Below are 54,579 nucleotides of genomic sequence, written 5' to 3'. Positions count from 1 at the left end.
CACCGTGCCGCCGTGTGCGGTGAGACGGCGTACGAGGGCGTCGGTGAGGGCTCCGGCGCCGCCTTCGGGCACGGGGAAACCGTACTGCTGGCCGAGCATGCACATCAGCCAGCCGAAGCCGCCGCCGAGGGATGATTCGGGGGCCAGGTCGGCGTGCAGGGCGTTGCCGGCGATGAGGAGGCGTCCGCCTTCGCCGGCGAACTCCTCCTCACCGAAGCGCCTGGCCGGCAGGAGCATGGTGCGGGCCACCCGCAGCGCCTGGCCGTAGCCGAGGCGCGCCGCGAGGCGCAGACCGGCGCGGGCGGGCGGGAAGGGGGTGAACAGGCAGTCGAGCAGGTCGGCGCCGATCTTCTCCCACAGCGCGTACAGGCGCTCCCAGGCGGCCCCGTCGCCGGTGGCGAACCCGTCGAGGGAGGCGGCCGTGGTCTGGGGGTCGGCGGCCAGGACGGCGCACCGTCCGTCCTGCCGGGGGTGGGCCACGACGGCGGGCGCCCGGCTCCAGCGCAGGCCGTACTCCTCGAGGCGCAGGCCGCGGATCACCGGCGAGGCGGCGGCGAGGGGGTAGAAGGCGCTGAAGAGGTCGTGGACGTAGTCGGGGTCGAGGCCGCGGTCGCTGCGCACCGCGCCGCCGGGCAGGGGCTGGGCCTCGAGGACCAGGACCCGCCAGCCGGCGTCGGCCAGCAGGTTGGCGGCGACCAGGCCGTTGGGGCCGGAGCCGATGACCACCGCGTCAGGATCCGCCACGGCTGCCGTCTCCTTCTTCGCAGACGCGGGCGAGGCGGGCCAGCATGAGGCGGTGGCGCACCTGGAGGACGGCGTCGACGGCGGCGTGGTGGACGGTCCAGCCACGGCCGCGCAGCGGGTGTTCGTCGACGATGACGAGCGTGTCCCCGCCCCAGGGCCGTATGTCGAAGGCGATGCGCGCGCTCACCTCTCCGGCGATGGCTTCGAGTTCGAGCCGCTCGGGCGGCTGGTGGACGCGGACGACGGTGTGTCCGTCGTAGGTGAACGGGCCGAGTTTGAGCCGGTAGCGCAGGGCCGCGCCCTCCCGGGGCCAGCCTCCGTCCTCCTCGCGGGCGTCATGGGTGCCGACCACCCAGCGGTCGTATCCGCTGCCGTCGCCGAGGACCTGCCACACCCGCTCGGGCCGGCACCGCACGAGTCGGTGCTGTACTGCCATGACCTCGCCTCCGTCCAGCTCTCAAGGGTCCGGAGAGCCGCGTCTACCCGGGCTGACGGAGCTCAAGCCCGCCAGCGTCTCCGCGGCTCCGCCCGGCGCAGTGCCGCGCGGGTCGCGAGCAGCACGCCGGCGACGGCTCCGGCCCGCCGGCCGGCGGTGCGCAGGCCCCCGTGGCGGCCCCCGTGCACGGCGGCGCTCGACCCGCACGGGGTGTGGAGGATTCCGGGGCCTGGGGCCGCGGTGCCGGCGGGGCCGAGGTAGGCGTGTTCGGTGCGCAGGGCGATGGCCCGGCGCAGGACGGCGGGGGCCAGCGCCTGTCCGGCGGCCATGGTCCGGGCGTACGGGCCCACGAGGACGCGGGGGCGGGGACGGCGGACCGTGCGCACGACGGCCCGCGCGACGCGTTCCGGTGTGGCGACCGGGGGCATGGACCGCAGCTCCCTGCCGGTGCGGTTCGCCGCGTGCCGGAAGAAGGGCGTGTCCACCCCGGTGGGCAGGATCGTGCAGACGGAGATCCCGTCGTCCCCCCGCAGGGCGAGTTCCTCGCGGAGCACCGCGTCGAAGGTCACCAGCGCCGCCTTCGACATGGCGTAGCCGCCCATGTAGGGCGCCTGGACGCGTCCGCCCAGCAGGGAGGCGATGTCGATGACGATGCCCCGGCCCTGGTCCCGCATGACGGGGACGACGGCGCGGGCGGCGTGTACGACACCGAGGACGTTGACCTCCAGCAGCCGCCGCAGCTCGGCCGGCGGCACCTGGTCGAACCGTCCCAGGATGCCCACGGCGGCGGCGTTGATCCAGACGTCGATGCGGCCGAACGCGCCGACGGCGGCAGCGGCCAGCGCCTCCACCGCCCGCTCGTCGGTGACGTCCGCGGGCACCACCAGCGCGCCCGGACCGCAGGTGCGGGCCACCTGTCGCAGTGCGGGCACGCTGCGGCCGGCCAGGACGACCCGTGCGCCGTGCTTCGCGCACTCCAGGGCGGTGGCCCGGCCGATCCCGCTGGACGCCCCGGTGACCACCACGACCGTGTCCTTCATGTCCACCCCCCACCCCTGTCCGGTCGGGGCCGCTTCATGCCACCGGGGGCGGCGGACCGACGGGCCGGGGCCCCGCGTCGTGGGTGGCGGTACGCCGGTTCGGCGGCGTACGGGTGGTTTCCGGGTCCGGGGCGTCGGTGGGACGGGAGCGGCGGGAAGGGGGCTTGCGGACCGTCCCGAGTGAGGTGGAGAGACATATGGACGCGATCGTGCTGCTGCGTGACGACCACAAGACGGTGGAGAAGCTCTTCAAGCAGTTCGAGAAGACCGGCGACGACGACACCGCGGACCGCCGCCGGATCGCCGACCAGGTGATCGAGGAGCTGACCGTGCACGCCTGGATCGAGGAACGGATCTTCTATCCGGCCGCCCGCGAAGCCGCCCCGGACACCACCGACCACATCCTGGAGAGCATCGAGGAGCACCACGCGGTGGTGTGGATGCTGTCCGAGCTCAAGGGCATGGACCCGGCCGACGAGCGCTTCAAGGCCAAGATGAGCGTGCTGATGGAACAGGTCCGCCACCACGTCGAGGAAGAGGAACAGGAGTGGTTCCCCGACGTGCGCAAGGCCATGGGCCGCAACCGACTCACCGAACTCGGTGCCCGGCTCGAAGAGGAGAAGGGGAAGGCCCCGCGGGATCCGCTGGCCGTGCCGAGCGCGACCGGCGCGTGAGGGGCTGAGGGGCCGGAGCGGCGTCCGGGCCGGGTTCCGTCACCGGCCCGTCCGCCCCGGCCGCGGCGCGGGCGCGTCAGGCGGGGTGTGCCAGGAGGAGGTGGCGCTCGTCCGGGGTGAGTCCGCCGCGGACACCGTGCGGGATGCGTTCGGCCAGGGCGTGGCGGCGGCAGGGCAGGCGGACCGGGCAGCCGCGGCACACCGCTTTCGCGGCCTCCTCGCGCGCCCGGGCGGCCACGGGGTGCTCGTACGCGGCCCGGGCGAAGACCTCCCGCTCCGCGGAGCGGCACGGTCCGTCCAGGGATCCTTCGTGGCGGGGCTCGAGGAGTACGTCCGTACGGGTGCTGTCGGTCACTGCTGCGGCTCCTTCCGACCGGGGCGGTCCGCCGTGACCGCCCTCCACCGGCCGTATGACCGGCATTCGCTCATTCATGTCCCGTCCGGGGGTTCAAGGTGGCTCCGCGGGGTCCTGTTGCCGGTCCCCCGCGGCCGGGCCGGCCCGGAACAGCGGTGGGGCCGTCCGCGTGCCGGCGGCCGGCCCCGCACAGCTGCTCGCGCGGTGTCACATGGCGGAGCTGCCCGTGCCCGTCTGGCCCTCTTCGCCGGTGTCACCCGTGCGCTTGCCCTGCTGTGACGTCGACGGTGCCTTCCGCTGGCCCGCGTCCTTCTTCGGGACCGACTTCTCCGACTGCTCCTGCTGACGGGTCTTCTGCCGGTCCTGGCCCTTCTTGGGCATGTTCACTCCGATCGTCCGGTGACGGCGGCACCGATGTGCCGCCCCCGCCATGCCCTCATGCCGGGCGCCCGTCCGCATCCCGGCGCGGCCATCCGGCCCAGTGGCGCCCCGCGCGGGCGCGAAGTCGGCGTCGGGTGCGGAGTGGTCTTACCCCGGGTGCGACAGCGGTGACCGCGGACTCCGCCGGAGGGGGACGCCGGCCCGTGCGGCCGGCGTCAGTCCATCCGGCGGCGGTCCTCCTCGCTCCACGCGCGCGTGTCGCGCGGCTGGACGTAGGGCTCCTCGTCCTCGGGGAGCCCGCCGGCGATGGCGCGCTGCCGGGCCATCTCCGCGTCGAACTCCAGGCCGAGGAGGATGGCGAGGTTGGTGATCCACAGCCAGACCAGGAAGACGATCACGCCCGCGACGGTCCCGTACGTCTTGTTGTACGAGGCGAAGTTCGCGACGTAGAAGGCGAAGCCGGCCGAGGCGGCCATCCAGATCGCCAGGGCGAGGAGACTGCCGGGGGTGATCCACTTGAACCCACGGCCCTTGGCGTTCGGGGCGGCCCAGTAGAGCAGCGCGATCATGATCGTGACGAGGAGCACGAGGACCGGCCACTTGGCGAACGACCACACCGTCAGCGCGGTGTCGCCGATGCCCAGCGCGTTGCCGGCCTGCTTCGCCAGTCCCCCGGTGAAGACCACGATCAGCGACCCGGCGCAGGCGAGGACCATCAAGGTCACGGTGAGCGCCAGCCGGAGCGGCAGCACTTTCCACACGGGGCGGCCCTCGGCCACGTCGTAGACGGCGTTGGAGGCGCGGATGAACGCGCCGATGTAGCCGGAGGCGGACCAGAGGGCCACGAGGAGACCGACGGCCGCCAGGATCGACCCGACGCCGCTGCGACCCTGCAACTGCCGCACCGCGTCACTGAGTACGTCCCGGGCCGAGCCCGGGGCGAGGTTCCGCAGGTGGTCCAGTACCTGCTGGGTCGTGGACTCGCCGGCCATGCCCAGCAGGGACACGAGCACCAGCAGGGCGGGGAAGACCGCCAGCACCCCGTAGTAGGTCAGGGCGGCGGCGCGGTCGGCCAGCTCGTCGTTCGCGAACTCCCTGACGGTGCCCCGCAGCACTGCCCTCCAGGAGCGCTTCGGCAGTTCGGTGGGCCCGTCGGGGGCGCGTTCCTCGATCCCGGGGCCGGGGCCCGCCCCGGCGCCCGCGCCGGTGGCCCCGCGCTCGGGTTCTCCGTCGTCCCGGTCCCGCTTCGCGATATCCGTCATGCCTTGCGGGTTTCCACGTCCCGGCAGCTCATGTCCCCCGGGGAGGAGGAAATTCCGGCCGGCTCATCCCTCCTCGCGGAGCACGCGGACGCTCTTGACCTCCGTGTCGACCGCGTCGGGCACGACCATCCCCGCCTCGATCCCGGACCGGAGGTAGCGCAGCACGGCGCCGCCCAGCCGCTCGCCGGGCAGTACGGCCGGGATCCCCGGCGGGTACGGAGTGAGCATCTCGGCGGCGACCCTTCCCTCCGCCCGTTCCCACGGCACCTGTTCCGTGGGCCCGAAGAAGGCGTCCCGGGGCAGCACCGCCTGCTCCAGCCGCAGCCCGGCCGGCGAGGGGACCCGTACGGGCTGTCCGGTGCGGAGCCCGGGCGCGTGGGCCGCGAGGTCGGTGAGCGCCGACACCAGGGTGTCGGCGGTCCCGGCGTCGTCGGCGTGCGTGACCTGGGCGCTGATGCGGCGGTGGTCGGCGACGTGGAGGTTGATCCGGTGATGGCGGCGCAGCCAGTCGGCGGCTCGGTAGCCGGTGACCTCCCAGGCGCTGATGTCGATGATGATCTGGAGGGGGTCCATGTCGGCCGCCAGGCCGGGGCCGCAGAAGTCCTCCCTGCCGTGGACGCGCATGCCGTCGATGCGGGAGAGCCGGTCGCGGATCCCGTCGCAGAGCGCGAGGGCCTCCCCGTAGAGGGCCTTCCCCTGCTCGGCCATCTGGCGGCGCCAGCCGTCGAGGGCCGCGTACACGAGGACGGAGGGGCTCGTCGTGCCGAGCAGGTCCTCGCGGCTCCTGAGCACCTCGGGCCGTACGAGGTCGCCCTGGAGGTGGAAGACCGAGCTCTGCTCCAGGCCCGAGCCCATCTTGTGCACGGAGGTGACGCAGACGTCGGCTCCGGCGTCCATGGCCCAGGTCGGCAGGTCGGGGTGGAAGGGCAGGTGGGCGCCCCAGGCCTCGTCGACGATGAGGGGCTTGCCGCGACGGTGGCAGACGTCCGCGATGGCCGCGAGGTTCGAGCAGGTGCCGTAGGGGGTCGGGGTGGTCACCAGCGCGCCGCGGGCGTCGGGGTGTTCGGTGAACGCCGCCTCGAAGGCCTCCGCGGACGGCGGGTGGGCCAGGTGGCGCTCCGCGTCCCACTGGGGGTCCACCCAGACGGGCCGGATGCCCGAGAGGACGAGGCCGGACACCACGGACTTGTGGGCGTCCCGGCCGATCAGCAGCTTCTCGTGCGGCCCGGCGACGGACAGCATGGCCGACTTCACGGAGAGCGAGCTGCCGCAGGTGGAGAAGAAGGCGTGGTCGGCGCCGACGGCGTCCGCCATGAGCGCCTCGGCCTCCTCGATCACGCCCTGGGAGGCGATGCGGTCGTCCAGGCCGCTGGTGGCCAGTACGTCGGAGGCGAACACCGCGTCGCCGAGGACGGCCCGCACCCGGGGGTCGGCGCCGCGGCCCTGTTTGTGGCCGGGGGGTGTGAACGGGGTCTGGCCCTCGGCGTGATAGGCCGCCAGGGCGTCGAGCACGGGGGTCTTCGACTGGTCCATGCCGACCGTGTGCCCTTCGCCGCCGGGCGAAAACGGACGGCCGGGGACGCGGCCCCCGTGCCGTGACGCGTACCCGTGAGCACCCCCGGTACCCGCCCGGGACGCGCACGAGTGATGTGGACCCGTGATGTGCAAGCGTCGCGATTGCGGGTAGGCGCAGGCCCATGATCGCCTCAGACGCCCTAGCGGCCTCCGGTTCCCCGTCCCTCCTGCTGATCCTGGCGGGCGTGGTCGTCGCCACGCTCCTGGTCGGCGCCTTCTGGTACGGCAGCAGGCGCGCGGCCGCCCGCCGGGACCCCGGCGCGCGGCCGGCGGACCAGAATCCCGCGGCCCGCGCCCGACAGGACTCCTGGCGGGAGCCCGACGGCCCCGGGGCCGGCCACGACACCCCGCAGCGCCCATGACCCCTCGCCCGCTCCCGGCCGCGGCTCCGTCCTCGCCGACGGGGTCCGGCCCCCAGGAGGTACCCGTGCCGAGCACCGCATTGACGTACACCGACCCCTTGCCCCGCCTGATCGCGCTGCCCGGCGTGTACCGACCCCAGGCCGACACCCTGCTGCTGGCCGGCGCCCTCGCCCGGGAGCCGCTGCGCCCGGGCGCGGAGGTCGTCGAGATCGGCACGGGCACCGGCGCCCTCGCCCTGCGCGCGGCGGCCAGGGGCGCCGAGGTCACCGCCGTCGACGTGGCCTGGCCCGCGGTACTGGCCGCCCGGCTGAACGGCTGGCGCCAGCGCCTGCGGCTGCGCGTCCTGCACGGCGACTTCGCCGCCCGCACCCGGGGACGCCGCTTCGACCTGGTCCTGGCCAATCCGCCCTACGTCCCCTGCCCCGACGCCCGTCTCCCCACCGGCGGGGCCCAGCGGGCCTGGGACGCGGGGACGGACGGCCGGGCCGTCATCGACCGGATCTGTGCGGCCGCCCCGGCCCTGCTGCGGCCCGGAGGCGTCCTGCTGATGGTGCACTCGGGGATGTGCGGGGTACGGCAGACCCTGGATCTGCTGGACCGGCAGGGCATGTCCGCGCGGGTCGCCGAGCGGGCCTCGGTGCCGTGGGGGCCGGTGCTGCGCTCGCGCAGGCTCTGGCTGGAGCAGCAGGGCCTGGCGGAGGAGGGCACCGAGCAGGAAGAACTGGTGATCATCCGTGCCCAGCGCCCCTGAGCCCCGGCGGGTGTCCGTGGACCGCTGCGGTCCGGTCATGGTGGAGGGGCCGGTCGAGATCGTCCTGGACGACGGGACGACCGTCCGCTCGGACCGGTTCATGGTCGCCGTGTGCACCTGCCGCCGCAGCCGTACGTACCCCTGGTGCGACACCAGTCACCGCCCGCGCGAGCGCGCCACCGCGGCGCCCGAGGACAGGAGCGACGGATGACCGCCCCCGCCCGCACGACCCATGGCGCCGCCCGGCCCCCCGAGCCCGCGGCGGCACGCGGACCTCTGTCCCGTGCCGTGGTGGACTCGCTGCGCGGCGGCGGCGCCCCCGCGCACACCACCGCGGCGGTCCTGAGGGCCGACCCGTGGGGCGAGGACCTGCACCTCTCCCTCTACCTGCTGTACGAGCTGCACTACCGCGGCTTCGCGGGCGTGGACGACACCCTCGAATGGGATCCGGACCTGCTGCGGCTGCGGCGGGCCCTGGAGGACCGTTTCCTCCACGCCCTGCGGACGTCCACGGCCGGGGCCCCGAGGACCGTGGCGGAGGCGTTCGGGCCGCTCCTCGTCGAGCCCGTGGACCTGAGCGGCAGCCTCAGCCACTACCTGGAGACCGAGGGCGAGCTGTGGCAGCTGCGCGAGTACGCGGCCCTGCGCTCCCTGTACCACCTGAAGGAGGCCGACCCGCACGCCTGGGTGATCCCCCGGCTCAGCGGCCGCGCCAAGGCGGCGATGGTCGCCATCGAGTACGACGAGTTCGGCGCGGGCCGTCCCGAGCGCATCCACGCCCGCCTGTTCGCCGACCTGATGGAGGACCTCGGCCTGGACAGCTCGTACGGCCACTACCTGGACCGGGCTCCGGCGGCCCTCCTCGCCACGGTCAACCTGATGTCGCTGCTGGGCCTCCACCGGGCCCTGCGCGGGGCCCTGGTCGGGCACTTCGCGTGTGTGGAGGTGACCTCCTCCCCCGGGTCGCGGCGCCTCGCCAAGGCCATGCGCCGTTGTGGGGCCGGACCGGCGGCCGAGCACTTCTACGCCGAACACGTGGAGGCCGACGCCGTCCACGAGCAGGTCGTACGGCACGAGGTCATCGGAGGCCTCCTCGCCGAGGAGCCGGGTCTGGAGGCCGATGTCGCCTTCGGCTGCGCGGCGACGCTCCTGCTGGAGGACCGTCTCGCCGCGCACATCCGCGGCGCGTGGGAACAGGGGCGTTCGGCCCTCAGGGGGTGCCCGGCGCCCGTAGGGGGGTCATGACCGCAGGGCGCCGGTCCGCGGAATCCGGGCGCGCGGGCGCCCTGCCCCGGCGCCGACCTTGGAAGGGGATCTCATGTCCGGCAGCCGTCCCAAGGCCCTCCTCGTCCCCGCGGCGCTGGTGGGCGGAGCATTGCTGATGACCGCGTTCCAGGACTCGGGCGCCGCCGCCCGTGCCGACACCGCGAGCGCCGGACGCGAGCGGGCCGGGCGGGTCTGCGGCGCCGCCGACCTCTCCTGGAGCACCAGGTCCGAGACCGGGGCCGGCGGGTACATCCTGATCACCACCAAGGCCAAGCCGGGGGTCACGTGCACCCTCCCGGCCGCGCTTCCCACCGTGGCGTTCGGCTCCGACGGCACCGAGGCGGGCCCCTCGGAGCAGGCCGCCGGGAAGCGGATCACGCTGAGCGGCGCCGCCACCGCCTACGCCGGGGTGAACCCCAAGAGCACCCCCGGCGACGACGGCAAGGAACTCGACAGCATCATCGTCGCCATCGGTGACGACGACCCCGAACCCGTCTCCCTGCCCGTCGGTGCCATCACCGTCGACAAGCCGGTGGTCACCCACTGGCACACCTCCCCCGAGGACGCCGTCCCCTGACGGGGCGGCCGCCGGCCGGGCGGTTCCCCCGGGCGGGTGGCGGTGCGCGTCACCCCGGGGACGGTTCCTCGTCGTCGTCCGCCCGCCCGTGCGGGGCGGGCCGCTCCGGTGGACGGAAGCAGGCCGTGATCGTCTTGCCGCCGTGGCAGGCGTGGGCGTCCCACCGGTCGGCGAGGGCGTCGATGATGGCCAGCCCCCGGCCGGAGGTCGCCCCGGCGGAGGCCGGCCTGGGGGCCGGCAGTTCGGGATCGTCGTCCGCCACGCTGACGTGCAGGCAGCAGCCGTCCCAGGCCAGCACGAGCTGGGCGCTGCTGTGGGCGTGCACATGGGCGTTGGTGACGAGCTCGGACACCGTGAGCAGGACGGAGTGCACCGTGTCGGGCGCGTCCTCGGTCCACGGCAGGGTGTTCAGATGCTCCAGACACCACCGACGGGCTTCACGCACCCCCCGGTGGACGGGGAACGACCGGGCCCAACCCACCGCGCGAACCGGCACGGTCCCACCTCACCCTCACTCGAACGGATCGATCGTCAGCCGCGGCCGGCGCGGTGGCGGGCACGGCGGCCGTCACCGCCCTTGAGCAGCAGCAGTGCCAGCAGCATCGGTGCGATCAGCAGGATCATGGTCCCCACGGTGATGCCTCCTCACGGTCGGTACCTCTTGGGCCCGTTCGGCCCGTTCGGCCTCTTCGCGTGTTTCCGTCCGGACCCGGCCGAAACCCCCGGGCGGGCGGGCGGTTCCTCAGCCTGTCGGGCGTTTCCGCGTGCAGACCGGCGTCCGGCGGGGAAGGCGCGGGTGGACCCTGCCAGGCCCGAGAAAGGACGGACACCGTGGTACGACCGAGGATCCTCGTGGTGGGAGCCGGATTCGCCGGGGTCGAATGCGTCCGGCGGCTGGAGCGCAGGCTCTCGCCCGCGGAGGCTGACATCGCCCTGGTGACCCCCACCTCCTACCAGCTGTACCTTCCGCTGCTGCCGCAGGTCGCCTCAGGGGTGCTGACCCCGCAGTCCATCGCGGTCTCGTTGCGCCGCAGCAGCCGTTACCGGACCCGGATCATCCCCGGCGGCGCCGTGGGCGTCGACACGCAGGCGAAGATCTGCCTCGTACGCACGATCACCGGCGAGCTGACGGAACACGCGTACGACTACCTGGTGCTGGCTCCCGGCAGCATCACCCGCACCTTCGACATCCCCGGACTCACCGAGCACGCCCGGGGCATGAAGACCCTCGCCGAGGCCACGTACCTGCGCGACCACGTCATCTCGCAGCTCGACCTGGCCGACGCGAGCGAGGACGAGGCGGAGCGGGCCGCGCGGCTCTGCTTCGTCGTGGTCGGCGGCGGGTACGCCGGCACGGAGACGGCCGCCTGTCTCCAGCGGCTCACCCACCACGCCGTGAAGCGCTACCCCCGGCTGGACCCCCGCCAGATCAGCTGGCACCTCCTGGACCTCGCCCCGAAGCTGATGCCCGAACTCGGCGACCAGCTGGGGCGCACGGCCCTGGACATCATGCGCCGGCGCGGCATCCAGGTCTCCCTCGGTGTCAGTGTCGCCAAGGCGGGCCCCACCGAGCTCACGCTCACCGACGGCCGGGTGCTGCCCAGCAGGACCCTCATCTGGACGGCCGGAGTCGCCGCGAGCCCGCTGATCGGCACCCTCGGAGCGGAGACCGTCCGGGGCAGGCTCCTGGTCACCCCGGAGATGACCGTGCCGGGTGCGCCCGGTGTCTTCGCGCTGGGGGACGCGGCGGCCGTGCCCGACCTGGCCGCGGGGGAGGAAGGGGCGGTGTGCCCGCCCACGGCGCAGCACGCGTTGCGCCAGGGCCGCACGCTCGCGGACAACCTGATCGCGACGCTGCGCGGCCGGCCCCTGCGGCCGTACAGGCACAAGGACTTGGGGCTCGTCGTCGACCTCGGGGGCACCGACGCGGTGTCGAAGCCGCTGGGCATCCCGCTGCGGGGGCTCCCGGCCCAGGCGGTGGCCCGCGGGTACCACTGGTCGGCGCTGCGCACCAATGTCGCCAAGACGCGTGTCCTGACCAACTGGCTGCTCAACGCGGTGGCCGGCGACGACTTCGTCCGGATCGGGGTCCGCTCCGCCAAGCCGCCGACCCTGCGGGAGTTCGAGTACACCGACGCCTACCTGACCGCCGATCAGGTAAGGGCCCACACGGCGGCGCTGCGCGCTTCCGGCTGAGGGACCGGTCCGGGGGGGACGGCGGCCCGTCCGGCGCGCGAACGCGCGGCCCGGTGGCGCAGCCGTCCTCCCCGGGGTCCGGATGCGCGGTGGCCGGTGTTTCCGGCCCGCCGCGGGACCGGTCGTTTCAGGCCGGGTTCGGCGAAGGCCTTCGCTGCGGACTGCCTTCCGCCCGACCATGATGCCGACGGTCGAGCGGACCGTTCTCGAAGGAGGAGTGCGGGATGACGACACCGACCGGCCCGGCGCGCAGGCTCGGGATCGAGCCCGGCATGGTCGTCATGGAACTGGGCTACGACCATGACGTCGACGACAGCATCCGCGACTCCGTGACCGAACGCACCGGCATCGATCTGGTCACCGACGATCACGAGGACCGCGTGGACGCCGTACTGCTGTGGTGGCGCGAGGGGGACGGCGATCTGGCGAGCGAACTCCAGGAGCTGCGAAGGGTCCTGACGGACCGCGGTGCGGTGTGGGTGCTCACGGCTCAGGCCCGTTTCGTCGGGCACGTGGAGGCGTCCGACATCGCGGAGTGCGCGCGGGAAGCCGGAATGTATCCCTCCGAACCCGTTGAGGTGTCGGGCGCCTGGACCGCGGCCCGTTGCACGCTGCCGGGCTCCGGAACCCCGTCCGACTCGCTGCGAAGGGGTCGTTAGACAGTCGAAAGGTTTCCCTACATAATCCTTAGACATGGGAAAGACTTACGAACGCATCGACGGCCGGCTCCGTGCCTTCATAGAGCAGCAGCCGGTCTTCTTCACCGCCACCGCCCCGCTGGTCGCCGACGGTACGGTCAACCTCTCCCCCAAGGGCCTCAAGGGCTCCTTCGCGGTGCTCGACGAGCAGCGGATCGCCTACCTCGACTTCGCCGGCAGCACCGCCGAGACCGTCGCGCACCTGCGGGAGAACGGCCGGATCACGGTCATGTGGTGCGCCTTCCAGGGGCCGCCCAACATCGTCCGGGTGCACGGTAAGGGCGAACCCGTCTTCCGGGACGACCCGCGCTTCAAGGACCTGCTCGCCCACTTCCCCGACATCGACCCGACCCTGCACGGGCTGCGCGCGATCATCGTGGTGACGGCCGAGCTCGTCCGTGACTCCTGCGGATACGGGGTCCCCTTCATGTCGTACGACGAGGACCGCGACCTGCACGGCAAGCGCTTCTCGCGCGAGGACGACGCATCGCTGAGCGCGTACTTCGCCAAGAAGGAGCACATCGCGCGGAGCATCGACGGCCTGCCCGGGCTGCCCCTTCCGCTGCCGCCCGGCAACTTCTGAGCCATCATCCTCCCTCCGGCGGTGGCCGGCGGCGGGAGCGGGTGCGATCGTGGATGCCATGTGTACGTTCGCGCCGTGCGGGAGGCGGCCGTCGCGGATTCCGCGTCGCGCCGCCCCGGCTTCCGGAGGCCCGCGATGCTGATCCACCACGTTCTCGACCACGGCACGCTCAAGGTCAGGATCCAGAGCGAGCTGGACATCACCAACCGGGCGGCGGCAGCCTTGCGGATCGAAGCGCTCGTGGCCGCCCACCGTCCGACCCGGGTCCTGCTCGAACTGCCCACCGGCGACCCGACCCCGGCCGCGCTCAGCACGCTGGCCCGCACACAGCGGATGTGCCGCAGCATCAACGTCGCCTTCACGGTCTCCGGTACCCACCCCCCGTCGCAGCAGATCCGCACCGCGGGCCCGGCGCACCGGCTGGAGGCGGGGGCGCGCCACGACCACTGACGGGGCGGGGACCGGACCTCGGGAACGGCGGAGGACGATGAGCGACCGGACCGCGCGTCCCGTCACGGAGGGCCGCTTCCGGCACCGGGGCGCCGAGCTCGTGTACGACGACGCGGGTCACGGACCGCTCGCCGTGTACGCCCACGGCGGCTTCACGAGCCGGGCCCAGGAGGAAAGGACGGGCCTGTTCGACTGGGGACCCGTCCTGGACGCGGGGCGGCGCCTGGTCCGCTACGACGCCCGGGCCCACGGCAGGTCCGGCGGCGAACCCGTGGTCACCGACTACACGTACGCCGCCCTCGCCGACGATCTGCTGGCCCTCCTCGACCACCTCGGGGCCACGGCGGCCGTCGACGGCATGGGCGCCTCCATGGGCTGCGGCACCGTCCTGCACGCGGCCGTCCGTGCACCCAGCCGATTCTCCCGGCTGGTCCTGCTCATCCCGCCCACGGCCTGGGCGACCCGTGAGGCGTACGCCCGCGAAAACCGGAGGGCGGCCGACACCGTCGAACGGGAAGGGGTGGACGCCTGGTGGGCGGCCCGGCGCGGCAGACTCCGCCCGGCGGTCGTGGCGGACGTGCCGGACGGGCCGCCCACGCCCCCGGAGCGGGTGCTGCCCTCCGTACTGCGCGGGCTCGCGCTCAGCGACCTCCCCGCGCCCGGGGAGATCGCCGCGCTGCGCCATCCGGCCCTGATCCTCGCCTGGGCGGACGACCCCGGCCATCCGCGGTCCACGGCCGAAACCCTGGCCGACCGCATGCCGGACTCCCGGCTGCGGGTGGCGCGTACCCGTGCCGACGTGGCGGCGTGGGGAGGACACATCGCCGCATTCCTCACCGCGCCCTGAGCCTTGCTCCCGTGATCAGCGGCGTCGGACGCGGGCGCCCCGGGCACCGCCGATGCCGGCCACGTGGAGGGCCAGCAGCATCAGGCCGAGGATCATGATGTTTCCGGATGAGAAAACGTGGTTCGTCGAGATCTCCGCCGCGTTGATCAAGAACGCGATGAAGAACAGGACCGCGGCCGCTATACCCAGCATCACTGCTCCTTCCAGAAGGTGCCGGGCGTATACCCCGGGATCGCGGCCCCACGCGGGCCCGCGCCGGGCGCTCCGGTCGGCCGGAGGGCCGAGCGGGGGCGTCAGTCGTCGGCGATCTGGAGGGCCAGCGCGAAGTGCTCCCCGTCCGTGCCCGCGAGCAGGCTGTCGAACAGCGGGGTGAGCCCGTTCACGGCGCCGCATCCGGCGTCGTGGTTGGTCCACCAGCTGCCCTCCGGCCCGAGCGCGGACACCACTCGGCGCGCCGCGCGCTCGGCGGCAGCGGCGGGCAGGTGCCGGTGGGACGGCCATACCAGGTCGACGGACGCGACCTCGGCCAGGAACGCGGCGGCCTCGGGCGGCTCCAACGGTTCCAGAGCGGCGCAGACCCCCGGGACGGACGGCGGGGCGTACGCGGGCAGGAAACGCCGCCAGGCCTCGTCGGCCGCGACCGCGGTCAGCAACGCGCGGATGCGGGCGGCCAGTTCGGGCAGGTCCGATTCCGGCTCGGTGAACCGCCCGGCCACCGCGTACACCCGCATCGGCGTGGCCAGCTCCGCCATGCCCGCTTCCAACTCGGCAAGTTTCCCCCTGGACTTCACGTGCGCATCCTGCCCTACGGTCCCACGGGAACGCGAAGACGCCCGCCGGGGGTCGCCGGGCGGGCGTCTCTTGTGCCGTGGGGCGCTGGTGGCTTAGTACCAGTGGTTGGCCTGCCAGAAGTTCCAGGCGCCGACCGGGCTGCCGTAGCGGTCGTTCATGTAGTCCAGGCCCCACTTGATCTGGGTGGCCGGGTTGGTCTTCCAGTCCGAGCCCGCGGAGGACATCTTCGACGCGGGCAGCGCCTGCACCAGGCCGTAAGCGCCGGAGGAGGGGTTCGTCGCGGTGTGGTTCCAGCCGCTCTCATGGCTGATGATCTTGTCGAAGGCCGCGAACTGCACCGGGTCCTTGATCATCTGCTGGGCGATCGCCTTCGCACCCGTCGGAGCGGCCTGCGCCGGAACGGAGGCGAGCATGGAACCCGCGACGCCCAGGGCGAGGACAGTACCGGCGAGGGCCTTCTTCGAAGCGGCGATGCGGCGGATGACAGCGTTGGACACGGAGGAACCTTCCGACGGGAACAAGGACGGTCGCCGCATGCCGAAACATGCGTGAGCCACTCACACGGAGGAGAGGGATCCGACCGGCGGGGGGCCAAGCGCCCCGGCCGCCTCGGCGACAACACCAGTTAGCCAGCCCCCCGCCGCCCTGGCAACGCCCCCCACCTACTACCCACCCCCGCAGACCCCCCCCCGCAGACCCACCCCACCACACCCCACCGACCCAGACACACCACGGCCACCAGCCACCCCGACCCGACTACTATTCCGGGCCGAATGTGATCTGCCTCCTGTGGGGCGCCTCACCGCCCCACCCCCCGAAAGTCACCCCCCGTATCCACCCACAACCCGTGCGACGCGTGACCCGGACCACTCCCGGCCAAGGCCGCGACGACGGTCGCGGCGGCGCGTGCGACGAGTGCGTCGTCGTACGCGGCGTCGGGGGTGCCGCGGCTGGAGAGGACGGCGATGACGAGGGGGGCGGCCCCGGGGGGCCAGGCGACGGCGATGTCGTTACGGGTGCCGTAGCCGCCTCCGCCGGTCTTGTCGCCGACCTCCCAGGTGGCCGGGACACCGGCGCGGATGAGTTTGCCGCCGGTGGTGTTGCGCTTGAGCCAGTCGGTCAGCAGGGACCTCTTCCCGGAGTCGAGGAGGTCGCCGAGCGCGTAGGCGCGCAGGTCGGCGGCGAGGGCGCGGGGGGTGCTGGTGTCCCGGACATCGCCCGGCGCGGCTTCGTTGAGGTCCGTCTCGTAGCGGTCGGCCCGGGTGGTGGTGTCCCCCAGGGCGGCGAGCGCCGACTGGAGGCCCCCCGGTCCGCCGAGCTCGTCGAACAGGAGGTTGGCGGCGGTGTTGTCGCTGTAGCGGATGGCGGCGTCGCACAGGGCTCGCAGGGACATGCCGGTGTCGACGTGCCGTTCGGTCACCGGTGAGTGGGCCACCAGGTCGGCGCGGCCGTAGCGGACGACGGCCTCGAGTTGTTCGAGGGAGTTCCGCTGGAGTACGGCGGCCGCCGAGAGCGCTTTGTGGGTCGAGCAGTAGGCGAACCGCTCGTCGGGGCGGTGCTGGACGGTCCGTCCGCCGCCGGTGTCGACCGCGTAGACCCCGAGCCGGGCGTCGAACTCCCGCTCCAGGGCCGCGAAGGCGCGGCCTGCCGGAGCCCCGGCGGCGGCGGGCGCCACCGTGCCGGGCGCATCGGCGGCCCTGGCGGCCTTGGCGCAGCCGAGGAGCGGGGCGGCGGCGAGGGCGGCCATGGCGGTGAGTGAGGTACGGCGGGTGACGGCCACCACTGATCCTGTTCGTCGCTCCTGGAACGGCTCGAACCCCGAGGCTACTTGCTCCACCCCGGCGACCGCCCGCACCGGCCGCCCGCACCGGCCGCCCCCGCCGGCCGTCACCGCCGATCGCGCGCGGGACCCGGCGTGTCCCCCGGACAGGTCGCAGCCACGGCGCGCAGAGGCAGAGGCCGCGCATTCCGATATCCCGCCACCGGCTGACGCGAAAACGGCTCGCCCGGCTCCGGACCGGGCACCCATGCTTGACGAAACGGGCCCGGACGGCGCGGTAATCGTTTCCGGGTCATCTCCGTTCGCCCCCGTCCTTTCTCCGGGGCAGCACCCCGGTCGCGATGCGCAAAAGGGGAACTTCTGTCATGCGCCGAATGATTTCGTCAGCCGCCGTCGGCCTCTCCCTCACCCTCGCCCTCGCCGCGGCACCCGTGGCCGCGGCCACCGAGAGCCAGCCCGCCGCATACGCCTGCAATTCGGGCAATTTCTGCATCTACAGCGACTGGAACGGCGGCGGGGAACGCTGCGAGTGGCCCGACGCCCAGAGGGCGAACACGGCGGACAACTGCGGCTTCATACAGCGCGGAATCAACGTCCGGTCCGTCTGGAACGGAAAGAACAACCGGGTCCAGTACTACACCCAGACCAATTACAACGCACGCGTGGGTTCCACATCGGCCGGCAACGGAGGGAATCTGATGGGGACCTATCAGATCCGCTCCTTCAAGAGGCAGTAGGAAGCCCAACCCGCTCCGGCCCGTGGTCGTTTCGGGGTATTTCCCGTGCCGCCCGGGCCGTTCCGGGCTGCACGGGCGGGGAATGCCGCCACACTGGCGGACATGAGGATCGCCATCATGACGGCGGGGTCCCGCGGGGACGTCGCACCGTACACGGGCCTGGGTGCGGGCCTGGTCAGGGCAGGGCACGAGGTCACCCTGGTGACCCACGGCGGGTTCGAGCCGCTGCTGGCCGGGTCGGGGGTGCGCTTCCGGCCCCTTCCGGGGGACCCCAGGGCCGAGTTGCACTCGCCGCGCGGCCGGGGGCTGCACCGCAGCCGGACCGGGGCGGCGAAACTGCTGCGTGCGATCGCACTGGCGAGGAGCATCGCCCCGGAGATGACGCTGCCGCTGGTGCGCGCGGCGCGTGACGCGGACGTGGTACTGGCCGCGGGGTCGGTCGCGCCGCTCGCCTGTGCCATCGCCGAGGGCTGCTCCCGGCCCAGCATGGGACTCTTCCTGCAGCCGCTGCACGGCACCCGCCACTTCCCTCCCCCGATGCTCGGCACGCGTTCCCTGGGACCGCTGGGCAACCGGATCGGCGGGCACGCCGTCACGGCGGGCGTGGACCACGTCTACACCCGGGCCGCGCGGACCCTGGCCACGGAACACGGCCTGCCCCCGGTCCGCCTGACCGGCGCCCGCCGCGCCCGTGAACGTCAGGGCTGGCCCGTGTTGCACGGCTTCAGCGAGCTGGTGGTTCCGCGCCCCCGCGACTGGCGGCCGGGCCTCGACGTCTGCGGCTACTGGTGGCCCCACGACGCCGACCGCCGGCTCCCGCCGGAACTGGAGGACTTCCTCGCCTCCGGCCCCGCCCCGGTCTACGTCGGCCTCGGAAGCGCCACCGCACCCGACCCGCGGCGTCTGAGCGCCCTCGTCGTCTCCGCCCTGCGCGCGGCCGGTCTGCGGGGCGTGATCCAGCACGGCTGGGCCGGACTGTCCGCCGCCGGGGACGACATGATCACCATCGGGGACGTGCCGCACTCCCTGCTCTTCCCCCGGATGGCCGCCGTCGTCCACCACGCCGGAGCCGGCACCACCGGCGCGGCCCTGCGCGCCGGGGTGCCGTGCGTGCCCGTCCCGGTCCAGTTCGACGCCTCCTTCTGGGCGTCCCGGCTCGTGCGGCTGGGCACCGCCCCCGGGGTGGTGCCGTTGCGCCGCCTCGACGCCGCCACCCTCGGCTCCGCGGTCCGGAAGGCCGTGACCGACCCCTCCTACCGCGACCGCGCCCGGCGCATCGCCGGCCGGCTGGCGGAGGAGGACGGCATCGCGCCCGTCGCCGCCGCGCTGGAACGGCTGGCAGCCACCTGAGGGAGCGTCACCCCCGGGGAGCGGCCCCTGGAAGGCTCCGCCTCACCGGCTGAGCAGGGCGTCCAGCAGCCCGTCGAGGTGGGCGCTCTCCTCCTCGGCCGCCACCACCGCGTACGTCCGGCGCAGGAAGGCGGCCACGGCGTCGGCGTCCGCGAGGAGCACCGCCCGGTCCTGGCCGGCCGGGGAGGCTCCGCGCAGTTCGATGCGGAGCGCTCGCCCGTCGGCGCCGCCCACGGGCCGGAAGAGCACGTCTCCCTCCCCCACCGGCCGGCGGAGGCCGTCCGCGAGCATCTGCCGCTCGAAGTGCCAGCACGCCAGCCGCGTACCGGCGTGCAGGATGACCGCGCGCACGGCGAGCGGGTCCGTCGGGGCGTAGGTGAGGCGCAGTTGCAGCGGCACGCCGGCGACGGTGGTGAGGTGGGCGCTGATCAGGGCGGACAGGCGGGACGTCACAGAAGGCCTCCACGGGGACGGGCACCGGACGGCGGGTGCGCGACGCGCGTGTACCCGCCGCGGGCCGGACCACACCCGTCCGTCCGGGTGAAGGCCGCATCGGCGCGGTCGCGTCAGAACGCGTAGAGGGCGTTGCCGTTCAGGGTCGCGGACATCACGCACGCGTTGGGGAAGGTGTGCTTCCACGCGAGGCGGCCGCCGTGCCAGACCCCGTCCGCCGTGACGGTGACGGGGTCGTAGTTCCTCCGGCACGCGCGGCCCGGATCCGGGGCGGACAGCAGGCGGTCGAGCCGGCCGCCGGTGGCGTTGAGGGCGTCGCACGCGGCCCTGGGCGCGGGGTGCGTGCCCTCGGCGGTGTAGGCGCAGCTGAGTACGGTCGCCCGCAGGACGGTGCCCGTGGCGGCGTCGTCCCCCTGGGTGATGGTGAGGACCATGGCGGAGGGGGCGTACGGGCTCGCGGGCTGGGCCTCCGCCACGCCCGTGGCGCCGGCGAGGCAGAGGAGAGCGGCGGCGGAGACGGCTGTTAAGCGGTGACGCACGACAACACTCGCTTTCGATTCGAAGGTTGAAGGTAGCACTACGGCTTTCATGCAGCGCCTGACTGAAGTTGACCCTCTCAGGTACGAAGGGCCGACGCACATCGACGATCGACTTACGGACAGATCGTTCGAAAATCGGAGGGGAGGCGGGGTTCGGGCGCTTCCGCCTGGTGGCCGCGGCTCCGCCCCGCGCGAGGGCGCGGAGCCCTGCCCTCCGGGTGCGTTCCGCGCGGCGACCCCCTGCTGGTGACGGCCGCGACCGGCTCGCCGCAGGGCCGTCCAGGGTGACCGGATCGAGGCGGTGGCCGGGCGGGCCGCAGGACGGTGGGCGCCAAGTGACGCATGCGTACCGCACGTCGGGCTGGTGACAAACGCGACTGTCGCCGGGTCCTGGCGGCGTGCCACCTTTGCTCACGTCACCGACCGAGGGAGCAGGTGTGAACAAGGGGCACGCGGCCTTCTGCGACGCCGACCGCTGGTTCTACGACGCCCCGTACCGGCGGGGCGGCGAGAGCTTCCCGCCGGCCCTCGCCCCCGTACCGGAGGGGTGGACCTCGCACCGCAGCGGTGACTGGCTCGCCCTGCGTCCCGTCGGGCTCCGGCTGCCCTCCCAGGGCTGGAAGATCCACGTCTCGGCCGGCCTCGACAACGCGGAGGCCGTCCTGGGCAAGGTGTACGCCTACTGCGTGGAGCGGCGGACCGCCTTCAAGTTCGTGCCGAGCCGGTACCTGCTGCACCTGCGCAACGCCAAGTACGCCGACCGCGCGGCGAGCGGCAAGTTCCTGACCGTCTACCCGGCCGACGCGGACGCCTGCCGGCGCACCGCCGAGGACCTGGACGCCCTCCTGGCCGGCGAGCCCGGCCCCTACATCCTCAGCGACCTGCGCTGGAACGAGGGCCCGGTCCACCTGCGTTACGGCAGTTTCACCCTGCGGCACTGCTACGACGGCGACGGCGAGCTGGTCCCGGCCATCGAGACGCCCGACGGACGCCTGGTACCGGACGCCCGCGGCCCGGTCTTCCAGCCGCCCGCCTGGGTCGAACTGCCCGGCTTCCTGCGGCCCCACCTGGACCGGCGCTCGGCCGTCACCCTCGAGGGCATCCCCTACGCCGTCGAACGGGCCCTGCACTTCTCCAACGGCGGCGGTGTCTACGCGGGCCGCGACACCCGCACCGGCGAGCCGGTCGTCCTCAAGGAGGGCCGTCCCTTCGCCGGTCTCGCCGCCGACGAAGCGGACGCCGTCACCCGGCTGCACCGGGAGCGCCGGGCCCTGGAGCGACTGGACGGGCTGGACTGCGTCCCGGCCGTCCGCGGCACCTTCACCGTCGGGGACCACCACTTCCTGGCGCTCCAGTACCTCGACGGGAAGCCCCTCAACACCTACTTCGCACGCCGCCACCCCCTGATCGAGGCCGATCCCGCGCCCGCGGAGCTCGCCGCCTACACCGAGTGGGCGCTGAAGATCCACGCGCGGGTGACGGAGGCCGTCGACGCCGTCCACTCCCGCGGCATCGTCTTCAACGACCTCCACCTCTTCAACATCATGGTCGCCGAGGACCCCGTCACGGGCGAACCGTCCGTCGCCCTGCTCGACTTCGAGGCCGCCGCCCACGTCGACGAGGGCCTGCGCCAGACGGTCGCCAACCCGGCCTTCGTGGCGCCGCCGGACCGGCGCGGCTTCTCCGTCGACCGCTACGCGCTGGCCTGTCTGCGCCTCGCCCTGTTCCTGCCGCTGACGAGCCTGCTCGTCATGGACCGGGCGAAGGCGGCGCACCTCGCGGACATCGCCGCGGCGCAGTTCCCCGTGCCCCGGTCCTTCCTCGACGAGGCGGTGCGCGAGATCCTCGCCGGATCCGGAGGACCCGAGTCCGGGTCCTCCGGGTCCGACGCTGCCGGCGGACGGACACCCGCCCCGGGCCGTCCGTACCTCCCGGCCGAGCCGGGTGACTGGCCGGCCGCCCGCGCCTCCATGACGGCGGCCCTGCACGCCACCGCCACGCCCGACCGGGAGGACAGGCTCTTCCCCGGCGACCCGGCCCAGTTCACGACCGCCACCGGCGGCGCGACCTTCGGACACGGCGCCGCGGGGGTCCTGTACGCGCTCGCCGAAACGGGCGCCGAGCCCTGGCCCGAAGCGGAGGAATGGCTGCTCGCCCGTACGAAGGAGCCACCCTCCGGCACCCCGCTGGGTTTCTACGACGGCCTCGCCGGCCTGGCCTGGACCCACCACCGGCTCGGCCACCGGGACCGCGCCCTCGCCCTCGCGGGGCGCCTCCTGGACGAGCCGTGGCCGTCCACGGGCCCCGACCTGCACGGCGGACTCGCCGGAATCGGGCTCGCCCTGGACTCCCTCGGCACGGCCACCGGCGAGGGTGCGCTGCACAGCGCCGCCCTGCGCTGCGCCGACCTGGCCTTCGAGGCGGCACCCGGGCTGAAGCGGACGGGGCTGCTCTACGGGCACAGCGGGATCGCCCTGCTCCACCTGCGCCTCTACGAGCGCACCGGGGACCCGGAACTGCTCCTGCGTGCGGCACGATTCCTCCACCGGGACCTGGACCACTGCGTGACCAGCGCCTTCGGGACCCTCCAGGTGGACGAGGGCTGGCGCACCATGCCGTACCTGGGCGCGGGCAGCGTCGGCATCGGCATGGTGCTCGACGACTGGCTGGAACACGCACCCGACGAGCGCTTCGAGGAGGCGCGGACCCAGATCGTCCAGGCGGCCCAGGCGACCTTCTACGCCCAGCCCGGCCTCTTCCGGGGCGCCGCCGGAATGATCCTGCACCTGTCCCGGACCACCACGCCCGGCCCCGGGACCCGCGCCCGGGACATCGCCCGGCAGATCGAGGCGCTGGCCCGCCACGCGCTGCCGTACCAGGGACGACTCGCCTTCCCCGGCGAGCAGTTGATGCGCCTGTCCATGGACCTGTCCACCGGCACCGCCGGCGCGCTGCTCGCCCTGGGCAGCGCCGCCACGGGCGGGCGGGCGCACCTGCCGTTCCTCCCGCCGCCGCGTACCGCGGCGGCCCCAGAGCCGGTCCCCCACCGGGGGGCCGTGACCGGTCAGAACATCCCAGCGAAGGAAAGGAATCAGCCATGACCCTTCTCGATCTGCAGTCGATGGAGACCCCCAAGGAAGAGAACACCGAGGCCGCGCACCTCACCGGGGGCGGCAGCCGCGCCAGCCTCCTCCTGTGCGGCGACAGCAGCCTGAGCGTCACCACCTGTAACTGATCGGGACGCTTTCCGGGCCCGGGCGGAACCTCGCCCGGGCCCGCACCTCATCCCCGGGCGGCCCCGTCCCGGGCCCGCGGGCATTCGAGGAGCCGCCGCCCATGACCCCGACCGACGACCCCGGTGAGGCGGCGGCCGACCGCACGGCCGACCGGGCGCTGAAGGCGGCCGCACGGCACAGCGCCGGCCGCACCGCCGCCGTGTTCGGCTGCTCGCTCGCCGCCGCCTGCGCCGCCCTCGCCGAACCCGCCGTCCTCGGCCACTGCCTCGACCTGCTCCTGCGCGGCGACCCCTCCGGCACCCGGTGGGCCCTGTACTGCGCGGCGCTGACCGCGGCCGAGGTCCTCCTCGACGCGGCGACGGCATGGCTCGCCGGCGGCGTCGACGCCCGCTCCGCCGCCTGGCTGCGCCGGCGGGGACTCGCCGCCCTGCTCCGCACCGCGCCGCACCACGCGGCCCAGCACGCACCCGGCGAAACGGCGGCCCGGCTCACGGCGCACGCCACCGCCGCCGCGACCGTTCCCGCGGCCGTCGCCACCGCCGTGACGGCCGTGCTGCCCCCGCTCGGCGGGCTCGTCGCCCTGTTCCTCGTCGACGTCTGGACCGGCGTCGCCTTCCTGGCCGGAGTGCCCCTGCTGGTCCTGCTGTTGAGGGCATTCACCCGCGCCTCGGGAGCCAGCGTCAGCCGGTACCAGCGGGTACAGCTCGCCATGGCGGGGCGGCTCGCCGAGGCCCTGGCCGGCGCGCGCACCATCGCCGCCGCCGGCACCGGGGAACGGGAAGCCGCGCGGATCCTCGCCCAGCTGCCCGAACTGGGCCGTGAGGGGCGGCGGACGTGGCGGATCTACGGCGCGACCGTCGCCCGTACCAGCGCCCTGATGCCGCTCCTGCTGTACGTCGTGCTCGGCGTGGGCGGCATCCGCCTCGCGGCGGGGGCGCTCGGCGTCGGCGGCCTGCTCGCCGCCGTACGGTACGCGGGGCTCGCGGCCGGCGCCGGAGCCGTCACCGGCCGACTGGCCGCGGTGGTGCGGGGCAGGGCCGCCGCCCGCCGGACCGCGGCCCTCCTCGGCCTGCCGCGGCTCGCCGAGGGGGAGCGCGAGCACGCCGCCGACGGCCCCGGCACCCTGGAGCTGCGCGGGGTCCGCGTCGAGCGTGCGGGCACGGTCGTCCTGCACGACGTCGACCTGCGGATCCCGGGCGGCACCACCACCGCGGTCGTGGGACGCACCGGCTCCGGCAAGACCCTGCTGGCGGCTGTCGCCGGACGTCTCACCGCCTGTGACGCGGGGCAGGTACTGCTGGACGGCACCCCGCTGGAGGAACTCACCGCCGGAGCGCTGCGCCGGGAGGTCGGCCACGCCTTCGACCGGCCGGCACTGTTCGGGGAGAGCGTCGGCGCGGCCATCGCCTTCGGAGCGCCGCCGCGGCCCGGGCCCGGTGCCGTGCGCGCCGCGGCCCGGGCGGCCGGCGCCGAGCCGTTCGTGCGGCGGCTGCCCGAGGGCTACCGCACACCGCTCGCCGACGCCCCGATGTCCGGCGGCGAGCTGCAACGCCTCGGCCTCGCAAGGGCGTTCTGCCACGCCGGCCGGCTGCTCGTCCTGGACGACGCCACCTCCAGCCTGGACTCCGTCACCGCCCGCGCGGTGGAGCACGCGCTGGTCAACGAGGTGCGGACGGCCACCCGCCTCGTCATCACCCACCGCGTCTCGACGGCGGCCCGGGCCGACCTGGTCGTATGGCTGGAGGAAGGCCGGGTCCGGGCGACCGGGACGCACGCGGAGCTGTGGCGGGACCCCGCCTACCGCTCGGTGTTCGGCACCGGCGGGGAATCCGCCCCCGCCGGCCGGGCGAGCGAGAAGGCAGCCCGCCGCGGGGCGGTCCGGTGAGCGGGCAGGGCGCCTGGCGGCGGGTCGCCGCGGAGGGGCGCCGCTTCCTGCGCGGGCGGGCCCGGACGCTCGGCGCCCTCGCCCTGTGGTCCCTGCTGGAATCCGCCCACACCTTCCTCGGCGGTTACGCGGTGGCCCGCGCCCTCGACGACGGCTTCCTCGCCGGGCGGCCCGGCACCGGGACGGGCTGGCTCGCCGTGGCCGGGGCCGGGGCCCTCCTCGGCGGACTCGCCCTGCGGGGCGTGTTCGGGGGGCTCGCGGACCTCGTCGAACCGCTGCGCGACGGCCTGGTCCGCCGGGCCGTGCGCCAGGGCCTGGAACGCGCGGTCGCCGACCCGGCGCGGGCCGAGCGCTCCGGGGCCGTCTCGCGGCTCACCCAGCAGACCGAGATGGCACGTGACTCCTTCGCGGGTCTGGTCCTCGTCGCCCGCTCCTTCGTCTTCACCGCCCTCGGCGCCCTGGCCGGGATGGCCGCACTGGCGCCGGTCCTGCTCCTGTTCGTGCTGCCGCCCCTGCTCCTGGGGACGGCCGGCTTCCTGCTCACGCTGCGCCCCATGGCAGGGGTGCAGCGCCGGGCCCTCGACACCGACGAGGCCCTGGCGGGGCGGGCCGGCGAGCTCGCCGCGGGCCTGCGGGACGTGGTGGCCTGCGGAGGAGGGGCCGAGGCCGGGGGCCGCCTGGAGTGCCTGATCGCCGAACAGGAGCTGCTGACCCGGCTACTGGCGCGGTGGGCCGCTCTGCGCACGGTGATGCTCGGGGTGGCGGGCCGGCTGCCCGTCGTCGCGCTGCTCCTGGGCGCACCCTGGCTGCTCGCGCACGGGCTGAGCGCGGGCGCCCTGGCCGCCGCGCTCACCTACCTGGTCCAGTCGCTGCTGCCCGCGCTGGACGCCCTCATGGGCGCCCTCGGCTCCGCCGGCACCAGGCTGCTGGTGGTACTGGAGCGCTTCTGTCCCCCGGGTGCGGACACGGCGCCGGTCCCGGAGCCGGCGGGTCCCGCGGAGCCCGGGGACCCCGGGCCGCGGCCGTCGGCGCCCGGGCCGGGACCGGCGGGCGCGTCGGGGGCCGCGTCCCTCGCGGCAGAGCTGCGTCAGGTGCGCTTCGCGTACGGTCCGCACGCCCAGCCGGTGATCGACGGCCTCGACCTGGCCGTGCGCGAGGGGGAGCACCTCGCCGTGGTCGGGCCCAGCGGCATCGGCAAGTCCACGCTCACCGCGCTGCTGGCCGGGCTCCTCGTGCCCGGCCGGGGCACCGTACTGCTGGCGGGCGCCCCGGCCGGCCGCGGGCCCGCCCGGGGTCCCGATCCCCGGCGGACCCTGTTGCCGCAGCAGGCGTACGTCTTCACGGGCTCCGTCCGCGAGAACCTGACCCACCTGTGCCCCGGGCCGGTGTCCGGGGCACGGCTGGAGCGGGCGGTGGCCGCCCTCGGCGTGGACGGCCTCGTGGACCGGCTGGGCGGCCCGGACGCACCGGTGGACCCGGCCCGGCTCTCCCAGGGGGAGCGGCAGCAGCTGGCCCTCGCGGCCGCCTACCTCTCCCCCGCACCGCTGCTGCTGCTGGACGAGGCCACGTGCCATCTCGATCCGCGGGCGGAGGAACGCGCGGAGCGGGCGCTCGCCGAACGCCCCGGCACCCTCGTCGTCGTGGCCCACCGCATCTCGTCCGCGGCGCGGGCCGACCGGGTCCTGGTACTGGACGGGACCCGTGCGGTCTGCGGCACGCATGCGGACCTCCCGGCCAGGTCACCCCTGTACCGGGAGCTGGTGGGGGTGTGGAACGCGCGGGCATGAGCAGGGGGCGGGCGGCCACGGAGGGGAATTCGGGCCCTCAGACCCAGCCGGCCTGCCGGGAGATCCGGATGGCGTCCACCCGGTTGCGGGCTCCCGTCTTGCGGGTGACGGCGGCCATGTAGTTGCGTACGGTCCCGCTGGCGAGGTGCAGGGCCTGCGCGATCTCCGCGATGGAGTCGCCCTCCGCCGCCCGGGCCAGCACGCTCAGTTCGCGCGGGCTCAGCGGCGCGGGGCCGGCGTCCAGGAGGGCGGTGGCCAGGGAGGCGTCGACGAACCGCTCCCCCGCGGCGACCGTGCGGATGGCCCGGACCAGCCGGCCCGGTGATCCGTCCTTGTCCACGTACCCGCGCGCCGCGGCCCGGACCCCGCGCTGGAGCGAGCCGGGCGTTCCGGACGTGGCGAGCACCAGCAGGGGCGCGGGCGCCTCGGCGAGCGGGCGGGCGGTCCCGCCTTGGGCCCCCAGGGTGGCGGAGGCGCCGGGACAGTCGAGGTCGACGACAGTCACGTCCGGGCGTAAGGACTCCGCCTGCCGCGCCGCGGAACGCCAGCCGGCGGAGGTGACGTCGAAGCCGCCCTCCGATCTCAGCAGAGCGGCGAGCGCCGACCCGACGAGGCTGACGCTGTGCAGGACGAGGACCTTGGTCATCGGGGGCTCTCCTCGGGTGGTGATCACGGGCACCAAGCGGTTGCCCGGCAATCACGGAGTAGGAACGTCCGCGTCCGGGGCATGGGGGGTGCGTGGCCGAAGTGCGGTGCCGGCTGATCGGCACCACGGGCCGCCGTACCCGCGACACGCTCGGCGGGTACGGCTCCGACGCCGGAGGGCGCACGCCGGCGAAGGGAAGCGGTGGGGCTGATTCCGGGCACATGCGGGGCCGCAACGGCCCTACTGCGGCGGCGCGTGCCACTCGAACAGACGGCCGCGATCCCCGTCGGGAACGGCGGACGGCCCGCTCCGGTGGCGCTGGGCACCACGGTGGCGAACGGGCCGCCGTCGCCGCGGGGAGGAGGCGGTCCGCGAAGGCAACTCCGGCTCGGCGGACGCCGGTTGACGCATCACCCCGGCCGCCCGGGTCGGCCGCGGCGCGATCGCGGTCCGCTACGCTGACACCTCAGACGATCATGGAATAGGGAGGCCGGTCCGGCATGGCGGCGAACGGGGCAGAGGGACGGCTGCACGCCGGGGACCCGCAGGAGATCGCGGGATACCGGCTGCTCGGCCGCATCGGCGAAGGCGGCATGGGGACCGTCTACCTCTCCCGCACCCGCGGCGGGCAGCCCGTCGCACTGAAGGCGATCCGGCGCGAGTACGGCGGCGACACCGGCTTCCGCCGCCGCTTCGAGCAGGAGGTCCGGGCGGCCTCCCGGGTCCAGGGCTACCACGTCGTCCCGCTCCTCGATCACGACGTCACGGGCGAACAGCCCTGGCTGGCCACGGCGTTCGTTCCCGGGCTGTCCCTGCGGGAGGCCCTCGCCACGTACGGCCCGCTGCCGCTGCCGGCCGTTCTCCAGCTCGTCGGCTGCACCGCGCGGGCCCTGACCGCGATCCACACCGCCGGCGTCGTGCACCGCGACCTCAAGCCCAGCAACGTCCTGCTGAGCGACCAGGGACCGTACGTCATCGACTTCGGCATCGCCCGCGCCGCGGACGCCCTCCAACTCACCGCGTCCGGCGGCGTCGTCGGCACCCCGCAGTTCATGTCCCCGGAGCAGGCGCTGGGCCGGCCGGCCGGACCGGCCGCCGACGTCTTCGCCCTCGGGCTGATCGCCGCCGTCGCCGCCACCGGCCGCCACCCCTACGGTGACGGCGGCGCCCTCACCCTCGCCGCGCAGATCGCCAACACGGCCGTGCGCCCGCCCCGCCTCGACCTCTACGACGAAGCGCTCCGCACCCTGCTCGGACGCTGCCTCTCCCCCGCCCCGGCGGCCCGCATCGGCCCGGAGGAACTGGCCGGGCTGTGCGAGGAGGCCTCTGGCCGCTCCCTGAGCGGCTTCGCCGACTGGCTGCCGGGCCCGCTGGCTGAAGAGCTGACCGCCCGCAGGCGTGCCGCGGCACTGGCGCCGGCACCCGAACCGACGGTCACCGAATCAACGGTCACCGACCCGCCGTCCCGTCCGCCGCACGGCCCCGCCTTCGCCGCCGCCCCGACCGCGGCACCACCGCCCCCGCGGCCGTCGCACGCGCCGGAGGAACCCGCCGCGACACGGCGTACGCCGACCGGTGTCCTCGCCGCCGGCGCCGCCGTGGCCGTCGCCCTGGCGGTGGTCCTGACCTGGACGGTGGCCCGCTCCGGAAGCACCTCGGACGGCATGCGGGAGGGGGCCGACGGGAAGCGGTCGGACCGGCCGGCCCCCGTCACGGACCCGGGTCCGACGCCCACCGGCTCCGCCTCCGCCTCCCCCTCCGACGACGCCGGGTACACCGCCGTCTTCCGGGACCGTCCCCTCACCCTGCGCTCGCCGGGCGGGGCCAACATCGTCAGGGCCGACCTCGACGTCCCCCAGGTCGTACAGGACACCCCCGGCCGGGAGATCATGCTCAGTGAGATCGCGGGCGGCAAGTGGGAGTTCTACACCCCGATGGGCAAGAGCACCGGAAAGACGCCGCAGGAGTGCCTGCGGGGCGCCCAGAGCGAGGTCCTGCCCACCGAGATCCGGGCGAAGGACCTGCCCACCGCCCTCCCCGTCGGAACCCTGATGTGCACGGTCACGAGCGACAAGAAGCTGGCCATGCTGGAGGTCACCGGCATCACCAGCGGCCAGGGCAACCTGCCCGACTACACCACCCGGCTCACCCTCTGGCAGAAGCGGTAGCGACGGGAAGCACGGGCGGCGGCCCGGCCGGACCCGCACGCCACCGGCCGGCGCGGGTCACCATCCGCTGATGACCGGCACGTCGGGCCCGCGCCGCCGCCAGACCCCCTCGAGGCGGGCGAGCCGGTCCGGGGCAGCGATGCCGCGCAGGAACGCCACCCTGCCGTCGCTGAGTTCGAACGCCACGATCCCCGCGACCCGGTCGCCCACCACGGCGAGGACGGCCGGGGAGCCGTTGAGCACCGCGATGTGGAAGGCGACGGGGCCGCCCGCCAGCCGCCGCTTCGCCGCGGTGGGCCTGAATCCGGCCCGTACGTACGAGGCCACGCGCTCGCGCGTCGTGAACCGCAGCAGCCTCCTGGCCAGGCCGGCACCGTCCGAGACGACGGTCACGTCGGCGGTGAGCAGTTCCACCAGGCGTTCGGTGCGCCCCGAGGTGGCGGCGGCGAGGAACTCCTCGACGATCCGGCGCGCGGTCGCGGGGTCCGCCTCGTCGCCGGCGCGGCGCTCGTGGGCGACCCGGCGCCGGGCCCGGTGGACGTACTGCTGGCTCGCTGACTCGGTGATGTCGAGGATCCCGGCGATCTCGGCGTGCGGGTAGCAGAAGGCCTCGCGCAGGACGTAGGCCGCCCGCTCGGCCGGCGACAGGCGCTCCATGAGGGTCAGTACGGCCAAGGACACCGATTCGCGCTGCTCGAAGGTGTCGGCGGGGCCGAGCATCGGGTCGCCCTCGAGGAGCGGCTCGGGCAGCCAGTCCCCGGCGGCCCGCTCGTGGCGCGCCTGCGCCGAGCGGAGCCGGTCGAGGCAGAGACGGGTGACGACCTTGGTCAGCCACGCCTCGGGCACCTCGATGCGGTCCCGGTCCGCGGCCTGCCAGCGCAGGAACGCGTCCTGCACGGCGTCCTCCGCGTCGGCCGCCGAGCCGAGCAGGCGGTACGCGAGCGAGGCCAGCCGGCCCCGGCCGGCCTCGAACCGGTTGACGGCTGCGTGGTCCATGCGGTGCAGCCTATGCGGCGGCCCACGCGCCGGTCCCGTCGGGTGCGGCGGCAAGCCGGCGCCGGCGCTTCGGCATGCCGAAGGTCGGGTGGTCGATGCCCCACGCGGCCCCCTTGAGCACGCCCGACTTGAGCATCGCGGCGGTCCGGCCGCCCAGGTACCGGGACGTGGACCGGGCGTCCGCGTCCACCATCTGGAAGATGGCGTCCCGCCGCCCGAGGCTGATGTGGTTGCCGTGGTACTTCATTGCGGTGGCAGGGATTTCACCGCCCGTCAGGCGGGCGATGATCGCGGCTGTGGCCCGCATGGTGGTCAGGCCGGCCGAGGCGCAGGACATCGGCAGCGGGCGGCCGTTCGCGCCGATCGCGTAGGCGCAGTCGCCGGCGGCGTAGACGTCCGGGTGCGAGACCGAGCGCATGGCGGCGTCGACGACGATCTGGCCGGTGCCGGCGACCTCCAGGCCGCTCGCGGCCGCTACGGGGTGTACGGCGAACCCCGCCGACCACACCGTCACGTCCGCCGGGAGGGACGTACCGTCGGCGGCGATCGCCCGTCCCTGCTCGACGGCTTCGACGCGGGTGTGCTCGTGGACGGTGACGCCGAGCCGGTCGAAGGCCCGGCGCAGGTGGCGGCGGGCCTTCGGGGAGAGCCACGCGCCCGGCTCGCCGCGGGCGGCGAGCGCGACCGAGAGGTCGGGCCGGGACTCGGCGAGCTCGGTGGCGGTCTCGATGCCGGTCAGCCCCTCCCCGACGACCAGCACGGTGCCGCCTGCGCCCAGGCCGGCCAGGCGCTCGCGCAGGCGCAGCGCCGAGGAGCGGCCGGTCACGTCGAAGGCGTGCTCGGCGACACCCGGGACCCCGTGGTGGGCCGCGGCGCTGCCGAGCGCGTACAGCAAGGTGTCGTAGGCGAGTTCGCCGTCGCCCTCCTCGCCGGTCACGGCGACGGTCCCGCGCTCCGGGTCGACGCCGGTGACGCGCGCCAGGCGCAGCCGTACCCCGGTGCCCGCGAAGACGTCGGTGAGCTTGCGGAACGCGAGGTCCTGGCCGGCCGCGAGCTGGTGCAGGCGCATCCGCTCGACGAAGTCGGGCTCGGCGTTGACGACGGTGATCTCGGTGTCGGCGGAAGAGAGCCGACGGGCCAGGTCCCCGGCGGCGAAGGCGCCGGCGTATCCGGCGCCCAGTACGACGATGCGGTGCTTCATGGCGTGCTCCTGTCTCGTTTCGCGTGCCCCTTGGACGAGACGGCGCCGCGATTCCTGACAGGAGGCGGGTGTGACGTGGGTCACCCGACGGCACGGCGGTCGCCCCGGGCGACCGTTCCCGCTAGCGGGTTTCGCGGCGGGCGGTGAGTTCACCCTGTACGTAGGCGTCGGCTTCCGTCGTGTAGGGGCCTCCGTGGTCGAAGAGCGAGTCGGTGATCCGCTGCCATTCCGCCACCTCGGCGCGCGTCGCCCCGTCTGCCGCCGCGAGGTCGCCCGCCGCCTTCCTGGCGGCGTGCAGGGCCTCGGCGGCCCGGTGGTGCGTCATGCCCTCGGCGCGCCGCCGTACTCGGTCGCGGGCGGCACGTTCCGCGGGAGTCGGCTCGCGCGGCTCGCCCGACGGCGTGGGGTCGTCCTGGGTCATGGCAGGTACGCCTTTCCGTGAGTGGGTGCTGCCCGGCCCGCCCGCGGATACCCGCGCCCGCCCCGCTCATGCCGGCGGTCCGGGGGGAGCCCGCAGGCCGCTCCGAGCGGGCCTGCGGGCTCCCCGTCAGCCACCGCCGGACCGGGACCGGAGGCGGCGAGCGCGGCAGCGCACTGCCCGCCCACGTCCTCAGAACCGCGCCGCGCCGTTCGGGCCGTCGTGCCGTGCGCCTCCGGGGCCCCCTTCGTCCGGGGCGAGTTCGGCGATGATCTCGGTGCCCAGTGCGTACGCCGGCACGCCCGCCGTGATGAGCGCGGTCTCGGCGACCCCGATGAGGTCGGCGATGCCCGCCCCGGCGTGGAGCGCGCCCCGGGCGTGGATCCGGGCGGGGTGTGCCCGGCCGAGGGCCAGCAGCTGGCCGAAGTGGACGAGCTGCTGCACCCGGCCTCCCAGGGGGCTGTCCGTCAGCACGATGTGCCGCAGCGCCGCGATGGCCTCCTCGGTGGGAAGCCGGCCGAAGTCCCCGGCCAGGCGCAGACGTTCCCGCACTCCCTCCGGGACGGCTCCCAGTGTGGAGCGGTAGCGGTCCCGTACCGCCTCCGTACGGGAGGCCGGCGTGTCGTTCGTCATGACGCCCTCTTCGCGATGGCGGCCCGTACGGCCTCCTGGGCGCCCGGGGGAAAGTCCACGGCCCCGCCGATCGCCGCTGCCGCGATCTCCGCCTCGGCGCTCTCCTCGATCGCCACCAGCAGGTGGGCGGTGGTCAGGGCGTCGGGTCCGAACACCAGCAGTCCGTGGTTGGCCAGCAGGACGGCGGCCGTGGTGGGGCGCCGCTCCAGGACGTCGGCGATGCCGCGCACCGATACGTCCGAGCCCCGGGGCCCCCACGGGACCACCGGCACCTCCTCCGCCTGACCGAAGCGCAGCATCGGCTCGGTGCGGCAGGGCAACGGCCGGTTCGCCACCGCGAAGGCGGTCGCCGCGGGCGAGTGCGTGTGGATGACGGCGCCCACGTGGGGGCGCGCCTCGTAGACGACGCTGTGCATGGCGACGATCTCGGCGCTGACGGACTGCAGTTCGCCCTCGAGGACCTTTCCGTCGAAACCGACGGTCGCCAGGTCTTCGGGCCGCACCCCGCGGACGAACCCCGGGGTCAGCAGGAGGCGTTCGCCGTCGAGCCGCGCGCTGAGGTTGGCGTGCCCGGAGTGGGACATCACCCCCGCCGCGAACAGCCCCTCGGCGGCCTGCACCAGGGCGTGGGCCCGCTCTTGCGCTCCACGTGTTCCAGTCATACGTCTCTCCCGGAGTCTGCCGGCGGCGGCCGCTCGTCGGCCGCCGTCCACGTGGGGACCACTCTTCAACTTGAACTAAGGTTCAAGTCAAATGCCTCGGGTGAGGGACCAACGGGAGCCAGGAGGGACCGGCGTGCGCATGACGATCGGCCAACTCGCCGAGATCACCGGAGTGCCCGCTTCGGCGATCCGGTACTGGGAGCGGCACGGTTTGCTCCCCCCTCCGGAACGCCAGAGCGGCCAGCGGCGCTACCCACCGGAGGCGGCCGAGCGGATCACGGTGCTCCGCAAGTGCCAGCAGGCCGGGCTGACACTGGCGGAGATCAGGGAGTTCCAGCGTGAGCAGCCGCGCAGGCAGGCGATGATCCGCGCCAAGATCACGGAGATCGAGCAGCGCATGGTCGATCTCGACCACGCCCACCAACTCCTGACGCACGCCGTCCAGTGCGGCGAGGAGGACATCGTCAGGTGCCCGAAGTTCCGCGAGCAGATGGCGGCGTGGCGGGAACCGGACCCGACGCCGTGAGCCGCCCGGCCGCGCGCGGGACTCACACGGGCTTCAGCGGCCGGTGAAACGGCCGGCCGCTTCACCGCGCAGCCGCCCCGGCGGCAGGCTGCGGCCGAAGGCGAGCAGGAGGAGGTCCTGGGCGGCCCCGTACACCGGGGCGCCCGCCCCGTACGACCAGTCCGTGTCCTCGGCGCTCAGCCGCACTCCCCTGAGGTCGACGCCGAAGAACTTCAGGCCGCTGGGCTTGATGTCGTCGAGCAGGATGCGCAGCCGGTCCTCGGGGACCCGCCGGGCGTGCCCGAGGGCGGCCGTGACGTCCAGCCCGTGGACCACGTCGTGCCCGAGAGCTGCACGGAACCCGCCGACCGGCGGCGTCCAGGGGTGGTGGGCGTTGTCCCGGAGGAAGGCACTGAGCTCCGTGGCCGAGTGGGCGGCGGCGTCGCGGCGGGCGACGCGGTCGGTCATGCGGTGGAGGTTCCCCCGGGCCTTGACCAGTTCGCCCAGGGTCGCGGTCAGGGAGAGCCTGAAGCCCATCGACATGTGCGCGACGACCTCGCGGACCGTCCATCCCTCGCACAGGCTGGGCGCGTCCCACTCGGCAGCCCGCAGGCCGTCGAACAGGTCCGCCAGTTCGCGGCGTTCCGCGGCTATGGCGGCCTTGACGCCCGCCTGCCGGTCCTTGTGTTCCGTCTTGCTCCGCATGGGGCCAAGCCTGCTCCGGGCCGGTCCGTATGGCCAATAGACGGTTCTTCTGCCGTCCAGCACCAGTGGTTATGGGGACCTGCCGTGCGCGGGGCGCCGGGCCCGCCCGGGGGGCGCGGGGTCCCGCGTGCAGCCGATGGCGGGACGGGACGGATCAGCCGATCGGATGACGGGCGGGTCGGCCGGGCGGGTGGCCGGGGAGAGACGGCGGGGCGACCGGCCGCCGGGGCGGCCGGGCCCACGATGGAGGCATGAACCCGCACGACCGACTACTGCTCGAGGCCGCCAAGGCCGGTGACGCCGACGCCGTGCGCGCCGCGCTCTCCGCCGGCGCCGCTCCGGAGGCCCGGGACGAGGACCTGCGCACACCGCTGCTGCTCGCGGTGCTCGGCGACCACGTCCACGCGGCCGAGGTCCTGGTGGCCGCCGGAGCCGACCCCGACGCCCCCGACTCCCGCGCGGACAGCCCCTGGCTGGTCACCGGGGTCACCGGCAGCGTCCGCATGATGCGGGTCCTGCTCCCGGCGGGGCCCGATCTGACGCAGCTCAACCGGTTCGGCGGGATCTCCCTCATCCCGGCCGCCGAACGGGGGCACGCCGGATACGTACGGGCCGTCCTGGCGGAGACGGACATCGACGTCGACCACGTCAACCGGCTGGGCTGGACCGCTCTGCTGGAGGCCGTCATCCTCGGCGACGGCGACTTCCGCCACGAGGAGGTCGTCCGGCTGCTGCTCGCCGCCGGAGCGGACCCGTGGCTCGCCGACTCCCAGGGGGTGACCGCGTACGAGCACGCGGTGCGGCGCGGCTTCGACGGGCTGGCCCGGCTCCTGGGCGCGGCACAGGACGGGTCCGGCGCCGACGGCCGGCCCGGCCGGAGCGCGCGATGAGCCGCCGGGCCCGGATCCGGTCGGTGCTCGTCGTCGTGCCGGCCCTCCTCGCACTGCTGGGCGCGTGCACCACGGCCGGCGCCGAGGGCGGCGCGGGCGGGGCCGCCGCGGCGCCCGCGCCGAGCGGAACCCCGCTGCCCGCCGGCCGCCCCACCCCCGAGGGGACCCTGCTCGTCGCCGACTCCGGTGCCGACACCGTCACCTTCGTCGATCCGGAGCGCGGCCCGGTCGGTTCCGTCACCGTCGGCACCGCCCCGTACGGACTGGCCGTCGGCCCGGACGGCACCGCCTGGGTGGCCACCGCCGAGGGCGTGGCCCTGGTCGACACCCGCACCCGCACCCGGGTGGCCCGGATCCCGTACACCACGGGCACGGGCCCCGCCGGCACCGGCGAGTACCGGGGAGGCGGCATGGGCATCGCCCTCTCGCCGGACGGCTCGCGCGCCTACGTCGGGGTCAACGTGCCCGGCGGCCGGGGCGTCCTCGAGGTGATCGACACTTCGGCGCGCGAGGTCACCGCCACCGTGCCGGTGGGCCGCCGCCCCTTCGACGTGGACGTCGCCCGTGACGGCGGCGAGGTGTACGTGACCGGCCACGACTCCTTCGACGTCACGGTGGTCGCGGCCGGCACCCTCGCGCCGCGCCGCATCGAGGTCGCCCCGTACGGCACCGAGGGCGGCCTGGGCTCCTGGCTGAAGCCGCACTACGCGGCCGTCCGCCCCGGCGACGGCCGGCTGCTGCTGCCGTTCGAGGGGGAGCGGCTGGCCGTGGTGGACCCCCGGAGCGGCGCGGTCACGGTGGAGCCGATGACGGCCGACACCCACCAGCACGGCACCGCCCTCACCGCCGACGGCCGGCTCCTCGTGGTCGGCACCGGCGCCGTGGAGGAGGGCGAGGGCCCCTCGCTCACCGTCAGGTCACCCGGCGGGGACGAGCGCGTGTACCCACTGGCCGGCCCGCACGAGGACGTCGCGGTGTCCCGGGACGGCCGGACGGCGTACGTCACCGGTGGTCACACCCGGGAGGGGTACTGGAACGGGCTGAGCGTCGTCGACCTCTCCGACGGCACCACCCGACGCCTTCCGGCCGGCGCCCGCCCCCTGGGCATCGCCGTGCTCTAGGCGTGCTCCGGACGTGCTCTGGACGTGCTCCGGACGGGGTCGAGCGGTGCCCGCGTCCCCGCGGGTCCCGCCCGCCGGCGCATCGTTCCGGCCGGTCCGCACGCGCCCCGCACGGGGGTCTCCGTGTCCGCCGGACGGCCCCGGCCGCGCGCGTCGCGGGCCCGGGGCGCGCGCCCGGGGTGTTAGGCCCTGTCTTCCGAAGTCCCACCGACCCCGGGAGACATACGTGCCCACCCGCGCCTCCGTTCGCCGGCTCCGCGCCGGACTGTCGGCCGCCGCCCTCACCGCCGCCGCGCTCGGGGCGCTCCTCCCGCCCGCGCAGGCGGCCGGTTCGGGCCCCGGGCCCGCCGGCGGCGGCCCGTACGGCGACGAGCGCCTCCAGCGGCAGCTCGAACGGCTCGTCGCCCGGGACGACGGCCCGCCCGGGGTGATCGCCGTACTCACCCGGGGCGACCGGACCAGGGTGTACACCGCCGGTGTCGGGGACCTCGCCACCGGACGTCCGCCGCACCTCGACGACCACATGCGCGTCGCCAGCATCGCGAAGGCGTACAGCGGGGCCGTCGCGCTCCGGCTCGTCGACCAGGGGCTGCTCTCCCTCGACGACACCATCGGCGAACGGCTGCCCGCCCAGCCCGCCGACTGGCACCCGGTGACCCTGCGCCAGCTCCTCCAGCACACCAGCGGTCTGCCCGACTTCTCGGCCGACCCCGAGTTCCTGAGGATCCTCCGGGCCGACCCCCGCCACGTCTTCGACCCGCGCGCGCTCCTCGGCTTCGTCGCGGACGAGCCGCTGCTCTTCCGCCCGGGCAGCCTGTACGAGTACTCCAACTCCGACAACATCGCCGTCGCCCTCATGGCCGAAGCCGCCACCGGGCGCCGCTACGAGGAGCTCCTCGAGGAGCTCGTGTACCGCCCGCTCGGGCTGCGCCGGACCAGCCTGCCCCTGGGCCACCGCCTTCCGCGCCCGTTCCTGCACGGCTACGACGTCACCCCGCCCGCCGCGCCCGAGGACGTCAGCGAAGCCATCGGCACCTCGGGGGTCTGGGCCTCCGGCGGCATCGTCTCCACCCCCAGGGAACTGGGCGCCTTCATCCGCGCGCACGGCGGCCCCGCGCTGCTGTCGGAGAAGACCCGCAAGGAGCAGCTCGCCTTCCGTCCCGGCGGCTCCTCCGTGCCGGCCGGCCCCGGCACCAACGCCGCCGGACTCGCGATCTTCCAGTACACGACCCGCTGCGGCGTGCTCCACGGCCACACCGGCAACTTCCCCGGCTACACCCAGCTCGCCGCCACCACCCCCGACGGCACGCGTTCCCTCACGTTCTCCGTCAACACCCAGACCAGCGAGGGCAACAAGCCCGGCCTGCTCGCCCTGCTCCGCACGGTCCAGGAGGACTTCGCCTGCGCGCTCCTCGACGGCCGTCACTGACGCTGCCGCACCGCTCACCGAAGACCGATTGTCAGTGGCGGGTGCGAGGATCGGAGCATCAAGTCGGAAAGAGGGGGAGCGGTCATGACCGGAATCCAGAATTACATCAATCACGTTGCTCTTGTGCTGGATGCCAGTTCGTCCATGTCACACCTGAGTCAGAAAGTCGTCGACGTCGCGGACCAGCAGATCGCGTATCTGGCCCGCCGTTCGAAGGAACTGGACCAGGAAACCCGCGTCACGGTGTACGTGTTCTCGAACCGGGTCGAGTGCGTCATCTACGACAAGGACGTGCTGCGCATGCCGTCCCTGAAGCAGATGTACCGTACCGGTGGAATGACCGCCCTGCTGGCCGCCACCCTGCAGTCGCAGCGGGAGCTGGCGCAGACCGCCCAACTCTACGGCGACCACAGCTTCCTGACGTTCGTACTGACCGACGGCCAGGAGAACGCCAGCCACCGCTGCCCGGGTGCCCCCGGTCGCGACCCGCGTCAGCTGGTCGAGGCCGTGGGCAAGATGATCGAGACGCAGGACGACAACTGGACGCTGGCCGTCCTGGTGCCGGACCAGATGGGCAAGCGCGAGGCCATGCAGTGCGGCTTCCCGAAGGACAACATCGCCATCTGGGACGCCACGAGCACCCAGGGCCTGGAGGACGCCGGACAGGTGATCCAGGAGGCCACCGAGAAATTCATGGTGGGCCGCACCAAGGGAATCCGGGGATCGCGCGCGGTGTTCTCGACGGGCGGCGAAGCCGTGAACAAGAAGGCGATCGAGGCGGCCGGCCTCACCCCGGTGGATCCGTCGCAGTACCAGCTGATTCCCGTGGCCCGTGACGCGGCGATCCGCGAATGGGTGGTCGAGAACGGACACACGTACCGCACCGGTTGCGCTTTCTACCAGCTGAGCAAGTCGGAAAAGGTGCAGGCGCGAAAGCAGATAGCGGTACTGGAGAAGAAGACGGACCGGGTCTACACGGGACCGGAGGCCCGTGCCCTGCTCGGCCTGCCCGACGCGGAAGTCCGCGTCAAGCCCGACCACAACGACGACTTCACGATCTTCGTGCAGAGCACCAGTGTCAACCGGAAGCTGGTACCGCAGACGCGGCTGCTGCTCATGGTCTGAGGCCGGGCGGCCGCCGCCGGCTCCCGGGCCGCCGTCGGGCAGTGACAGGCGGGCGCGGCCGCCGTCACCCTGCCGGGCCAACCGGTGGCGGCCCGCTACCGCTAATGGTCCAGGATCGGGACACCCGGCAGGCCGTAGCGGGGTGGCACGCATAACGTCACTGGCAAGCACATCGTTCGCAGACCTTGTGGAGACGCCATGTCCCGTAGACGCCGCTGGATGGCCGGCGCCTGCGTCAGCACGGCCGCCGTCGTGCTGCTCGCCACCGGGGGCGCCCCCGCCCCCGCCCCGCACCAGGGCCCCAGGGGCGGCGCCGGGAAGGGGATCGCGGTGGGCGCTTACCTCCACTACGGCTCTCCCGGCGTCGACAGGATGCGGGGGCTCTCGCGCTGGCTCGGCGGAACCGACCTGCGCGCCGGGCACACCTACCTGCCCGGCGACACCTGGGCGAACATCGAGGGCCTGCCCAATTCCCTCGACGCCTGGGCACGGTGGCGCAAGCAGAGGTCCGACCGGCTGTTCGTCCTGAACGTGCCCATGCTGGACCAGAACGAGGCCGGGGTCCCCGACGACCGGATCGCCGAGTTGCTCCGCTCCGGCGCGGAGGGCGCGTACGACCACCACTTCAGACGGCTGGCCGAGCGCCTGGTCTCGCTCGGGCTGCGGGACACCGTGATCGTGCTCGGCTGGGAGATGAACGGGTTCAACTACACCCACCGGTGCCGCCCCGAGCCCGACGCCTGGAAGCAGTACTGGCGGAACATCGTGAGCGCCATGCGCTCGGTCGAGGGGCAGCGGTTCCGCTTCGACTTCGCCCCCAACCGGGGCAGCGACGCGATCGGCTGGACCGAGTGCTATCCCGGGGACGACGTGGTCGACATCATCGGCATGGACTCCTACGACCAGCCTCCCGGGAACACCTTCCACGAGCAGATCACCCAGCCGTACGGCCTCCAGCACCAGGTCGACTTCGCGAGGGAGCACGGCAAGCAGATCTCGTACCCCGAGTGGGGGTTGTTCCGCAACGGCGACAACCCCGACTACATGCGGCGGATGCTGACGTGGATCGCCCAGCAGAAGCCGCTCTACCACAGCATCAGCGACTACTGCCCGCACGGCGTGTGGCAGTGCGGGAAGAACCCGCGTTCCTCCCGCGTGTTCCGCGAGTTCCTGTCGGCCGGCCACGGCCGGCGGCCGGCGGCCGGGCCGCCGCACTCGGGCGGTCTCCCCGGCACGACCGTCGGGGCCGGCGAAGGGACCCTCGGGCGGGCCGGCGGCGAGGCGGTGGGATCCGGTGCCGGCCGGGGCGACGCCGGCGGCTTCGGCGGGAGCGCGGCGCTCCTCCCGCGCGAGCCACTCGGCGCCCTCCCCCGCGGTGAAGTCGGCGTATTCCACCGGAACGTCCCGCCCCGGCTCGGGTCGCGGCCCGGCGAAGACCCCCGCCGGGTACCCGGGTCCTGACCGAGGAGGATGGAGGGATGACAGACACCTTCACCACGCGGACGATCGACGTCACCACCGGCTCCGCGGAGACCGTCCACGATCTGACCGCGGCCTGCTCCGGCTTCCTGCGCGACGTCGCCCGGGGGCGCGACGGGCTCCTCAACGTGTTCACCCCGCACGCCACGGCCGGGCTCGCCGTCATCGAGACGGGTGCGGGCAGCGACGACGACCTGCTGGAAGCCCTGCGGACGCTGCTGCCCGCCGACGACCGCTGGCGGCACCGGCACGGCTCCCCCGGCCACGGCCGCGACCACGTGCTCCCGGCGCTCGTACCGCCGCACGCCACCCTGCCGGTCGTCGGCGGCGAACTGGCGCTGGGGACCTGGCAGTCGGTCGTCCTGGTGGACACCAACCGGGACAACCCCCGCCGGACCGTACGGCTGTCGTTCCTCGGCTGAGCCCACCCGTTCGGCCCCCGTGCGCGTTTGGGGTGCGCGGCGGCGGGCAACAGCGCGTGCATGACTGAGCTCGGGGGTCGCGTCGGAAGTCGGGATACGGGGACGGTCACCACGCGGGTGCCGGCACGGCTGGACCGCCTGCCCTGGTCACGGTGGCACTGGATGATCGTGGTCGGGCTGGGCACCGTGTGGATCCTCGACGGCCTCGAGGTCACCATCGTCGGCAACATCGCCGGACGCCTCTCCGAGGACGGCAGCGGCCTGTCCGTCACCGACGCCCAGGTCACCGGCGTCGCCGCCGCGCTCTACGTGGCCGGGGCGTGTTCGGGAGCGCTGGTGTTCGGGCGGCTCACCGATCTCTTCGGCCGCAAGAAGCTCTTCCTGGTCACCCTCGCCCTCTACCTCGCCGCGACCGCCCTCACCGCCCTTTCCTTCTCCCCCTGGTGGTTCTTCCTCTTCCGCTTCCTCACCGGATTCGGCATCGGCGGCGAGTACGCAGCCATCAACTCCGCGATCGACGAGCTGATCCCGAGCAAGTACCGGGGCCGGGTCGATCTGATCATCAACGGCAGCTTCTGGCTCGGCGCCGTCGCGGGCGCACTGCTGTCCGTGGTCGCGCTGGACACGGACGTGTTCCCCGCCTGGCTGGGCTGGCGGCTCACCTTCGCGCTCGGCGTGGTCCTGGGGCTGGTGATCCTGCTCGTCCGGCGCCACGTGCCCGAGAGCCCCCGCTGGATGTTCATCCACGGCAGGGACCGGGAGGCCGAGGAACTGGTCGGCGAGGTCGAACGGCAGGTGGAGGCCGAGAAGGGGGTACCGCTGCCCGAGCCGGACGAGGCGATCACCGTCACCCCGCACCGGAGCATCGGGTTCGGACTGATCGCCCGGACCGTCTTCCGGTCCTACCCTCGGCGCGCCGCCCTCGGCCTGTCGCTGTTCGTCGGACAGGCGTTCCTCTACAACGCCATCACCTTCGGCTTCGGCACCATCCTGATCCGCTTCTTCGACGTCTCCAGCGGCGTCACCGGCTACTACTTCGCCGTCATCGCCTTCGGCAACTTCCTCGGGCCGCTCGTCCTCGGCCGGTTCTTCGACACCGTGGGCCGCCGCCCGATGATCGCGGGCACGTACGTGCTGTCGGGGCTGCTGCTGTTCGCCACGGCGTGGCTGTTCGGCGCGGGCCGGCTCACCGCGCTGACGATGACGGCGTGCTGGTGCGCGGTGCTCTTCTTCGCCTCGGCGGGGGCGAGTTCGGCGTACCTGACCGTGAGCGAGATCTTCCCGATGGAGACGCGGGCGATGGCGATCGCGTTCTTCTACGCGATCGGCACCGCGGCCGGCGGCATCTCCGGGCCGCTGGTCTTCGCCGACCTCACCTCCAGCGGCGTCCGCGCCGACACCGTCGTGGCGTTCTGCGTCGGGGCGGCGTTGATGGTCGCCGCGGGAGTGGTCGCCGCCTTCTTCGCGGTGGCGGCCGAGGGGCGCTCGCTGGAGCGGATCGCCGCCCCGCTCTCCGCGCGGTCCGACACCGCCTGAGATCCCGGCACCCGTCAGTCGACCTGTACGCCGATCACACAGGTGTCGTCGTCGGTGTCGGACCAGCTCTCGGTGAGCAGGCCGTCGAGGCGGCCGTCCAGGTCGTCGGCCCCCGAGGCGACCGTCCCCAGCAGATGGGCCAGGGAGTCCTGCACGGAGGCGTCCCGGCGCTCGACCAGGCCGTCCGTGAACAGCAGCAGGGTGTCCTGCGGTTCGAGCCGGACCTCCTGCTCGGCGTAGGTGACGTCGGGCAGCGCGCCCAGCAGCAGCCCGTCGATGAGGGGGAGGGCGCTTGCCTCGCCCTTCCTGACCAGTACCGGCGGCAGGTGTCCGGCGCGCGCCCAGCGCATGACGCGGGTCCGCGGATCGTAGAGGCCGCAGACGGCGGTGGCGGTGACCTGCTTGGTCAGGTGGTGGGTGACCGTGTTGAGCCAGGACATCAGCTGGGCGGGGCCGGCTCCGGTCACGGCGAGGCCGCGCAGGGCGTTGCGCAGCACGACCATCCCGGTGGCCGCCTCGATGCCGTGGCCCGCGACGTCGCCCACCGACAGCATGATGAGGCCCGAGGGCAGGACGAGCGTGTCGTACCAGTCCCCGCCGACCAGCGACTCGGTCTCCGCGGGCCGGTAGCGTACGGCGACCCTCAGCCCCGGTGCCTCGATGTGGTGGTGCGGGGGCATGATGGCGTGCTGGAGCTGGAGGGCGAGCCGGTTGCGTTCGGCGGATTCCGCTTCCGTGAGGGCCAGCTGGTCGCGGGTGGCGGCGAGGGCCACCTCGGTCCAGTGCTGCGCGGAGATGTCCTGGTAGGCGCCGCGGACGGCGTGCAGCCGCTGGGCCGAGTCGAGGACGGGCTCGGCGACGACCCGGATGTGGCGGAGGATGCCGTCGGAGCGTCGCAGGCGCAGGTTGACGGAGGCGGGACGGCGGTAGCGTATGACGGCGCGCAGGAACCGGCCGAGGGCCGCGGCGTCGTCCGGGTGGGCGTAGTCGGGCAGGTTCCGCAGCGGTACGGGTGAGGCGGTGCTCGGCAGTCCGTGGAGGGCGTAGAGCTCGGAGTTCCAGCTGATCTCCCCGGTGCCGAAGTTCTCCTCGAAGCCGCCGATGCGGCCCAGGCGCTGGGCGTGCTGGAGCAGGTTCGCCAGCCGGGCGGTCTCGTCCTCGATGCGCCAGATCAGCAGGACCGCGGCGCCGTGCCGGCTGACGCTGATGTCCGCGACCGAGGTCAGCGGGATCTGGTCGACGAGTGCCGTCAGGCTCACGCGCTCGGCCCGGAACGGTTCGCCGGTGGCGTGCACCCGCTCGATGCTCTCGAAGAGGCCGTTCTCGCCCGCGGCCATCGGGTAGGCCTCCAGCAGCAGTGCGCCGTTGACGTCGCCGCGCGGACGGCCCACGGGGTCGACGAAGCGGGTGTTCACGTGGCGGATGCGGAAGTCGGCCAGGCGGCCGTCCGAATCGAGTACCGGGGTCAGGATGATGGTGGGATCGTACAGCCCCTCGGCGAGGGCGATCAGCTCCGAGACGTCGGGGAGCAAACCCTGCGGCGCCGCGGCGTCGGGCGCGACCGCCGTGTCCAGGGTGTGGGCGCACAGCTCGGCCAGCGCCTCGACCTGACGCTGGATCTGCGGCGGCTGCGGCGGCAGGGGTTCGGGCCAGCAGACTTCGAGTACGCCGTGCACGCGTCCGCCGGTGCCGGCCGGGACGGCCATCCGTCCGCCGTCGGGCCACTGCGGGCGCCCGATCGAGGGGATGCCCTCGCCCCGCAGGTCGGCGAGGGTGACGGTGGCGCGTTCGCGCAGGGCGAGGCGGGGCACGGTCGCGACTCCCGGCGGCACGTGACGCCAGCGGGAGGCCTCCTCGGCGGGGAATCCGGCGTGGCCCGCGAGGGTCAGCGAGCCGTCGGGGGCCGCGGCCCACACCGCCACGGCGACCGCCCCCAGCGGGGTCAGCGCGTTGGCCAGCAGTGATTCCGCCACGGCCTGGGTGTCGGCGGAGGCGAGGACGCCGCTCTCGGCGGTGCGCAGGCGTACCGCCACGTCGGAGGTGCGCGGGGCCGGCCCGGCGGTCGCGGTCCGTTCCACGAACTCGGCCGCGACCTCGGTGACATGGTCGCGGGCCGCCTGGTTGACGATGTCCGCGGCGAGTTCGAGGGGGGAGAGCCCGGCCTCGCGGCACAGCTCGTCGAGCTGGTGGGCCGCGGCGGCGGGGGTGCAGTTCAGGCGCCCCATCAGGATTCCCTTGGCCAGTTCGACCAGCGCCCGGCCGTCGGCGGCCGCGTGTGCCTCGCGCACCTCTCGGCGCAGCCGCTCGACCGTGGCGACGAGCCGCCCCAGGGGCGTGGCGGTCTGCCTGGGCAGGGATGGCGGCGGCCGGTCCCCGGCCGGCGCCGCGGCCGCTCGCTCCGCGGGGGACTGGGAGGTCTGGGAGGTCTCGGAAGGGATCACCGTACTGCCGCTCCCTCGTCCTGGCGGCCCGGCGCCGTCAGCCAGTACCGGACGCGGCCGATGAGGTCGTCGGCGTCCACGGGCTTGGTCACGTAGTCGCTGGCCCCGGCCGCGAGGCTCTTCTCCCGGTCGCCGGGCATGGCCTTGGCGGTGACGGCGATGATGGGCAGGCCGGCGTGGGCGGGCATGCGGCGGATCTCCGCGGTCGCGGCGTATCCGTCAAGCTCGGGCATCATCACGTCCATCAGGATGAGGTCGACGCCGGGGTTGCGGGTGAGCGTCTCGATGCCCTTGCGGCCGTTCTCGGCGTGGAGGACCCGCATGCCGTGGAGTTCGAGGATGCCGCTGAGGGCGAACAGGTTGCGCGCGTCGTCGTCGACGACGAGGACGGTGCGTCCCACCAGCTCCCCGTCGGGGAGCTGGTGGGCGGGCTCGGCTTCCGCCGTCCCGTTGACGAGCGGCGGCAGCTCGCCGGGCCGCTCGGTGGACAGGTGCAGGACGATGCGCTCGCGGAGCTCGTCCAGGCTGGTCAGCAGTTCCAGGCGGCGGGAAGCGGCCCGCTCCCGCAGGGCCTGTTCCTGACCGTTGTCCAGACGGGGGTTGTTGTGGGCGAGGACCGGCAGGGAGCTGAGCGCCGGGTCGCCGTCCAGCGCGTCGAGGAAGCGCAGGGCTTCGCCGTCGGGCATGCCGAGTTCGAGGACGACGCAGTGGAACGGCTCGGACGCCAGTGCCGCGGCGGCTTCGCGCGAGCTGGTGGCGCCGACGACCTGGATGCCCGGCTGCTCGGCGTTCCCGCCGTGGCGCGGGACGAGGTCGCGCTCGGCGCTCTCCGCGACGAGGGAGAGCAGGCCGCTCGGGCGTTCCTCGATGACGAGGAGGCGGCGGCCCTGGCGCTGGCGTGCGGGCGTGCTCGCGGCGTCGCCCCCGTGCCGCGGGGCGGGAAGCTCGTGGACGGGGCCGCGGGGCGCGGGCGCCGGGGCGGCGGGAAGGGCCGCCGGGCTTCCCTCGACGTCCGTGTGGGTGACCGGAAGGTACAGGGTGAAGGTGCTGCCCTGGCCGGGGGTGCTCTCGGCCGCCACGGCGCCGCCCAGCAGCTGGGCGATCTCGCGGGTGATGGAGAGGCCGAGCCCGGTGCCCCCGTACTTGCGGCTCGTGGTGCCGTCGGCCTGCTGGAAGGCGCCGAACACGGATTCCAGCTGCTGTTCGGGGATGCCGATGCCGGTGTCGCGCACGCGGAAGGCCATCATGCCGCCGCGCCGGACCAGTCCGGTGGGGATCTCCGCGTCGGAGGCTCGTTCGATGCGCAGTTCGACCCTGCCGCGCTCGGTGAACTTGACGGCGTTGGACAGCAGGTTGCGCAGGATCTGGCGCAGCCTGGCGTCGTCGGTGAGCAGGTCGGCGGGTGTGTCGGGGGCGGTGGTGACGGTGAAGTCGAGGCTCTTCTGCGTGGTCATCGGCCGGAAGGTGGCTTCGACGTAGTCGAGCAGGTGCGGCAGGTGGACCTTTTCGAGGTGGATGTCCATCTTGCCGGCCTCGACCTTGGAGAGGTCGAGGATGTCGTTGATCAGCTGGAGCAGGTCGGATCCGGCGGAGTGGATGATGCCCGCGTACTCGACCTGCTTCGGGGTGAGGTTGCGGGTGGGGTTCTGGGCCAGGAGCTGGGCGAGGATGAGCAGGCTGTTGAGCGGGGTGCGCAGCTCGTGGCTCATGTTCGCCAGGAACTCGGACTTGTACTTGGAGGCGAGTGACAGCTGCTGGGCGCGGTCCTCGAGCTCCTGCCGGGCCTGTTCGATCTGCAGGTTCTTGGCCTCGATGTCCCTGTTCTGGCTCGCCAGCAGGGCGGCCTTCTCCTCCAGCTCCGCGTTCGAGCGCTGCAGTTCCTCCTGCTGGTCCTGGAGTTCGGCGGAGCGGGCCTGGAGTTCGGCGGTCAGGCGCTGGGACTCCTCGAGGAGTTCGTCGGTGCGGGCGTTGGCGACGATGGTGTTGACGTTGACGCCGATGGTCTCCATCAACTGGCTGAGGAAGTCTCGGTGGACGGGGGTGAAGGCGGAGAACGAGGCGAGTTCGATCACCCCGAGGACCTGGTCGTCGACGACGATCGGCAGGATCATCAGGCTGCCCGGCGTGGTGTGCCCGAGCCCGGAGGAGACGATGTAGTCGGCGGGGACCTGGTCGGTGGCGATGGTCCGGCGGCTGCGGGCCGCCTGGCCGACGAGCGAGTCGCCGAGCGCGAAGCGGACGGCCACCCCGTCGGACGGGGAGCGTCCGTACGAGCCGACGAGGGAGAGCATCGTGCCCTGGGGGGTGTCCTCGGCCAGGTAGAAGGCGCCGTACTGGGCGGCGACCAGCGGGGTCAGTTCGTCCATGACCAGTTCGGCGACGGCCGCGAGGTCGCGGTGGCCCTGCATCAGTCCGGAGATGCGCGCCAGGTTGGACTTGAGCCAGTCCTGCTCCTGGTTGGCGCGGGTGGTCTCCCGCAGTGAGCCCACCATGGAGTTGATGTTGTCCTTGAGGTCCCCGACCTCGCCCGGCGCGTCCACGGTGATGGAACGCGTGAGGTCGCCCTCGGCGACGGCGCTGGTGACGGCGGCGATCGCCCGCACCTGGCGGGTGAGGTTCCCGGCGAGCTCGTTGACGTTCTCGGTGAGCCGCTTCCAGGTGCCGGAGACGCCCTCGACCTCGGCCTGGCCGCCGAGTCTGCCCTCGCTGCCGACCTCGCGCGCCACGCGCGTGACCTCGGCGGCGAAGGAGGAGAGCTGGTCGACCATGGTGTTGATGGTGGTCTTCAGCTCCAGGATCTCCCCGCGGGCGTCCACGTCGATCTTCTTCGACAGGTCGCCGTTGGCGACGGCCGTCGTGACGAGCGCGATGTTGCGGACCTGGCCGGTGAGGTTGTTGGCCATGGAGTTGACGTTGTCGGTGAGGTCCTTCCAGGTGCCCGCCACGTTCGGGACCCTGGCCTGGCCGCCGAGGCGGCCCTCGGTGCCGACCTCGCGGGCCACGCGCGTCACCTCGTCGGCGAACGCCGACAGCGTGTCGACCATCGTGTTGATGACGCCGGCCAGCGCGGCGACCTCGCCCTTGGCCTCCACCGTGATCTTCTGCGACAGGTCGCCGCGGGCGACGGCGGTGGCGACCTGCGCGATGGAGCGCACCTGGCCCGTCAGGTTGGACGCCATGACGTTGACGTTGTCGGTGAGGTCCTTCCACGTCCCGGACACGCCCCGGACCGTCGCCTGGCCGCCGAGGTTGCCCTCGGTGCCGACCTCGCGGGCCACGCGCGTCACCTCGTCGGCGAACGCGGACAGTTGGTCGACCATCGTGTTGATGGTGGTCTTCAGCTCCAGGATCTCCCCGCGCGCGGTGACGGTGATGCGCTGGGAGAGGTCGCCCTTGGCGACGGCCGTCGCGACATGGGCGATGTTGCGGACCTGGTCAGTGAGGTTTCCGGCCATGAAATTGACCGAATCCGTAAGGTCCAGCCAGGCTCCGCTGACCCCCGGGACCTCGGCCTGGCCGCCCAGCGACCCCTCGGTGCCGACCTCGCGGGCGACCCTCGTCACCTCGGACGTGAACAGCGAGAGCTGGTTGACCATCCCGTTGAAGACGGTGGCGATCTCCCCGAGCAGCCCTTCCGCGGCGTCGGGCAGCCGCGTACGGAAATCCCCGTCCCGTACGGCCGTCAGGCCCGCCAGCAGCAGCCGCAGCTCCGACTCCGTGATGCCGCCCTCACCCGGTACCACTGGCGCCCCGCCCGGTACCGCCGCGCCAGTCCGCTCAGCCATCGCCAACCTCACTCTCGCCGTCACTGCCGGTTGAAGGCTAACCCCGCACCAGGATTCCACCGGCCTCACGAGGCAAGGGCGCCCTCCAGGTCGGAGTGCAGCGAGAGGACCGTATCGGCCCCGGTCAGGGCGAACAGACGGCGCAGCTGGTCGCCCGGACAGGCGATCCGCAGCCCGGTCCTGCGGTGCACCCGCAGGAGCAGGTTGAGGAAGGAGGAGTCGCCGAATGTGACGGAACTCGCGTCCAGGACCACCACCCGGTGCCGGTCCGCGGCGGCGGTCAGCGCCTCCTCGAGCGAGGCCAGCGTGTCCTGGTCCAGTTCCCCGCGCGCCGCGACGACCCAGCCCTGTCCCGCCGGGTAACTGGCCTCGACCACGCCGTCGCCCCGCGCTTCCTCTGCCCCGGTCATGTCCGCCTCCCCGGATTTCACGTGCACTGGTTCCGCAAGGGAGTATGCATGCTCGATCCCCCGGCGACGACGCCGCCGCCGCGCAGCACGTCCCGCGGAAGAAGTCTCTTCGTCATGGACCGTGTAAGGCGCGGATCTCGGGGCAGGGGGGCAGCGGCAGCCATCGACAACAGGGAGGGAACGGCCACCATGCTTCGTTCGGCCGAATTCACACGCCCCGCTCGTGCGACGGACCACAGGGCTCCGGCATGCGCTCCCGCCACGGGAGCCGAGCCGCCGTCGGACGCCCTGCTCCCCCTCGTGGAGCAGCCCCGGGAGATCGCGCCCGGGGACGCCCGGGAGCTGTCCAGGCTGTTCTTCGCGAGGCTGCGCTCCCTGGAGGAGGGGACGCGGGAGTACCAGTACGCGCGCAACACCCTGATCGAGATGAATCTCTCCCTCGTGCAGTTCGCCGCCCGTCGTTTCCGGGCCCGGGCGGCCGGCGGCGGTCTCGACATGGACGACATCGTCCAGGTCGGCACGATCGGCCTGATCAAGGCCATCGACCGCTACGACCCCGAGCGCGAGGTGGAGTTCTCCACGCTGGCGCTGCCGTACATCACGGGCGAGATCAAGCGGCACTTCCGCGACACCACGTGGGCCGTCCACGTCCCGCGCCGGCTCCAGGAGCTGCGCTCCGAGCTCGCCAAGGCGCAGGAGGCGCTCACCGACACCCTGGGCCGGGCGCCGACGGTCAAGGAGGTCGCCCACCACCTCGGGCTGTCCGAGGAAGAGGTGATAGACGGCCTGGTCGCCGCCAACGGCTACACCAGCGGCTCCCTGGACGCCGGCGAGACGGACGAGGACCAGGGCAGCGGCCGCCCCGCCCGCGCGCTGGCCGAGAAGCTCGGCGAACCCGATCCCGCCATGGAGCTCTTCGAGGACTTCCACACCCTTGCTCCGCTGCTGCGGGAACTCGCGCCCCGCGACCGGCTGATCCTGAGCATGCGGTTCGGCCAGGACAAGACCCAGGCCGAGATCGGCGCCGAACTCGGGATCTCCCAGATGCAGGTCTCGCGGCTGCTCTCGCGCACACTGGCCCGGCTGCGCGCCGGGATGCTCACCCCGTAGGAGTCATGGTGGCCTTGACAGCCGTACCTCTTGGAGACCGGGCCGGCGCGCGCCTCAGCGGCAGCGGGGACCTGGACTCCCGGCGTGCGCTGGGTGCGGCGCTGGCCTCCGTGAGCCGGATGCCGGGACGGGTCGTCCATCTGGACCTGGCGGCGGTCAGCTTCCTCGACGCGGCCGCCGTGGCCGCCTTGGTGCGGGCGTCGGCCGCCTTCCGCGGGCAAGGCCGTTGCCTGCTGCTCCACGACCCCCCGTACTCGCTCCGCAAGGTGGTGGAGATGTTCCCGGACGAATGCGCCGCGCTGGAGGTCGCAGCATGATCACCGTTCCTGCGGCCGACGCCCCCGGGGCCTTCCACCATCCCGCGCTCTTCTACCAAGGGCCCGACGAGTACCTGGCCGGGGTGGGCGGTTTCGTACGTACCGCGCTCGAAGCGGACGAGCCCGTCCTGGTCGCCGTACCCGGTCCCCGGCTCGGTGCGCTGCGCGAGAGCCTCGGCGGCGCCGCGTCGGGCGTCGAGTACGTGGACATGACGCGGCTGGGCCGCAACCCCGGCCGTATCCTCGCCGCGTTGCGGGACTTCGCCGAACGGCACGCGGGCCGGCCGGCCCGTATCGTCGGCGAACCGATCTGGCCCGGCCGGACGGAGGCCGAGGTGCTGGAGGCCACGCGCCACGAGGCGCTCATCAACACCGCCTTCGCCGGCCGTGCCGCGTCCGTGCTGTGCCCGTACGACGTGGCCGGTCTGTCGGCGACGGTGGTGGCCGACGCCCGGCGCACGCATCCCACCGTCGTCGAGAAAGGGCGCGAGCTGGTGAGCCCGGCCTACACCGACGCCTCGGTCGTCAGCGGCGACTGCGACGTCCCGCTCCCCGAACCGGCTCCGGGAGCGGTGAGCCTCGACTACGCGCGTGGTGAACTCGCCCGGGTACGCGAGTTCACCGAGGCGTGGGCCCTCGGCACCTCCCTCGCTCCGGCCCGCCGGGGTGACCTCGTCCTCGCCGTCAGCGAGGCCGCGGCCAACTCCCTCGCGCACGGCGGCGGCCACGGCACCCTGCGCCTGTGGACCACCGCGGAGCTGGACGTGGTGGCGGAGGTCCGCGACGGCGGCCGTCTGGCCGATCCCCTGGCGGGCCGCCGCCGCCCCGCACTCGCCTCGGCCAACGGCGGGCGCGGTCTGTGGATGATCCACCAGCTGTGCGACCTCGTCGAGATCCGTGCCACGTGCTCCGGTCTCACCCTGAGAATGCGCGTGGCCGACTTCTGAGAGCCCGGCCCCCGTAAACTGTCCCGGCACTCGAAGTCGCCGGGGGACGGAACCCGCCGGGTGTCGCCGGCCGGCCCAGGGGGCATACGAACCGTCCGGAAACCGATGGAACCGACGGAAACAGCCGGGAGCGGCCCGAGCGGTCGCCACGAGAAGAAGCCGTGTCCCACGGCGGGGGTGAGACCACAGTGAAGAGCAGCGGATCGGAGACCGGCCATCCGCCCCGGCCCGTGGCGGCGGGCCAGCGCCGCGGCCTGGCGCTGGCCGGGGCCCCCGGCCAGGTCGCGAAGGCGCGCGACTTCACGCGGCTGGCGCTGCGCGACTGGGAGTGGGACGGGACCGACACGTCGGAGGACACCCTGCTCGTCGTCTCCGAGCTGGTGACCAACGCCGGTCTGCACGCCGGCGGCTGCGTGGAACTCGTCCTCACCCGGGGTGACGCCCTGCGCATCGAGGTGTTCGACGGCTCCACGGCCGTGCCGCGGCCCCAGGAGTCCCCCCGGCGCGGTGTTCCGGGCGGGCACGGGCTCCACATCATCGGCCGTCTCTGCGACCGCTGGGGCGCCGAGGCCCATGCGCACGGCAAGGTGGTGTGGGCGGAGATCGAGGCCTCCCGGCTGCTCTCCGGCAGCGCCGTGCGGCGTTGAGCGGATCCCTCGGCTGTCGAGTGGCCCCTTCGGCTGTAGAGGGTCCCTCCGGCAGTTGAGCGGACCCCTCGGCTTCAGCTCACCTCGATGACGACCAGGCAGGTGTCGTCCGCGAAGTCCTCCCGCCCGTACAGGTCCATCAGGGCGTCGAGGACGCGCTGGGCGCCGAGGCCCGAGCAGGTCGCGAGGCGCCGGCCCAGCGTGGCGATGCTCTCCCCCAGGTCCTCGTCCCTGCGTTCGACGAGGCCGTCGGTGTAGAGGAGCAGGACGTCTCCCGGCAGCAGGTCGACCGTGGCCGTGGCGTAGCCGTCCCCGGGCAGCAGGCCCAGCAGGGGGCCCCGGTGCGTGGAGTCCAGGGCCGCCGCGCCGCTTCCCCGGAGCAGGAGGGGCGGCGGGTGGCCGGCGCAGGCCCAGGTGAGGCGCCGGTCGGTGCCGATGTGGCCGATCACGGCGGTGGCGGTCTCGCCGGAGGGGTCGGCGCAGATCAGTTCGTTCAGCCAGGTGGTGAGGTCCCCTGCGTCGGTTCCGGGGGCGTGGGCGAGACCGGCCAGCGCATGCCGCTGCTGGGCCATCCGGGCGACCGCCCCGAGGCCGTGACCGCAGGCGTCCCCCACCGCGAGCAGGATCCGGCCGTCCGGCAGGACCCGGCACTTGTACCAGTCTCCGCCGACGGCGGCGTGCGGCTCGGCCGGCAGGTAGGCGGCCGCGACGGTGTACCCGAGCTCGGCGATCCGCGACGAGTGGGTGGGCAGGAGCGCCTCGCGCAGCGCCGCGGCGACCCTCCGCTCGGCCGCCGCCTCCTCGCGGAGCCTCTCGGTCTGCTGCCGGCTGGCGGCGAGCCGCTGCCTGCTGCGGACCTGCGGGGTCAGGTCCCGGACGATGAGGTGGATCGCCCAGGGCAGTCCGTGGGTGTCGATCACCGGTCGGCCGACCACGTGCAGGGTGCGGGCGTCGCCGTGGACGCTGAAGCGGATGTCGGTGCCGGGGGGCTCCTCGCCGTCGAAGAGTTCCCTGAGCAGTCGGCCGAACCGGGCCACGTCCTCGACGAGCACCGCGTCGCACAGGTCCGTGAGGGTCATCCGGTCCTCCGGTCCCGTACGGAAGATCGCGCACAGGCCGTCGGACCAGGTGGTGGTCCCGGCCAGCAGGTCGTAGTGGGCCCACCCCATGGAGGCGATGTACTGCGCTTCGAGGGACATCGCCTCGGTGTGCGCGTGCGCCGGCCGCCAGGTCGCCAGTACCTGGCCGCCGCAGGACGCCGCGTCGTAGAGCAGTGTGGTGCGGTGCAGCCGGCCGCCCCGCCATTCGGTGTAGTCCACCGGGTGCGCCTTGAGGGCCCGGCCGGTGCGCAGGACGTCCGTCAGCGCGGCGAGCAGACCGCCGGCCTCGGCGCCGGGCCGGGCCGCGAGCAGCCTGCTGCCGACCTGCCGGTCGGGCGGGTCCAGCCACTCCGCGGACCGGACGTGGTTCCCGGCCCGGACGACGAAGTCGGCGGTTCGGCCGCTGTCGTCCTCGACGGGGGCGAGCAGCGCGGCCGAGACCGGGATGGCGGGCAGGGCGGCGCACACGCAGCCCCAGGGGTCGTGGTCCTGGCCGGCGTCGCCGCAGCCGTGACCCCGGTCCTCGCTGCCTCCGCAGGGGCAGGCCCGCACGGCGGGCTCCCCGCCCGGCGGAGGCTGGGGGGCGGCGGCGGGGTCCTCGCGCCGGACCCCGGCGCTGCGGCCCGCGGCGGCCCGCAGCGAGGCGACCTCGCGGGCGATCAGCAGTTTGAGTCCCTCGGGGTCCTCTGGAACGGCGGGACTCATGGCACGCCTGCCTTCCGGTGGGGTGTCCGTACGCCGGGGCGGTGCCCCGTCGTCCGGCGGTGTGCACAGGCCATGGTGCTGGCAGCCGCTCGCTCGCGCACTTCGGAATCGGCGGGGAGTGGGGGGTTTGGGATCGCGGGGACGGGACACACGCGGGATGTCGGTGCGTAGCCCCTTTGAGCGGTGTGGCGACGCCCGAGAGCGGTGGCCGCACTCCGTCCTCCTTCCCCCCGGAACGGTGTGCGGCCACCGTCTGCCGTGCATGCCGGGGTCCCGGCGGGCCCGTTCCGCGGGAGCCGGGGCGGACGGCCGCGGGGGGGGGGGGGGGGGGGGGGAAGGGGGGGGGGGGGGGGGGGGGGGGTTGGGGGGGGGGGGGGGGGGGGTGTGGGGGGGGGGGGGGGGGGGGGGGGGGGGGGGGGGAGGA

At 74.0% G+C, this 54,579-nt stretch carries 55 protein-coding genes (1 of these 55 cut by a window edge); 30 read left to right on the top strand and 25 right to left on the bottom strand.

Annotated elements, in window-relative coordinates:
• The 3 genes from ACZ4WZ_RS29610 to ACZ4WZ_RS29600 all read right to left on the bottom strand — a co-directional run.
• Positions 1–744, bottom strand: the beginning of a protein-coding gene (locus ACZ4WZ_RS29610; protein ID WP_467895199.1) for a phytoene desaturase family protein. The gene continues 852 nt to the left of window position 1, outside the view; 744 of the gene's 1,596 nt are visible here — the first part of the coding sequence; its start codon is at positions 742–744; its stop codon lies beyond the left edge, outside the window.
• Positions 731–1,180 (bottom strand): SRPBCC family protein, encoded by a 450-nt coding sequence (locus tag ACZ4WZ_RS29605; protein ID WP_467895196.1) that lies wholly within the window; start codon positions 1,178–1,180, stop codon positions 731–733. The genes ACZ4WZ_RS29610 and ACZ4WZ_RS29605 overlap by 14 nt, the downstream gene beginning before the upstream one ends.
• A 62-nt stretch (positions 1,181–1,242) precedes the next feature.
• Positions 1,243–2,220: an SDR family NAD(P)-dependent oxidoreductase gene (locus ACZ4WZ_RS29600; RefSeq protein WP_467895228.1), complete on the bottom strand. Its 978-nt coding sequence runs from the start codon at positions 2,218–2,220 to the stop codon at positions 1,243–1,245.
• 197 nt (positions 2,221–2,417) lie between these two features.
• Between ACZ4WZ_RS29600 and ACZ4WZ_RS29595 the strand changes: the two genes are divergently transcribed.
• Positions 2,418–2,894 carry a hemerythrin domain-containing protein gene (locus ACZ4WZ_RS29595; RefSeq protein ID WP_467895194.1) on the top strand — a complete coding sequence of 159 codons (477 nt, stop codon included), beginning with the start codon at positions 2,418–2,420 and terminating at the stop codon, positions 2,892–2,894.
• A gap of 76 nt (positions 2,895–2,970) precedes the next feature.
• Here ACZ4WZ_RS29595 and ACZ4WZ_RS29590 read toward each other — a convergent pair whose 3' ends face one another.
• From ACZ4WZ_RS29590 to ACZ4WZ_RS29575, 4 genes are all read right to left on the bottom strand, one after another.
• A complete protein-coding gene (locus ACZ4WZ_RS29590; protein WP_467895191.1) occupies positions 2,971–3,249 on the bottom strand; it encodes a WhiB family transcriptional regulator in 279 nt (92 codons plus the stop codon).
• A 207-nt stretch (positions 3,250–3,456) separates the two neighbouring features.
• Positions 3,457–3,630: a hypothetical protein gene (locus ACZ4WZ_RS29585; protein WP_467895188.1), complete on the bottom strand. Its 174-nt coding sequence runs from the start codon at positions 3,628–3,630 to the stop codon at positions 3,457–3,459.
• A gap of 215 nt (positions 3,631–3,845) precedes the next feature.
• Entirely contained in the window at positions 3,846–4,892 is a 1,047-nt protein-coding gene (locus ACZ4WZ_RS29580; protein WP_467895185.1) for a YihY/virulence factor BrkB family protein, read from the bottom strand.
• A 63-nt stretch (positions 4,893–4,955) separates the two neighbouring features.
• Positions 4,956–6,425, bottom strand: coding sequence for an aminotransferase class I/II-fold pyridoxal phosphate-dependent enzyme (locus tag ACZ4WZ_RS29575; RefSeq protein WP_467895182.1), 1,470 nt, complete (start codon positions 6,423–6,425; stop codon positions 4,956–4,958).
• Between the two features lie 164 nt (positions 6,426–6,589).
• Between ACZ4WZ_RS29575 and ACZ4WZ_RS29570 the strand changes: the two genes are divergently transcribed.
• From ACZ4WZ_RS29570 to ACZ4WZ_RS29550, 5 genes are all read left to right on the top strand, one after another.
• Positions 6,590–6,829 (top strand): DUF6479 family protein, encoded by a 240-nt coding sequence (locus ACZ4WZ_RS29570; RefSeq protein WP_467895179.1) that lies wholly within the window; start codon positions 6,590–6,592, stop codon positions 6,827–6,829.
• 65 nt (positions 6,830–6,894) lie between these two features.
• Entirely contained in the window at positions 6,895–7,581 is a 687-nt protein-coding gene (locus ACZ4WZ_RS29565; protein WP_467895177.1) for a HemK2/MTQ2 family protein methyltransferase, read from the top strand.
• A 37-nt stretch (positions 7,582–7,618) separates the two neighbouring features.
• A complete protein-coding gene (locus tag ACZ4WZ_RS29560) occupies positions 7,619–7,792 on the top strand; it encodes a CDGSH iron-sulfur domain-containing protein (protein ID WP_467895225.1) in 174 nt (57 codons plus the stop codon).
• The gene (locus ACZ4WZ_RS29555; RefSeq protein ID WP_467895173.1) at positions 7,789–8,826 is read left to right on the top strand and encodes an iron-containing redox enzyme family protein; all 1,038 of its coding nucleotides are present in this window, start codon (positions 7,789–7,791) and stop codon (positions 8,824–8,826) included. Before ACZ4WZ_RS29560 ends, ACZ4WZ_RS29555 begins: the two co-directional genes overlap by 4 nt.
• A 73-nt stretch (positions 8,827–8,899) precedes the next feature.
• A complete protein-coding gene (locus tag ACZ4WZ_RS29550) occupies positions 8,900–9,424 on the top strand; it encodes a DUF4232 domain-containing protein (RefSeq protein WP_467895170.1) in 525 nt (174 codons plus the stop codon).
• A 49-nt stretch (positions 9,425–9,473) separates the two neighbouring features.
• On the opposite strand, the gene ACZ4WZ_RS29545 is transcribed toward ACZ4WZ_RS29550, so the two are convergent.
• The gene (locus ACZ4WZ_RS29545) at positions 9,474–9,869 is read right to left on the bottom strand and encodes an ATP-binding protein (protein ID WP_467895167.1); all 396 of its coding nucleotides are present in this window, start codon (positions 9,867–9,869) and stop codon (positions 9,474–9,476) included.
• Positions 9,870–10,255: 386 nt separating this feature from the next.
• Between ACZ4WZ_RS29545 and ACZ4WZ_RS29540 the strand changes: the two genes are divergently transcribed.
• From ACZ4WZ_RS29540 to ACZ4WZ_RS29520, 5 genes are all read left to right on the top strand, one after another.
• Positions 10,256–11,620, top strand: coding sequence for an NAD(P)/FAD-dependent oxidoreductase (locus tag ACZ4WZ_RS29540; protein ID WP_467895164.1), 1,365 nt, complete (start codon positions 10,256–10,258; stop codon positions 11,618–11,620).
• Positions 11,621–11,844: 224 nt separating this feature from the next.
• A complete protein-coding gene (locus tag ACZ4WZ_RS29535; protein WP_467895161.1) occupies positions 11,845–12,279 on the top strand; it encodes a DUF3052 domain-containing protein in 435 nt (144 codons plus the stop codon).
• 34 nt (positions 12,280–12,313) lie between these two features.
• Positions 12,314–12,901, top strand: a complete 588-nt coding sequence (locus ACZ4WZ_RS29530) for a pyridoxamine 5'-phosphate oxidase family protein (RefSeq protein ID WP_467895158.1) — start codon at positions 12,314–12,316, stop codon at positions 12,899–12,901.
• A gap of 135 nt (positions 12,902–13,036) precedes the next feature.
• On the top strand, positions 13,037–13,351 hold the full coding sequence (locus tag ACZ4WZ_RS29525) for a hypothetical protein (protein WP_467895155.1): 315 nt from the start codon (positions 13,037–13,039) through the stop codon (positions 13,349–13,351).
• A gap of 37 nt (positions 13,352–13,388) precedes the next feature.
• A complete protein-coding gene (locus ACZ4WZ_RS29520; protein ID WP_467895152.1) occupies positions 13,389–14,198 on the top strand; it encodes an alpha/beta fold hydrolase in 810 nt (269 codons plus the stop codon).
• Positions 14,199–14,213: 15 nt separating this feature from the next.
• Here ACZ4WZ_RS29520 and ACZ4WZ_RS29515 read toward each other — a convergent pair whose 3' ends face one another.
• The 4 genes from ACZ4WZ_RS29515 to bla form a co-directional block, all read right to left on the bottom strand.
• Positions 14,214–14,390 carry a hypothetical protein gene (locus tag ACZ4WZ_RS29515; RefSeq protein WP_467895149.1) on the bottom strand — a complete coding sequence of 59 codons (177 nt, stop codon included), beginning with the start codon at positions 14,388–14,390 and terminating at the stop codon, positions 14,214–14,216.
• A 101-nt stretch (positions 14,391–14,491) separates the two neighbouring features.
• Complete coding sequence (locus tag ACZ4WZ_RS29510; protein ID WP_467895147.1) at positions 14,492–14,989, bottom strand: hypothetical protein; 498 nt, start codon at positions 14,987–14,989, stop codon at positions 14,492–14,494.
• Positions 14,990–15,082: 93 nt separating this feature from the next.
• On the bottom strand, positions 15,083–15,487 hold the full coding sequence (locus ACZ4WZ_RS29505; protein WP_467895144.1) for an aggregation-promoting factor C-terminal-like domain-containing protein: 405 nt from the start codon (positions 15,485–15,487) through the stop codon (positions 15,083–15,085).
• A 302-nt stretch (positions 15,488–15,789) separates the two neighbouring features.
• A complete protein-coding gene (bla, locus tag ACZ4WZ_RS29500) occupies positions 15,790–16,737 on the bottom strand; it encodes a class A beta-lactamase (RefSeq protein WP_467895222.1) in 948 nt (315 codons plus the stop codon).
• Between the two features lie 398 nt (positions 16,738–17,135).
• On the opposite strand from bla, the gene ACZ4WZ_RS29495 reads away from it, so the two are divergent.
• Together ACZ4WZ_RS29495 and ACZ4WZ_RS29490 are read left to right on the top strand one after the other, a co-directional pair.
• Positions 17,136–17,507: a peptidase inhibitor family I36 protein gene (locus ACZ4WZ_RS29495; RefSeq protein ID WP_467895141.1), complete on the top strand. Its 372-nt coding sequence runs from the start codon at positions 17,136–17,138 to the stop codon at positions 17,505–17,507.
• Between the two features lie 102 nt (positions 17,508–17,609).
• The gene (locus tag ACZ4WZ_RS29490) at positions 17,610–18,857 is read left to right on the top strand and encodes a glycosyltransferase (protein ID WP_467895138.1); all 1,248 of its coding nucleotides are present in this window, start codon (positions 17,610–17,612) and stop codon (positions 18,855–18,857) included.
• Between the two features lie 42 nt (positions 18,858–18,899).
• Here the strand turns inward: ACZ4WZ_RS29490 and ACZ4WZ_RS29485 are convergent, their stop codons facing one another.
• Both ACZ4WZ_RS29485 and ACZ4WZ_RS29480 read right to left on the bottom strand, forming a co-directional pair.
• Complete coding sequence (locus ACZ4WZ_RS29485; RefSeq protein ID WP_467895135.1) at positions 18,900–19,310, bottom strand: SsgA family sporulation/cell division regulator; 411 nt, start codon at positions 19,308–19,310, stop codon at positions 18,900–18,902.
• 113 nt (positions 19,311–19,423) lie between these two features.
• Entirely contained in the window at positions 19,424–19,849 is a 426-nt protein-coding gene (locus ACZ4WZ_RS29480; RefSeq protein ID WP_467895132.1) for a subtilase-type protease inhibitor, read from the bottom strand.
• A 437-nt stretch (positions 19,850–20,286) separates the two neighbouring features.
• Between ACZ4WZ_RS29480 and lanKC the strand changes: the two genes are divergently transcribed.
• The 4 genes from lanKC (at position 20,287) to ACZ4WZ_RS29460 (ending at position 26,757) form a co-directional block, all read left to right on the top strand.
• Positions 20,287–22,950 carry a class III lanthionine synthetase LanKC gene (gene lanKC / locus ACZ4WZ_RS29475; RefSeq protein WP_467895129.1) on the top strand — a complete coding sequence of 888 codons (2,664 nt, stop codon included), beginning with the start codon at positions 20,287–20,289 and terminating at the stop codon, positions 22,948–22,950.
• Positions 22,947–23,084 (top strand): SapB/AmfS family lanthipeptide, encoded by a 138-nt coding sequence (locus ACZ4WZ_RS29470; protein WP_388938101.1) that lies wholly within the window; start codon positions 22,947–22,949, stop codon positions 23,082–23,084. The genes lanKC and ACZ4WZ_RS29470 overlap by 4 nt, the downstream gene beginning before the upstream one ends.
• 101 nt (positions 23,085–23,185) lie before the next feature.
• Positions 23,186–24,970, top strand: coding sequence for an ATP-binding cassette domain-containing protein (locus ACZ4WZ_RS29465; protein WP_467895125.1), 1,785 nt, complete (start codon positions 23,186–23,188; stop codon positions 24,968–24,970).
• Entirely contained in the window at positions 24,967–26,757 is a 1,791-nt protein-coding gene (locus tag ACZ4WZ_RS29460; RefSeq protein ID WP_467895122.1) for an ATP-binding cassette domain-containing protein, read from the top strand. The genes ACZ4WZ_RS29465 and ACZ4WZ_RS29460 overlap by 4 nt, the downstream gene beginning before the upstream one ends.
• 37 nt (positions 26,758–26,794) lie before the next feature.
• Here ACZ4WZ_RS29460 and ACZ4WZ_RS29455 read toward each other — a convergent pair whose 3' ends face one another.
• Positions 26,795–27,403 (bottom strand): response regulator transcription factor, encoded by a 609-nt coding sequence (locus tag ACZ4WZ_RS29455; protein WP_467895118.1) that lies wholly within the window; start codon positions 27,401–27,403, stop codon positions 26,795–26,797.
• 500 nt (positions 27,404–27,903) lie between these two features.
• On the opposite strand from ACZ4WZ_RS29455, the gene ACZ4WZ_RS29450 reads away from it, so the two are divergent.
• Complete coding sequence (locus ACZ4WZ_RS29450) at positions 27,904–29,571, top strand: serine/threonine-protein kinase (protein WP_467895115.1); 1,668 nt, start codon at positions 27,904–27,906, stop codon at positions 29,569–29,571.
• 57 nt (positions 29,572–29,628) lie between these two features.
• On the opposite strand, the gene ACZ4WZ_RS29445 is transcribed toward ACZ4WZ_RS29450, so the two are convergent.
• The 5 genes from ACZ4WZ_RS29445 to ACZ4WZ_RS29425 form a co-directional block, all read right to left on the bottom strand.
• Entirely contained in the window at positions 29,629–30,567 is a 939-nt protein-coding gene (locus ACZ4WZ_RS29445; protein WP_467895112.1) for a sigma-70 family RNA polymerase sigma factor, read from the bottom strand.
• 10 nt (positions 30,568–30,577) lie between these two features.
• Entirely contained in the window at positions 30,578–31,768 is a 1,191-nt protein-coding gene (locus ACZ4WZ_RS29440) for an NAD(P)/FAD-dependent oxidoreductase (protein WP_467895110.1), read from the bottom strand.
• Between the two features lie 121 nt (positions 31,769–31,889).
• Positions 31,890–32,189: a hypothetical protein gene (locus ACZ4WZ_RS29435; RefSeq protein WP_467895106.1), complete on the bottom strand. Its 300-nt coding sequence runs from the start codon at positions 32,187–32,189 to the stop codon at positions 31,890–31,892.
• Positions 32,190–32,378: 189 nt separating this feature from the next.
• Positions 32,379–32,819, bottom strand: coding sequence for a carboxymuconolactone decarboxylase family protein (locus tag ACZ4WZ_RS29430; RefSeq protein WP_467895103.1), 441 nt, complete (start codon positions 32,817–32,819; stop codon positions 32,379–32,381).
• Complete coding sequence (locus tag ACZ4WZ_RS29425; protein ID WP_467895100.1) at positions 32,816–33,481, bottom strand: class II aldolase/adducin family protein; 666 nt, start codon at positions 33,479–33,481, stop codon at positions 32,816–32,818. The genes ACZ4WZ_RS29430 and ACZ4WZ_RS29425 overlap by 4 nt, the downstream gene beginning before the upstream one ends.
• A gap of 139 nt (positions 33,482–33,620) precedes the next feature.
• On the opposite strand from ACZ4WZ_RS29425, the gene ACZ4WZ_RS29420 reads away from it, so the two are divergent.
• Positions 33,621–34,007, top strand: coding sequence for a MerR family transcriptional regulator (locus ACZ4WZ_RS29420; protein ID WP_467895219.1), 387 nt, complete (start codon positions 33,621–33,623; stop codon positions 34,005–34,007).
• Positions 34,008–34,040: 33 nt separating this feature from the next.
• On the opposite strand, the gene ACZ4WZ_RS29415 is transcribed toward ACZ4WZ_RS29420, so the two are convergent.
• Entirely contained in the window at positions 34,041–34,691 is a 651-nt protein-coding gene (locus ACZ4WZ_RS29415) for a maleylpyruvate isomerase family mycothiol-dependent enzyme (protein WP_467895097.1), read from the bottom strand.
• Between the two features lie 251 nt (positions 34,692–34,942).
• Between ACZ4WZ_RS29415 and ACZ4WZ_RS29410 the strand changes: the two genes are divergently transcribed.
• The 7 genes from ACZ4WZ_RS29410 to ACZ4WZ_RS29380 all read left to right on the top strand — a co-directional run bounded on the left by ACZ4WZ_RS29410 (position 34,943) and on the right by ACZ4WZ_RS29380 (position 42,693).
• Positions 34,943–35,581 carry an ankyrin repeat domain-containing protein gene (locus tag ACZ4WZ_RS29410; protein WP_467895094.1) on the top strand — a complete coding sequence of 213 codons (639 nt, stop codon included), beginning with the start codon at positions 34,943–34,945 and terminating at the stop codon, positions 35,579–35,581.
• Positions 35,578–36,702, top strand: coding sequence for a hypothetical protein (locus ACZ4WZ_RS29405; RefSeq protein WP_467895091.1), 1,125 nt, complete (start codon positions 35,578–35,580; stop codon positions 36,700–36,702). The genes ACZ4WZ_RS29410 and ACZ4WZ_RS29405 overlap by 4 nt, the downstream gene beginning before the upstream one ends.
• 226 nt (positions 36,703–36,928) lie before the next feature.
• A complete protein-coding gene (locus tag ACZ4WZ_RS29400) occupies positions 36,929–38,131 on the top strand; it encodes a serine hydrolase domain-containing protein (RefSeq protein WP_467895088.1) in 1,203 nt (400 codons plus the stop codon).
• 84 nt (positions 38,132–38,215) lie between these two features.
• On the top strand, positions 38,216–39,256 hold the full coding sequence (locus tag ACZ4WZ_RS29395) for a vWA domain-containing protein (RefSeq protein ID WP_467895085.1): 1,041 nt from the start codon (positions 38,216–38,218) through the stop codon (positions 39,254–39,256).
• A gap of 198 nt (positions 39,257–39,454) precedes the next feature.
• Positions 39,455–40,717, top strand: a complete 1,263-nt coding sequence (locus tag ACZ4WZ_RS29390; RefSeq protein ID WP_467895082.1) for a glycoside hydrolase family 26 protein — start codon at positions 39,455–39,457, stop codon at positions 40,715–40,717.
• A 17-nt stretch (positions 40,718–40,734) separates the two neighbouring features.
• A complete protein-coding gene (locus tag ACZ4WZ_RS29385) occupies positions 40,735–41,157 on the top strand; it encodes a YjbQ family protein (protein WP_467895079.1) in 423 nt (140 codons plus the stop codon).
• Between the two features lie 60 nt (positions 41,158–41,217).
• Positions 41,218–42,693, top strand: coding sequence for an MFS transporter (locus ACZ4WZ_RS29380; RefSeq protein WP_467895076.1), 1,476 nt, complete (start codon positions 41,218–41,220; stop codon positions 42,691–42,693).
• A gap of 14 nt (positions 42,694–42,707) precedes the next feature.
• Here ACZ4WZ_RS29380 and ACZ4WZ_RS29375 read toward each other — a convergent pair whose 3' ends face one another.
• The 3 genes from ACZ4WZ_RS29375 to ACZ4WZ_RS29365 all read right to left on the bottom strand — a co-directional run bounded on the left by ACZ4WZ_RS29375 (position 42,708) and on the right by ACZ4WZ_RS29365 (position 49,329).
• A complete protein-coding gene (locus ACZ4WZ_RS29375; RefSeq protein WP_467895073.1) occupies positions 42,708–45,134 on the bottom strand; it encodes a SpoIIE family protein phosphatase in 2,427 nt (808 codons plus the stop codon).
• Positions 45,131–48,919, bottom strand: coding sequence for a HAMP domain-containing protein (locus ACZ4WZ_RS29370; RefSeq protein WP_467895070.1), 3,789 nt, complete (start codon positions 48,917–48,919; stop codon positions 45,131–45,133). Before ACZ4WZ_RS29370 ends, ACZ4WZ_RS29375 begins: the two co-directional genes overlap by 4 nt.
• Before the next feature lie 65 nt (positions 48,920–48,984).
• Entirely contained in the window at positions 48,985–49,329 is a 345-nt protein-coding gene (locus ACZ4WZ_RS29365; RefSeq protein ID WP_467895068.1) for an STAS domain-containing protein, read from the bottom strand.
• Positions 49,330–49,518: 189 nt separating this feature from the next.
• Here ACZ4WZ_RS29365 and ACZ4WZ_RS29360 point away from each other — a divergent pair, with 189 nt between their 5' ends.
• From ACZ4WZ_RS29360 to ACZ4WZ_RS29345, 4 genes are all read left to right on the top strand, one after another.
• Positions 49,519–50,439 (top strand): SigB/SigF/SigG family RNA polymerase sigma factor, encoded by a 921-nt coding sequence (locus ACZ4WZ_RS29360; protein WP_467895065.1) that lies wholly within the window; start codon positions 49,519–49,521, stop codon positions 50,437–50,439.
• Between the two features lie 5 nt (positions 50,440–50,444).
• Positions 50,445–50,756 (top strand): STAS domain-containing protein, encoded by a 312-nt coding sequence (locus ACZ4WZ_RS29355; protein ID WP_467895063.1) that lies wholly within the window; start codon positions 50,445–50,447, stop codon positions 50,754–50,756.
• Positions 50,753–51,703, top strand: coding sequence for an anti-sigma factor RsbA family regulatory protein (locus tag ACZ4WZ_RS29350; protein ID WP_467895060.1), 951 nt, complete (start codon positions 50,753–50,755; stop codon positions 51,701–51,703). Before ACZ4WZ_RS29355 ends, ACZ4WZ_RS29350 begins: the two co-directional genes overlap by 4 nt.
• 188 nt (positions 51,704–51,891) lie before the next feature.
• Positions 51,892–52,350: an ATP-binding protein gene (locus ACZ4WZ_RS29345; protein ID WP_467895057.1), complete on the top strand. Its 459-nt coding sequence runs from the start codon at positions 51,892–51,894 to the stop codon at positions 52,348–52,350.
• 74 nt (positions 52,351–52,424) lie between these two features.
• On the opposite strand, the gene ACZ4WZ_RS29340 is transcribed toward ACZ4WZ_RS29345, so the two are convergent.
• Positions 52,425–54,155: a SpoIIE family protein phosphatase gene (locus ACZ4WZ_RS29340; protein ID WP_467895054.1), complete on the bottom strand. Its 1,731-nt coding sequence runs from the start codon at positions 54,153–54,155 to the stop codon at positions 52,425–52,427.
• Between the last annotated feature and the right edge of the window lie 424 nt (positions 54,156–54,579).

It is taken from the genome of Streptomyces sp. NPDC029122 (genome assembly GCF_055569445.1).
This window is presented reverse-complemented; position numbering and strand designations above follow the sequence as displayed.

What these genes read in the sequence shown, in the direction of transcription:
- ACZ4WZ_RS29365 (WP_467895068.1), bottom strand. Translation starts at nt 49,329, where the DNA reads ATGACCGGGGCAGAGGAAGCGCGGGGCGACGGCGTGGTCGAGGCCAGT.
- ACZ4WZ_RS29465 (WP_467895125.1), top strand. Translation starts at nt 23,186, where the DNA reads ATGACCCCGACCGACGACCCCGGTGAGGCGGCGGCCGACCGCACGGCC.
- ACZ4WZ_RS29415 (WP_467895097.1), bottom strand. Translation starts at nt 34,691, where the DNA reads ATGCGGAGCAAGACGGAACACAAGGACCGGCAGGCGGGCGTCAAGGCC.
- ACZ4WZ_RS29525 (WP_467895155.1), top strand. Translation starts at nt 13,037, where the DNA reads ATGCTGATCCACCACGTTCTCGACCACGGCACGCTCAAGGTCAGGATC.
- ACZ4WZ_RS29340 (WP_467895054.1), bottom strand. Translation starts at nt 54,155, where the DNA reads ATGAGTCCCGCCGTTCCAGAGGACCCCGAGGGACTCAAACTGCTGATC.
- ACZ4WZ_RS29390 (WP_467895082.1), top strand. Translation starts at nt 39,455, where the DNA reads ATGTCCCGTAGACGCCGCTGGATGGCCGGCGCCTGCGTCAGCACGGCC.
- ACZ4WZ_RS29445 (WP_467895112.1), bottom strand. Translation starts at nt 30,567, where the DNA reads ATGGACCACGCAGCCGTCAACCGGTTCGAGGCCGGCCGGGGCCGGCTG.
- ACZ4WZ_RS29420 (WP_467895219.1), top strand. Translation starts at nt 33,621, where the DNA reads ATGACGATCGGCCAACTCGCCGAGATCACCGGAGTGCCCGCTTCGGCG.
- ACZ4WZ_RS29600 (WP_467895228.1), bottom strand. Translation starts at nt 2,220, where the DNA reads ATGAAGGACACGGTCGTGGTGGTCACCGGGGCGTCCAGCGGGATCGGC.
- ACZ4WZ_RS29470 (WP_388938101.1), top strand. Translation starts at nt 22,947, where the DNA reads ATGACCCTTCTCGATCTGCAGTCGATGGAGACCCCCAAGGAAGAGAAC.
- ACZ4WZ_RS29425 (WP_467895100.1), bottom strand. Translation starts at nt 33,481, where the DNA reads ATGACTGGAACACGTGGAGCGCAAGAGCGGGCCCACGCCCTGGTGCAG.
- ACZ4WZ_RS29520 (WP_467895152.1), top strand. Translation starts at nt 13,389, where the DNA reads ATGAGCGACCGGACCGCGCGTCCCGTCACGGAGGGCCGCTTCCGGCAC.
- ACZ4WZ_RS29455 (WP_467895118.1), bottom strand. Translation starts at nt 27,403, where the DNA reads ATGACCAAGGTCCTCGTCCTGCACAGCGTCAGCCTCGTCGGGTCGGCG.
- ACZ4WZ_RS29605 (WP_467895196.1), bottom strand. Translation starts at nt 1,180, where the DNA reads ATGGCAGTACAGCACCGACTCGTGCGGTGCCGGCCCGAGCGGGTGTGG.
- ACZ4WZ_RS29535 (WP_467895161.1), top strand. Translation starts at nt 11,845, where the DNA reads ATGACGACACCGACCGGCCCGGCGCGCAGGCTCGGGATCGAGCCCGGC.
- ACZ4WZ_RS29495 (WP_467895141.1), top strand. Translation starts at nt 17,136, where the DNA reads ATGCGCCGAATGATTTCGTCAGCCGCCGTCGGCCTCTCCCTCACCCTC.
- ACZ4WZ_RS29360 (WP_467895065.1), top strand. Translation starts at nt 49,519, where the DNA reads ATGCTTCGTTCGGCCGAATTCACACGCCCCGCTCGTGCGACGGACCAC.
- ACZ4WZ_RS29550 (WP_467895170.1), top strand. Translation starts at nt 8,900, where the DNA reads ATGTCCGGCAGCCGTCCCAAGGCCCTCCTCGTCCCCGCGGCGCTGGTG.
- ACZ4WZ_RS29560 (WP_467895225.1), top strand. Translation starts at nt 7,619, where the DNA reads ATGGTGGAGGGGCCGGTCGAGATCGTCCTGGACGACGGGACGACCGTC.
- ACZ4WZ_RS29355 (WP_467895063.1), top strand. Translation starts at nt 50,445, where the DNA reads ATGGTGGCCTTGACAGCCGTACCTCTTGGAGACCGGGCCGGCGCGCGC.
- bla (WP_467895222.1), bottom strand. Translation starts at nt 16,737, where the DNA reads ATGGCCGCCCTCGCCGCCGCCCCGCTCCTCGGCTGCGCCAAGGCCGCC.
- ACZ4WZ_RS29395 (WP_467895085.1), top strand. Translation starts at nt 38,216, where the DNA reads ATGACCGGAATCCAGAATTACATCAATCACGTTGCTCTTGTGCTGGAT.
- ACZ4WZ_RS29430 (WP_467895103.1), bottom strand. Translation starts at nt 32,819, where the DNA reads ATGACGAACGACACGCCGGCCTCCCGTACGGAGGCGGTACGGGACCGC.
- ACZ4WZ_RS29585 (WP_467895188.1), bottom strand. Translation starts at nt 3,630, where the DNA reads ATGCCCAAGAAGGGCCAGGACCGGCAGAAGACCCGTCAGCAGGAGCAG.
- ACZ4WZ_RS29490 (WP_467895138.1), top strand. Translation starts at nt 17,610, where the DNA reads ATGAGGATCGCCATCATGACGGCGGGGTCCCGCGGGGACGTCGCACCG.
- ACZ4WZ_RS29435 (WP_467895106.1), bottom strand. Translation starts at nt 32,189, where the DNA reads ATGACCCAGGACGACCCCACGCCGTCGGGCGAGCCGCGCGAGCCGACT.
- ACZ4WZ_RS29410 (WP_467895094.1), top strand. Translation starts at nt 34,943, where the DNA reads ATGAACCCGCACGACCGACTACTGCTCGAGGCCGCCAAGGCCGGTGAC.
- ACZ4WZ_RS29440 (WP_467895110.1), bottom strand. Translation starts at nt 31,768, where the DNA reads ATGAAGCACCGCATCGTCGTACTGGGCGCCGGATACGCCGGCGCCTTC.
- ACZ4WZ_RS29380 (WP_467895076.1), top strand. Translation starts at nt 41,218, where the DNA reads ATGACTGAGCTCGGGGGTCGCGTCGGAAGTCGGGATACGGGGACGGTC.
- ACZ4WZ_RS29580 (WP_467895185.1), bottom strand. Translation starts at nt 4,892, where the DNA reads ATGACGGATATCGCGAAGCGGGACCGGGACGACGGAGAACCCGAGCGC.
- ACZ4WZ_RS29570 (WP_467895179.1), top strand. Translation starts at nt 6,590, where the DNA reads ATGATCGCCTCAGACGCCCTAGCGGCCTCCGGTTCCCCGTCCCTCCTG.
- ACZ4WZ_RS29555 (WP_467895173.1), top strand. Translation starts at nt 7,789, where the DNA reads ATGACCGCCCCCGCCCGCACGACCCATGGCGCCGCCCGGCCCCCCGAG.
- ACZ4WZ_RS29595 (WP_467895194.1), top strand. Translation starts at nt 2,418, where the DNA reads ATGGACGCGATCGTGCTGCTGCGTGACGACCACAAGACGGTGGAGAAG.
- ACZ4WZ_RS29385 (WP_467895079.1), top strand. Translation starts at nt 40,735, where the DNA reads ATGACAGACACCTTCACCACGCGGACGATCGACGTCACCACCGGCTCC.
- ACZ4WZ_RS29350 (WP_467895060.1), top strand. Translation starts at nt 50,753, where the DNA reads ATGATCACCGTTCCTGCGGCCGACGCCCCCGGGGCCTTCCACCATCCC.
- ACZ4WZ_RS29370 (WP_467895070.1), bottom strand. Translation starts at nt 48,919, where the DNA reads ATGGCTGAGCGGACTGGCGCGGCGGTACCGGGCGGGGCGCCAGTGGTA.
- ACZ4WZ_RS29530 (WP_467895158.1), top strand. Translation starts at nt 12,314, where the DNA reads ATGGGAAAGACTTACGAACGCATCGACGGCCGGCTCCGTGCCTTCATA.
- ACZ4WZ_RS29515 (WP_467895149.1), bottom strand. Translation starts at nt 14,390, where the DNA reads ATGCTGGGTATAGCGGCCGCGGTCCTGTTCTTCATCGCGTTCTTGATC.
- ACZ4WZ_RS29450 (WP_467895115.1), top strand. Translation starts at nt 27,904, where the DNA reads ATGGCGGCGAACGGGGCAGAGGGACGGCTGCACGCCGGGGACCCGCAG.
- ACZ4WZ_RS29575 (WP_467895182.1), bottom strand. Translation starts at nt 6,425, where the DNA reads ATGGACCAGTCGAAGACCCCCGTGCTCGACGCCCTGGCGGCCTATCAC.
- ACZ4WZ_RS29405 (WP_467895091.1), top strand. Translation starts at nt 35,578, where the DNA reads ATGAGCCGCCGGGCCCGGATCCGGTCGGTGCTCGTCGTCGTGCCGGCC.